Origin of the sequence: Labrys sp. KB_33_2 (genome assembly GCF_052114505.1) — a bacterium.
GTDB lineage: Bacteria > Pseudomonadota > Alphaproteobacteria > Rhizobiales > Labraceae > Labrys.
This window is the reverse complement of the sequence record NZ_JBFREW010000021.1, coordinates 1-57,671: the sequence shown is the minus strand read 5'-3', so window position 1 is coordinate 57,671 and position 57,671 is coordinate 1. Positions and strand designations below refer to the sequence as shown.

The 57,671-nt window shown below is 62.0% G+C and carries 48 protein-coding genes, 1 tRNA gene and 1 pseudogene; 20 read left to right on the top strand and 30 right to left on the bottom strand.

Features of this window, described 5'->3' with window-relative positions:
- Positions 1-741: 741 nt before the first annotated feature.
- Complete coding sequence (locus AB4037_RS29595) at positions 742-2,022, bottom strand: DUF3422 family protein (RefSeq protein ID WP_441773938.1); 1,281 nt, start codon at positions 2,020-2,022, stop codon at positions 742-744.
- Between the two features lie 240 nt (positions 2,023-2,262).
- Here AB4037_RS29595 and galE point away from each other — a divergent pair, with 240 nt between their 5' ends.
- On the top strand, positions 2,263-3,240 hold the full coding sequence (gene galE, locus AB4037_RS29590; protein ID WP_441773937.1) for a UDP-glucose 4-epimerase GalE: 978 nt from the start codon (positions 2,263-2,265) through the stop codon (positions 3,238-3,240).
- 14 nt (positions 3,241-3,254) lie between these two features.
- Here the strand turns inward: galE and pip are convergent, their stop codons facing one another.
- The 7 genes from pip to AB4037_RS29555 form a co-directional block, all read right to left on the bottom strand.
- Entirely contained in the window at positions 3,255-4,256 is a 1,002-nt protein-coding gene (gene pip / locus AB4037_RS29585) for a prolyl aminopeptidase (protein WP_441773936.1), read from the bottom strand.
- Positions 4,257-4,423: 167 nt separating this feature from the next.
- Positions 4,424-5,194, bottom strand: coding sequence for an amino acid ABC transporter ATP-binding protein (locus tag AB4037_RS29580; RefSeq protein WP_434956764.1), 771 nt, complete (start codon positions 5,192-5,194; stop codon positions 4,424-4,426).
- A gap of 8 nt (positions 5,195-5,202) precedes the next feature.
- Positions 5,203-6,360, bottom strand: coding sequence for an amino acid ABC transporter permease (locus AB4037_RS29575; protein ID WP_434956765.1), 1,158 nt, complete (start codon positions 6,358-6,360; stop codon positions 5,203-5,205).
- Positions 6,361-6,364: 4 nt separating this feature from the next.
- On the bottom strand, positions 6,365-7,555 hold the full coding sequence (locus AB4037_RS29570) for an amino acid ABC transporter permease (RefSeq protein ID WP_434956766.1): 1,191 nt from the start codon (positions 7,553-7,555) through the stop codon (positions 6,365-6,367).
- A gap of 216 nt (positions 7,556-7,771) precedes the next feature.
- On the bottom strand, positions 7,772-8,785 hold the full coding sequence (locus AB4037_RS29565) for an amino acid ABC transporter substrate-binding protein (RefSeq protein WP_441773935.1): 1,014 nt from the start codon (positions 8,783-8,785) through the stop codon (positions 7,772-7,774).
- 129 nt (positions 8,786-8,914) lie between these two features.
- Positions 8,915-9,928, bottom strand: coding sequence for an amino acid ABC transporter substrate-binding protein (locus AB4037_RS29560; protein WP_434956768.1), 1,014 nt, complete (start codon positions 9,926-9,928; stop codon positions 8,915-8,917).
- A gap of 116 nt (positions 9,929-10,044) precedes the next feature.
- Positions 10,045-11,058, bottom strand: a complete 1,014-nt coding sequence (locus AB4037_RS29555; RefSeq protein WP_434956769.1) for an amino acid ABC transporter substrate-binding protein — start codon at positions 11,056-11,058, stop codon at positions 10,045-10,047.
- 743 nt (positions 11,059-11,801) lie between these two features.
- Here AB4037_RS29555 and metC point away from each other — a divergent pair.
- The gene (gene metC / locus AB4037_RS29550) at positions 11,802-12,992 is read left to right on the top strand and encodes a cystathionine beta-lyase (RefSeq protein ID WP_441773934.1); all 1,191 of its coding nucleotides are present in this window, start codon (positions 11,802-11,804) and stop codon (positions 12,990-12,992) included.
- A gap of 120 nt (positions 12,993-13,112) precedes the next feature.
- Here metC and AB4037_RS29545 read toward each other — a convergent pair whose 3' ends face one another.
- From AB4037_RS29545 to AB4037_RS29530, 4 genes are all read right to left on the bottom strand, one after another.
- Positions 13,113-13,466 (bottom strand): lipid-A-disaccharide synthase N-terminal domain-containing protein, encoded by a 354-nt coding sequence (locus tag AB4037_RS29545; protein WP_441773933.1) that lies wholly within the window; start codon positions 13,464-13,466, stop codon positions 13,113-13,115.
- A complete protein-coding gene (locus tag AB4037_RS29540; protein ID WP_441773932.1) occupies positions 13,456-14,205 on the bottom strand; it encodes a glycosyltransferase family 2 protein in 750 nt (249 codons plus the stop codon). The genes AB4037_RS29545 and AB4037_RS29540 overlap by 11 nt, the downstream gene beginning before the upstream one ends.
- Positions 14,206-14,218: 13 nt before the next feature.
- On the bottom strand, positions 14,219-15,031 hold the full coding sequence (locus AB4037_RS29535) for a phosphatase PAP2 family protein (RefSeq protein WP_441773931.1): 813 nt from the start codon (positions 15,029-15,031) through the stop codon (positions 14,219-14,221).
- 118 nt (positions 15,032-15,149) lie between these two features.
- Positions 15,150-16,052: a cell envelope integrity EipB family protein gene (locus AB4037_RS29530; RefSeq protein ID WP_441773930.1), complete on the bottom strand. Its 903-nt coding sequence runs from the start codon at positions 16,050-16,052 to the stop codon at positions 15,150-15,152.
- 228 nt (positions 16,053-16,280) lie between these two features.
- On the opposite strand from AB4037_RS29530, the gene parE reads away from it, so the two are divergent.
- Positions 16,281-18,380: a DNA topoisomerase IV subunit B gene (gene parE, locus AB4037_RS29525; protein ID WP_441773929.1), complete on the top strand. Its 2,100-nt coding sequence runs from the start codon at positions 16,281-16,283 to the stop codon at positions 18,378-18,380.
- Between the two features lie 141 nt (positions 18,381-18,521).
- Here parE and AB4037_RS29520 read toward each other — a convergent pair whose 3' ends face one another.
- Together AB4037_RS29520 and AB4037_RS29515 are read right to left on the bottom strand one after the other, a co-directional pair.
- A complete protein-coding gene (locus AB4037_RS29520) occupies positions 18,522-19,376 on the bottom strand; it encodes a MurR/RpiR family transcriptional regulator (RefSeq protein ID WP_441773928.1) in 855 nt (284 codons plus the stop codon).
- A gap of 28 nt (positions 19,377-19,404) precedes the next feature.
- A complete protein-coding gene (locus AB4037_RS29515) occupies positions 19,405-20,481 on the bottom strand; it encodes a polyamine ABC transporter substrate-binding protein (protein WP_441773927.1) in 1,077 nt (358 codons plus the stop codon).
- A 167-nt stretch (positions 20,482-20,648) separates the two neighbouring features.
- Here AB4037_RS29515 and AB4037_RS29510 point away from each other — a divergent pair, with 167 nt between their 5' ends.
- From AB4037_RS29510 to AB4037_RS29495, 4 genes are read left to right on the top strand one after another with little or no spacing between them, the layout of a single operon-like run.
- Complete coding sequence (locus AB4037_RS29510) at positions 20,649-21,740, top strand: ABC transporter ATP-binding protein (protein ID WP_434956778.1); 1,092 nt, start codon at positions 20,649-20,651, stop codon at positions 21,738-21,740.
- 1 nt (position 21,741) lies between these two features.
- Positions 21,742-22,647, top strand: coding sequence for an ABC transporter permease (locus tag AB4037_RS29505; protein ID WP_434956779.1), 906 nt, complete (start codon positions 21,742-21,744; stop codon positions 22,645-22,647).
- Positions 22,644-23,474, top strand: coding sequence for an ABC transporter permease (locus AB4037_RS29500; protein ID WP_434956780.1), 831 nt, complete (start codon positions 22,644-22,646; stop codon positions 23,472-23,474). The genes AB4037_RS29505 and AB4037_RS29500 overlap by 4 nt, the downstream gene beginning before the upstream one ends.
- A 5-nt stretch (positions 23,475-23,479) precedes the next feature.
- Entirely contained in the window at positions 23,480-24,610 is a 1,131-nt protein-coding gene (locus AB4037_RS29495) for a P1 family peptidase (RefSeq protein WP_434956781.1), read from the top strand.
- A 12-nt stretch (positions 24,611-24,622) separates the two neighbouring features.
- On the opposite strand, the gene AB4037_RS29490 is transcribed toward AB4037_RS29495, so the two are convergent.
- From AB4037_RS29490 to AB4037_RS29460, 7 genes are all read right to left on the bottom strand, one after another.
- Positions 24,623-25,804: a mandelate racemase/muconate lactonizing enzyme family protein gene (locus AB4037_RS29490; protein ID WP_441773926.1), complete on the bottom strand. Its 1,182-nt coding sequence runs from the start codon at positions 25,802-25,804 to the stop codon at positions 24,623-24,625.
- Between the two features lie 147 nt (positions 25,805-25,951).
- Entirely contained in the window at positions 25,952-27,064 is a 1,113-nt protein-coding gene (locus AB4037_RS29485) for an ABC transporter permease (RefSeq protein WP_441773925.1), read from the bottom strand.
- A gap of 1 nt (position 27,065) precedes the next feature.
- Positions 27,066-28,253 (bottom strand): ABC transporter permease, encoded by a 1,188-nt coding sequence (locus tag AB4037_RS29480; RefSeq protein ID WP_441773924.1) that lies wholly within the window; start codon positions 28,251-28,253, stop codon positions 27,066-27,068.
- Complete coding sequence (locus AB4037_RS29475) at positions 28,250-29,977, bottom strand: ATP-binding cassette domain-containing protein (protein WP_441773923.1); 1,728 nt, start codon at positions 29,975-29,977, stop codon at positions 28,250-28,252. Before AB4037_RS29475 ends, AB4037_RS29480 begins: the two co-directional genes overlap by 4 nt.
- Positions 29,978-29,988: 11 nt before the next feature.
- Positions 29,989-31,014, bottom strand: coding sequence for a secretion protein HlyD (gene hlyD / locus AB4037_RS29470; RefSeq protein WP_441773922.1), 1,026 nt, complete (start codon positions 31,012-31,014; stop codon positions 29,989-29,991).
- Positions 31,011-31,709 carry a CerR family C-terminal domain-containing protein gene (locus AB4037_RS29465; RefSeq protein ID WP_441773921.1) on the bottom strand — a complete coding sequence of 233 codons (699 nt, stop codon included), beginning with the start codon at positions 31,707-31,709 and terminating at the stop codon, positions 31,011-31,013. The genes hlyD and AB4037_RS29465 overlap by 4 nt, the downstream gene beginning before the upstream one ends.
- A 163-nt stretch (positions 31,710-31,872) precedes the next feature.
- A complete protein-coding gene (locus AB4037_RS29460) occupies positions 31,873-35,262 on the bottom strand; it encodes an autotransporter domain-containing protein (protein WP_441773920.1) in 3,390 nt (1,129 codons plus the stop codon).
- 565 nt (positions 35,263-35,827) lie between these two features.
- Between AB4037_RS29460 and AB4037_RS29455 the strand changes: the two genes are divergently transcribed.
- Complete coding sequence (locus AB4037_RS29455; RefSeq protein ID WP_441773919.1) at positions 35,828-36,652, top strand: DeoR/GlpR family DNA-binding transcription regulator; 825 nt, start codon at positions 35,828-35,830, stop codon at positions 36,650-36,652.
- A 232-nt stretch (positions 36,653-36,884) separates the two neighbouring features.
- On the opposite strand, the gene clpA is transcribed toward AB4037_RS29455, so the two are convergent.
- Positions 36,885-39,305, bottom strand: a complete 2,421-nt coding sequence (gene clpA / locus AB4037_RS29450; RefSeq protein WP_434956790.1) for an ATP-dependent Clp protease ATP-binding subunit ClpA — start codon at positions 39,303-39,305, stop codon at positions 36,885-36,887.
- Between the two features lie 10 nt (positions 39,306-39,315).
- A complete protein-coding gene (gene clpS, locus AB4037_RS29445; RefSeq protein WP_082980075.1) occupies positions 39,316-39,648 on the bottom strand; it encodes an ATP-dependent Clp protease adapter ClpS in 333 nt (110 codons plus the stop codon).
- 465 nt (positions 39,649-40,113) lie between these two features.
- On the opposite strand from clpS, the gene AB4037_RS29440 reads away from it, so the two are divergent.
- Entirely contained in the window at positions 40,114-41,742 is a 1,629-nt protein-coding gene (locus AB4037_RS29440; RefSeq protein WP_434956791.1) for an SPOR domain-containing protein, read from the top strand.
- A 345-nt stretch (positions 41,743-42,087) separates the two neighbouring features.
- On the opposite strand, the gene AB4037_RS29435 is transcribed toward AB4037_RS29440, so the two are convergent.
- Positions 42,088-42,888, bottom strand: coding sequence for a DnaJ domain-containing protein (locus AB4037_RS29435; RefSeq protein ID WP_441773918.1), 801 nt, complete (start codon positions 42,886-42,888; stop codon positions 42,088-42,090).
- A gap of 132 nt (positions 42,889-43,020) precedes the next feature.
- Here AB4037_RS29435 and panC point away from each other — a divergent pair, with 132 nt between their 5' ends.
- Both panC and AB4037_RS29425 read left to right on the top strand, forming a co-directional pair.
- A complete protein-coding gene (panC, locus tag AB4037_RS29430) occupies positions 43,021-43,887 on the top strand; it encodes a pantoate--beta-alanine ligase (RefSeq protein ID WP_441773917.1) in 867 nt (288 codons plus the stop codon).
- Positions 43,888-44,208: 321 nt separating this feature from the next.
- A complete protein-coding gene (locus AB4037_RS29425; protein WP_434956794.1) occupies positions 44,209-44,832 on the top strand; it encodes a transglutaminase-like cysteine peptidase in 624 nt (207 codons plus the stop codon).
- A gap of 70 nt (positions 44,833-44,902) precedes the next feature.
- Here the strand turns inward: AB4037_RS29425 and AB4037_RS29420 are convergent, their stop codons facing one another.
- Both AB4037_RS29420 and AB4037_RS29415 read right to left on the bottom strand, forming a co-directional pair.
- The gene (locus AB4037_RS29420) at positions 44,903-45,433 is read right to left on the bottom strand and encodes a gamma carbonic anhydrase family protein (RefSeq protein ID WP_441773916.1); all 531 of its coding nucleotides are present in this window, start codon (positions 45,431-45,433) and stop codon (positions 44,903-44,905) included.
- A 165-nt stretch (positions 45,434-45,598) separates the two neighbouring features.
- Positions 45,599-45,811, bottom strand: coding sequence for a DUF3126 family protein (locus AB4037_RS29415; RefSeq protein WP_434956796.1), 213 nt, complete (start codon positions 45,809-45,811; stop codon positions 45,599-45,601).
- 253 nt (positions 45,812-46,064) lie between these two features.
- Here AB4037_RS29415 and AB4037_RS29410 point away from each other — a divergent pair, with 253 nt between their 5' ends.
- The 6 genes from AB4037_RS29410 to AB4037_RS29385 all read left to right on the top strand — a co-directional run bounded on the left by AB4037_RS29410 (position 46,065) and on the right by AB4037_RS29385 (position 50,773).
- Complete coding sequence (locus tag AB4037_RS29410; RefSeq protein ID WP_441773915.1) at positions 46,065-46,478, top strand: GFA family protein; 414 nt, start codon at positions 46,065-46,067, stop codon at positions 46,476-46,478.
- A gap of 181 nt (positions 46,479-46,659) precedes the next feature.
- Positions 46,660-47,595, top strand: coding sequence for a hypothetical protein (locus AB4037_RS29405; protein ID WP_441773914.1), 936 nt, complete (start codon positions 46,660-46,662; stop codon positions 47,593-47,595).
- Positions 47,596-47,780: 185 nt separating this feature from the next.
- Positions 47,781-48,617: a DUF1963 domain-containing protein gene (locus AB4037_RS29400; protein ID WP_441773913.1), complete on the top strand. Its 837-nt coding sequence runs from the start codon at positions 47,781-47,783 to the stop codon at positions 48,615-48,617.
- 340 nt (positions 48,618-48,957) lie between these two features.
- Positions 48,958-49,764 (top strand): signal peptidase I, encoded by an 807-nt coding sequence (gene lepB, locus AB4037_RS29395; protein ID WP_441773912.1) that lies wholly within the window; start codon positions 48,958-48,960, stop codon positions 49,762-49,764.
- A 113-nt stretch (positions 49,765-49,877) separates the two neighbouring features.
- On the top strand, positions 49,878-50,132 hold the full coding sequence (locus tag AB4037_RS29390; RefSeq protein ID WP_441773911.1) for a hypothetical protein: 255 nt from the start codon (positions 49,878-49,880) through the stop codon (positions 50,130-50,132).
- Positions 50,133-50,326: 194 nt separating this feature from the next.
- On the top strand, positions 50,327-50,773 hold the full coding sequence (locus AB4037_RS29385; protein WP_441773910.1) for a YdeI/OmpD-associated family protein: 447 nt from the start codon (positions 50,327-50,329) through the stop codon (positions 50,771-50,773).
- Positions 50,774-50,875: 102 nt separating this feature from the next.
- Here AB4037_RS29385 and cysE read toward each other — a convergent pair whose 3' ends face one another.
- Both cysE and AB4037_RS29375 read right to left on the bottom strand, forming a co-directional pair.
- The gene (cysE, locus tag AB4037_RS29380; RefSeq protein ID WP_434956799.1) at positions 50,876-51,730 is read right to left on the bottom strand and encodes a serine O-acetyltransferase; all 855 of its coding nucleotides are present in this window, start codon (positions 51,728-51,730) and stop codon (positions 50,876-50,878) included.
- Between the two features lie 71 nt (positions 51,731-51,801).
- Positions 51,802-52,557 (bottom strand): alpha/beta fold hydrolase, encoded by a 756-nt coding sequence (locus tag AB4037_RS29375; RefSeq protein ID WP_441773909.1) that lies wholly within the window; start codon positions 52,555-52,557, stop codon positions 51,802-51,804.
- Between the two features lie 145 nt (positions 52,558-52,702).
- Between AB4037_RS29375 and AB4037_RS29370 the strand changes: the two genes are divergently transcribed.
- From AB4037_RS29370 to AB4037_RS29360, 3 genes are all read left to right on the top strand, one after another.
- Complete coding sequence (locus AB4037_RS29370; protein WP_434956801.1) at positions 52,703-52,948, top strand: zinc-finger domain-containing protein; 246 nt, start codon at positions 52,703-52,705, stop codon at positions 52,946-52,948.
- Positions 52,949-52,955: 7 nt separating this feature from the next.
- A complete protein-coding gene (locus AB4037_RS29365; protein WP_441773908.1) occupies positions 52,956-54,122 on the top strand; it encodes an FAD-dependent monooxygenase in 1,167 nt (388 codons plus the stop codon).
- Positions 54,123-54,164: 42 nt separating this feature from the next.
- Positions 54,165-54,250: transfer RNA gene (locus AB4037_RS29360), tRNA-Leu, on the top strand.
- 1,279 nt (positions 54,251-55,529) lie between these two features.
- Here AB4037_RS29360 and AB4037_RS29355 read toward each other — a convergent pair.
- Both AB4037_RS29355 and AB4037_RS29350 read right to left on the bottom strand, forming a co-directional pair.
- Entirely contained in the window at positions 55,530-57,425 is a 1,896-nt protein-coding gene (locus AB4037_RS29355) for a hypothetical protein (RefSeq protein ID WP_434956803.1), read from the bottom strand.
- Between the two features lie 114 nt (positions 57,426-57,539).
- A pseudogene (locus AB4037_RS29350) lies at positions 57,540-57,671 on the bottom strand (IS630 family transposase); the annotation flags it as partial.

Genomic DNA, 57,671 nt, shown 5'->3' with positions numbered 1-57,671 from the left:
CTTCTAATCCTCATCTAAGTTTCAGCAGTCTAAGTTCTGGGCGTTCCCGTCTGGGAACCCGGAGGCCCGGATGACAACCTCAGCAAGGCGTCCTTCCCGGGCCTCCCCCCTTATCAGCCAGCCATGATCGGTATGCTCCGGCTGAGATTGATCCGCATTTCGTGCAAGAACTGAGACCGCCTGTCGCCATCGGACGACAAGAGGCTGAGCAGGACGTTGCGCGCTCTGTGCAAAAACGCACAACCGTGCAGCGTGTCAAAGGCTAAGCCGCGCATGGATCATTTCGATGGTCCATGCAGTGCATCCTGACACATCGCCATCAGCCCCGAGCCCGTCCCATGATTGCAAGAGCCACCATCCTGCTGCCAGCCACGTTGATATGCCTGGTGGCGCTTACGCCTGCCAGGCTTGCCGCCCAGGAGACCGCCGCAAGAGACGCGACCGTGGCGACTGCCCCCGAATGCGCTCCGGGCTTCCATTTCAATCAATGGCGAAAATGCGTGCCCAATCGCACCATCAATGACGCCAGCCGAGATGCGTTCGATCCCCGGCACATGGCGTCGAATGCCTCGGTCGGCCGGCTATCGGAGCGTCGGAAGAACATCGACGTGTGCCCGCCATCGCTTCGTCCCAATCACTCCGGCCAATGCGTTCCCCATAGCTGACGGACAGATACCAAAGCGGAAGCAATTCAAAGGGGTACCTCTCGGTGCCCCTTTTTGCATGTCCCGAACCTGCATCTCAGGCCGCGTGCCGTCGCAGGCGCTTGATGCCCTGCCAGACCAGGAACAGCACCACCGGTGCCGCGCACAGCATGGCGATGGCCTTGTCGACATGCCAGATGTGGCTGACGCCCTCGATCATGTAGCCCAGGATGGCGAGAGCATAGTAGGAGATCGCGATGATGGAGAGCCCCTCCACCGTCTCCTGCAGGCGATACTGGCTTTCCGACGTGCGCGAGATGGTGTCCAGAATCGTCTGGTTCTGCGTTTCCAGGCTGAGGCTGATATGGGCGTTCAGGAGTTCCGCCGAACGTTCCAGCTTCATCGCCACCGCCTGCAGGCGCTTCTCCGTTGCCAGGCAGGTGGCAACGGCCGGGTTGGTCCGGTTGGTCAGATAGCGGTCGATGGTGGTGAACTCGCCGATCGGCCGCTCGACGAGTTGCCCCAAGCGGGTGCCGAGCACCGCCGCATAGGCCTGGCTCGCCGCGAAACGGAAGCTGGTTTCCTCGATGCTGCGGCCGACATCGGCCGACAATGCATGGATGGCCTCCAGCGCCTCCCGGTTCTCCCCGGTTGAATGGGCGTGGCCGACCCGGCCCATCACCTGGCTCACGGCCCCCTCGAACTGGCGGATCGTCGAAGCGAGGGCCCGGGCCACCGGCAGGCCGAGCAGAACGAAATTGCTGTAGGTCTCGATCTCGAGGAGGCGGCGCACCAGCACGCCGCGACGCACGACGTTGCACTGCCCGGCCGCAAGCTCGTAGCGGGTGAACCCGTCGCGATCGCGATTGAAATCCGTCGCGACCTGGGCCCTGCCGTCATAGAGTTCGGAATAGCACAGGCTGATCGGGTTGAAGCCGACCAGCGCCGCTTCCGAAATGGCGTGGGTCTCGGTCAGGTCGATGCGTGTGGCACTGACCCGCTGCAGCCCCGCGAAACAGTCCAGGCCGATACCCTCGGGCCAGGGCTCGCGGTCGGTGAGGACGGATTGCCAGGTCAGCGTGGCAAATTCGTTGTGGAGTTCGAAAGTGGCCTTGCGTCCGCCTCTTTCCACCGTGATGTGGCGTGTGCGGGCATCTTCGAAGGGCAGAACGGGCTGGCCGGCGAAAAGGGCGAAGCCTCGCGCCACTTCCTCCAGCGAAGGTCCCTCGCCTCCCGGCATGAAGGCAACCCTGCGGATGCGCGCCGCAATGGCGATCGGCTCGGTCGGCCTGGCATGCAATTCGGCATAGATGGCCGCCCGCCCCGGATGGTCGGCAAACGGGGGCTCGCTCGCTTCCGAGGTGCCGATCGCCGTCATCGTGACTTCTCCAATTCCATTGCGCCGAGCCTTTCGAAGCAATTTCCGAGCCAAGGCCCGCTGGTTCATCCGTCCGTGCTCGCAGGAAATACACGTCAGCGTTGCAGTCCGAAAGGCTGAACAGGCGCCCGTGCCCGCATCCATTTGACGCGGCAAGCTTATTCTTTGATTCTCCTCGGCGGCGGCAACGCTCAGCACGGGGGCCGTCGCAATCGCCAGCCAGGGAGTGCGAGAGCCATCATGAGTGTCGTCCTGGTCACCGGAGGGGCCGGCTATATCGGCAGCCATGTCTGCAAGGCATTGGCGTCATCCGGACACAGGCCCGTTGCCTGCGACGATCTTTCGAGCGGCCGAGGAGAACATGTCCGCTGGGGCCCCTTCGAACAGGGCGACATTGCCGATGCGGACTGGCTCGCCGGCGCCTTTGCCCGGCACCGGCCTGGCGCGATCATGCATCTTGCCGCCTACGCCGATGTGGGTTCGTCGGTCACCGATCCCGCCCCCTGCTACGCCGCCAATGTCGCAGGCACTCTCGCGGTGATCGAGGCGGCGCGGCACAACGGCAATTGCCCGATCGTCTTCTCCTCGACCTGTGCCGTTTATGGCGACGCCCCGGTTCTTCCGGTTACCGAAGCAACCCTCCCGGCCCCCGTCAGCCCCTATGGCACCACCAAGCTCATCGACGAGCAGGCGCTCCGACATTACGACGCGGCCTATGGCCTGCCCAGCGTGGTGCTACGCTATTTCAATGCGGCCGGCGCCGACCCTGACGGCGAGATCGGCGAACGGCATGCAACGACCAGCCTCGCCATACCCAAGGCGATCCGCGCCGCCCTGGGCCTCGGCCCCGTCTTCAAACTGTTCGGCACCGACTATCCCACCGCCGATGGCACGGCCATGCGCGATTATGTCCATGTCGTCGATATCGCCGATGCGCATCTGCGCGCCCTGGATCATCTGTTGGCGGGAGGCGGCAGCCTGACGCTCAACCTCGGCAGTGGCCGCAGCACCACCGTAAGGGAATTGCTGAAAATGGTCGAAGCCGTCACCGAGCGACCTGTACCCGTCCAGCCTTATCCTCGCCGCAGGGGCGATCCGGCAGCCCTTTATGCGAATATCGACAAGGCGGCCGACACGCTGGGCTGGTCGCCAGGCAACAGCGACCTCCGCAGCATCGTCGCCAGCGCCGCAGCCTGGATCGAGAAGTCACCGGGTTAAGACAGGAGGAATCCTCAGGCCGCGGCCGTCCCCAGCAGGCGGGCATATTTGTCGGTGGCCTCGATCAGGCGATGCAGCGTACCCGGCTCGGAGAAGGAGTGGCCTGAGTCTTCCACCATCTGCAATTCGGCCTTCGGCCAGCGCTTGGCCAGTTCCCATGCCGTGACCGGCGGGCAGACCACGTCATAACGCCCCTGCACGATGGTGCCGGGGATGTCGGCGAGCTTGCCGGCATCGCGCAGCAATTGCCCCTCCTCCATCCAGCCGCCATGCACGAAATAATGGTTCTCGATGCGGGCGAAGGCCAGGGCGAATTGTTCCTGCGCGTGGCCCACGGCAGGCCCCTCCGGCATCAGCGTCGAAGTCTCCCCCTCCCAAACGCTCCAGGCACGGGCCGCCGCGAGGCGGGTCGCCGCATCATCGCCTGTCAGGCGCCGATGATAGGTCAGGATCGGATCGGCCCAGGCATCCTGCGGCAGATCCTTGCGGAAGGCTTCCCATTTGTCCGGGAAGAAATAGGAGGCTCCTTCCCGATAGTACCAGTCGAGCTCCATGCGGCGCAGCGTGAAGATGCCGCGCAACATGAGCGCCTGCACCGCCTGTGGGTGGGTCTGCGCATAGGCAAGCGCCAAGGTCGAGCCCCAGGATCCGCCAAACAGGCTCCAGCGCTCGACTTTCAGCACTTCCTTGCGCAGCCGCTCCATGTCGGCCACCAGATGCCAAGTTGTGTTGGCCTCCAGATTGGCATGCGGGCGTGAGCGGCCGCAGCCGCGCTGGTCGAACAGCAGGATGTTCCAAGAGCGCGGATCGAACAGGCGCCGATGCTTGGCCGAACAGCCGGCCCCCGGGCCGCCATGCAGGAAGGCCACCGGCAGGCCCTCGGGATTGCCGGCGAGTTCCCAATAGATGGAATGACCGTCGCCGACATCGAGCATGCCGGAGCGATAAGCCTCGATTTCGGGATAGAGCCCGCGCCTCGGCGTGCCATCCGGCTCGCTCGAGCGATCAAACGCCATGATGAAATTCCTACGTACTGAACCGGTATCGGCAATGATGCGAGGCCACTCTCTAAGGCGGCATCTTCGCCGATTACCCAGAACGAGCCCGGGCATGAGAAATGGCGACTGCCCCTGAAAAGACAGCCAAAGCGGCCGGCGACCTGCGCCGGCCGCGCTGTCCTGCCTCAGTGCAGGATCTGACTGAGGAAGAGCTTGGTGCGCTCGTGCTGGGGATTGGAGAAGAAGGCGTTGGGCTCGTTGCTCTCGACGATCTGGCCGGCATCCATGAAGATCACCCGGTCGGCGACCTGGCGGGCAAAGCCCATTTCATGGGTGACGCACAGCATGGTCATGCCATCATTGGCAAGGCCGACCATGGTATCGAGCACTTCCTTCACCATTTCCGGATCGAGAGCCGAGGTCGGCTCGTCGAACAGCATGATCTTCGGATTCATGCACAGGGCCCGGGCAATCGCCACGCGCTGCTGCTGGCCGCCCGAGAGCTGGCCCGGATATTTGTTGGCCTGCTCGGGGATCTTGACGCGCTTGAGGAAGTGCATCGCCTTCTCGGTGGCATCGGCCTTCGACATCTTGCGTACCCAGATCGGGGCGAGCGTGCAGTTCTCCAGCACGGTCAGATGCGGGAACAGGTTGAAGTGCTGGAACACCATGCCGACCTCACGTCGCACCTCGTCGATGCGCTTGAGATCATTGGTGAGCTCGATACCGTCAACCACGATCGTGCCCTTCTGGTGCTCCTCGAGGCGGTTGATGCAGCGGATCATCGTCGATTTGCCCGAGCCCGACGGCCCGCAGATCACGATGCGCTCGCCCCGCTTCACGGTGAGGTTGATGTTCTTGAGAACATTGAACTCGCCATACCACTTGTTCATCTCCGTGATCTGCACGGCGATCGGGCTCAGTTCTCCAGCAGTGTTTTGAACGGCGTTAGCCATTTTTCCCCTCAACGTTTGTAACCGGTATCGAGACGACGCTCCAAGGCCTGCGAGTAGCGCGACATCGAAAAACAGCAGATCCAGAAGAAGATAGCGGCGAATGCATAGCCCGTATAGTAGGTCACGGGCGTTGCCCAGTTCGGATCGGGAATGGACGCCTCGATCGTCTTCAGGAAGTCGAAGATACCCACGATGGCCACCAGAGTGGTGTCCTTGAACAGGGCGATGAAGGTGTTGACGATGCTCGGGATCACCAGCCGCAGCGCCTGCGGCAGGATGATGAAGATCAGCATCTTTGGAAAGCTGAGCCCCAGCGCCTGGGCGCCTTCATATTGGCCCTTGGGAATGGCCTGCAAGCCGCCGCGCACAACCTCGGCCATATAGGCCGACCAGAACAGCGCTACGCCGACGAGCACGCGCAGCAGCGAGTCGGGCCGCCAGCCTTCCGGCAGGAATAGCGGCAGCATGATATTGGCCATGAACAGCACGGTGATCAGCGGCACGCCGCGCCAGAACTCGATATACATGATCGAGATGGTCCGTGCGATCGGCATGCGCGAGCGACGTCCGAGCGCCAGGAACACGCCGAGCGGCAGGGAGGCCACGATGCCGACCACGGCGATCACCAGGGTTACGAGGATGCCGCCCCACAGATTGGTGGGGACATGTACCAGCCCGAAAAAGCCCCCGACCAGCAGCCAGAAGGCCAGCAGCGGGAAGACCACGAAGAAGTAGAGGACACCCCAGCCCTTGGCGCCGATCTTCGGCCAGAGCAACCAGAGGATGCCGATGGCCGCCAGGATGCCGGTGAGGTTGACGCGCCAGCGCTCATCCACCGGATATTGGCCGTAGATGAAATATTGCAGGCGCGTTTCGATGAAGGGCCAGCAGGCACCAACATGCCGCCCCACATTGGCCTCGAGGCAGGCATTACGATCGGTGCCCGTCCAGACGGCGTCGAAGATCATGAAGCGCAGGATGCCCGGAAGCACCCAGATCACCAGCAGGATCGCCAGAACGGTGAGGATGGAGTTGGAGATGGAGGAAAACAGGTTCTTTTTCAGCCAGCCGAGCACACCGGTGGTCGCAGCCGGGGGCGGTTGCGGCTCGAAGGTCGTGGTCGAGACGAAGGCCGGGCTGCCGGCGGCGGAAGTTGCGTCGCTCATGGCCTTACCTCTCCACAAGCGCGACGCGCTGGTTGAACCAGTTCATGAAACCGGCGATCGACAGGCTGATGATCAGATAGACAGCCATGGTGATGCCGATGCATTCGATCGCCTGATTGGTGTTGTTGAGTACGGTGCCCGAGAACACCTGCACCAGATCGGGATAGCCGATGGCCACCGCCAGCGAAGAGTTCTTGGTCAGGTTGAGATATTGGCTGGCCAGCGGCGGCACGATGATGCGCATTGCCTGCGGGATCACCACCAGGCGCAGATTGTGCCCCTGCCTCAGGCCGAGAGCGCCGGAAGCCTCGGTCTGGCCATGCGACACGCCGCGGATGCCCGAACGCACGGTCTCGGCGATGAAGGCTGCGGTATAGATGGTCAGGCCGAGCAGCAGGGCCACGAATTCGGGCTGCAGGCGGAAGCCACCGGTGACGTTGAAGCCGCCGACCTTGGGATAATCCATGGTGAAGGGCATGCCGGTGGCGAGGAAGGCCAGCAGCGGCAGGCCGACGATCAGCGCCAGGTTGATGAGCCCCACCGGCGGGCGTTTGCCGGTTTCCATTTGCTTGCGCTTGCCCCAGAGGGCAACGCCGATGGCGCCGAGAATGCCGACCAGCAAAGCCCCGCCGACCAGGCCTGCGCCAGCCTGAGGCATGGCAGCCGGAAAGAAGATGCCGCGATTGTTGAGAAAGATGCTCTCGCCGAAGGTGATCGACTGGCGCACGCCCGGGAGGGGCTTGAGCACGGCGCCGTACCAGAACAGCAACTGCAGCAACAGCGGGATGTTACGGACGACTTCGATATAAACCATCGCGAGCTTGGCGATGATCCAGTTGTTGGACAGCCGGGCCACGCCGATGATGAAACCCAGAATGGTCGCCAACACGATGCCAAGGGCGGCCACGATCAGCGTGTTTGCGATACCAACCAGCAAAGCGCGGCCATTGGTGGACAGCGAAGTATATTCGATCGGCGTCTGGCCGATATCGAAGCTCGCCGTTCGCCCCAGAAAATCAAGGCCGAGAGAGCGGCCCTGCCTGGCCAGGTTTTCGACGGCGTTCCAAGCGCCCGTCAAGATGATGAGCAAGACGATTGCCAACAGCACGACCTGGAAGACAACAGCCCGTAATTTCGGATTGTTGAACCAGTAGGTACGCCCGCCGCCGTCTCCCCGGTCGACTGCCAACGTCATTGTCTCATTCTCCCCAACACGCAGATAGCCCTCACCCTTTTTCTACGGAATCCGCTGTAGCAAGGCGCGCTCATGGCTGAACGCATTTTGCTCCAACTCCTTGTTTCCAAGCCAATCCGACGGAGTGGCCAGAGTGTCCTTGCGATTCCCGGCATCCCCGCCGAATCGCAAAACGCCTTGAAAAAACACCCAGCAAATCGCCGGGGCCGTTCATTCTCAACGTATCGGCGGCGCGTATTGCAGGCCCTTGTTCGTCCACAGGGCATTGAGCCCGCGCTCGATCTTGAGCGGGGACTTCGAGCCGAGATTGCGGTCGAAGATCTCGCCGTAATTGCCGACCTGCTTCACGATGCGATAGGCCCATTGATTGTCGAGGCCGAGCTGCTTGCCGAAATCGCCCTCGCCGCCGAGCAGGCGCTTGATATCCGGCTTGTCCGACTTGAGCATCTCATCAGCATTGGCCTGGGTCACACCGGATTCCTCGGCCTGAACCAAAGCGAAATAGGTCCATTTGACCACGTTGAACCATTGATCGTCGCCCTGGCGCACGGCGATCCCCAATGGCTCCTTGGAGATGATCTCAGGCAGCACGACATGCTCGTCGGGGTTTTTCAGGGCCAGACGCACACCATAGAGCCCGGAGGCATCGGTCGTGAAGGTGTCGCAACGGCCCGACTCATAGGCGTTCTGCGCCTCGCCGATCGTGGCCAGCGTCAGGATCTGATAAGGCTTGCCGATGCTGCGAAAATAATCGGAAAGATTGAGTTCGTGCGAGGTGCCCTGCTGGACGCAAACGGTCGCGCCATCGAGTTCCCTCGTCGATTTCACGCCCAGCGACTTCTTCACCATGAAGCCCTGGCCGTCGTAGTAGTTGGTGGCGGCAAACAGGAAGCCACCAGTCTCGCGGGTCAGAGTCCAGGTGGTGTTGCGCGGCAAAACATCGATTTCGGAAGATTGCAGGGCGGTGAAGCGGTCCTTGGCGGATAAGGGCACAAACTTGGTCTTGTCGGCATCGCCCAGCACGGCCGCCGCAAGAGCACGGCAATAGTCGACATCGAAGCCGGCCCATTTGCCCTGTTCATTCGGGATGCTGAAACCTGCCAAGCCCTGATGGGCTCCACAGATCAGCTGACCGCGCTGCTTGACGGTGTCGAGCGTTCCAGCGCCCGCCATGGAAACACTCAAAGCGGCGAAGACACCAACGGCCGTCGCGCAGAGTTGTTGCCTCATCAACTCCCCCTTCTCGATATCGGTTCAGCTCGATCGTCTTGGCTCTCCTGCGCCTCGCCAAAGAGCCGTGGTGCCAATCCTGCGTACCTGCCCCGGAAGTCGTCCTTCCAGGGCAGGCACTCGCCAGCCTCAGCGAATGGGAGGCGCGTATTGCAGGCCCTTGTTGGTCCACAGGGCGTTGAGCCCGCGCTCAATCTTGAGCGGCGACTTCGAGCCGAGATTGCGGTCGAAGATCTCGCCGTAATTGCCGACCTGCTTGATCGCGCGATAGGCCCACTGATTGTCGAGGCCGAGTTGCTTACCGAAATCACCCTCGCCGCCGAGCAGGCGCTTGATATCGGGCTTGTCCGACTTGAGCATCTCGTCGACATTGGCCTGGGTCACGCCGGATTCCTCGGCCTGGACGAGGGCATAATAGACCCATTTGGTGATGTTGAACCATTGGTCGTCGCCCTGGCGGACCGCGATCGCCAGCGGCTCCTTCGAAATGATTTCAGGCAGAACCACGTGTTCGTCGGGGTTCTTCAGCCCAAGGCGCACGCCGTACAGCTGAGAAGCGTCCGAGGTGAACGTATCGCAGCGGCCGCCATCATAGGCGTTCTTGGCTTCGTCGATCGTCGCCAGGGTCAGAATTTGATACTTCTTTCCTATGCCGCGGAAGAAGTCGGACAGGTTGAGTTCGTGAGACGTTCCCTGCTGCACGCAGACGGTGGCGCCATCGAGGTCCTTGGCCGAGTTCACGCCCAGAGACTTCTTCACCATGAAGGCCTGGCCGTCATAATAATTGGTGGCGGCAAACAGGAAACCACCGGTCTCGCGCGTCAGCGTCCAGGTGGTGTTGCGCGGCAGCACGTCGATTTCGGACGACTGCAGCGCGGTGAAGCGGTCCTTGGCCGACAACGGCACATATTTGGTCTTGTCGGCCTCGCCCAGCACCGCCGCTGCGAGGGCGCGGCAGTAGTCGACGTCGAAGCCGGACCACTTGCCCTGCTCGTTCGGGATACCGAAACCGGCAAGGCCGGCATTCGAGCCACAGATCAACTGTCCGCGCTGCTTGATGGTGTCGAGCGTCCCAGCGCTCGCCACCGAAACACCCAGGGCGACAAAAGCCCCGGCAATCGCCATGGAAAGTTGCTTTTTCATGGATAAAACCTTTTCATAAATGGCCGGTTTGAGGCGGGACGAACAAAGCCGCGACAAGCACAGGCTCTATCGGGCCCCGCCCCGGAACAGTCCTTCCAGGACAGGTCTTGTGATCGTCAGCGGATCGGCGGGGCGTATTGCAGGCCGCCCTTGGTCCACAGATTGTTCAGGCCGCGATCGATTTTCAGCACGGTCTTGGGGCCGAGATTGCGGTCGAAGCTCTCGCCGTAATTGCCCACCTGCTTGACGATACGATAGGCCCACTGATTGTCGAGACCGAGCTGCTTGCCGAAGTCACCCTCGGCGCCGAGCAGGCGCTTGATATCGGGCTTGTCCGACTTGACCATCTCGTCGACATTGGCCTGGGTCACGCCGGTCTCTTCTGCCGTCAGCATGGCATAGTGCACCCATTTGACCACGTTGAACCATTTGTCGTCGCCCTGGCGCACGCCTGCAGCCAACGGCTCCTTCGAGATGATCTCGGGGAGTACGACATGGTCGTCAGGATTGGCCATCTTGACGCGGATCGAATAGAGGCCGGAAGCATCGTCCGTATCGACGTCGCAACGCCCGCCTTCATAAGCCTTGGCGGCTTCATCCGCGGTATCGAAGCTGACGATGTTGTAGGGCAGATTGTGAGACCGCATGAAATCCGAGATGGTGAGCTGGCCGGTCGACCCCTGCTGGGCGCAGATCGAGGCCCCCGAGAGTTCGGTCGCCGATTTAACGCCGAGCGACTTCTTCACCAGGAAGCCCTGGCCGTCATAGTAGTTCACGCCAGCGAACAGCATGCCGGCGGTGTCGCGGCCGAGCGTCCAGGTCGAGTTGCGGTTGAGTACGTCGATTTCGCCGGATTGCAAGGCCGTGAAGCGATCTTTGGTGGAAACCGGCACGAATTTGGTCTTGGTGGCGTCGCCCAGCACCGCTGCGGCGATGGCGCGGCAATAGTCGACATCGAGGCCGGCCCACTCGCCCTTCTCATTGGGGGCGCTGAATCCCGGCAGGCCAGTATTGACGCCGCAGATCACCTGGCCGCGCTGCTTGATGGTGTCGAGCGTATCGGCATGCGCGCCGACCCCGCTCAACGCCAGCGCCGCGCCGGCTACAGCGGTAAGGAGTGTCTTTCTCATGGATGGAGGCCCCTGTTCACTTCATTGTCAGTGTAACGAGAATACCCTTTCACGGAGGGCCGCGGAGAGAACCGGGCCGCCCCGTCGGGCAGGTTCGACGTCCCCAGAGCAAAGTGCGTTCAAACGGGAGCGCTCTCTGGCTCTAGTTCTTGTTTCGACGCGCCAGTTCTTGTTTCGACGCATCTGGGCGATTTTCGGCGTATCCCGCCAATCCCTCAACGGTTTAGGGCAAAACACGTTTCTACGGAACGCATTTTGAACCAAATCTTTGTTATCGGCGCCAGTGCGAGGTCTGAAACCATCGCCAGACTGCTACACGCCGTGTTTTTATGAATTGCCGCCACCTCTTCCTACATTCGCGAATGGATGTTTCGAGCGTCCCCGGTTCGATGGCCGGGAGGAACGGGCTGTTCCGTGGAGGAAGTATGATGACGAGCTCAACGATCCGGATAGGCCCCGCCGGAGATGAAGGGCGACCTGCCGGCCATGCGTGCTGAAGTGGTCATTGCAAGGTCCCCCGTATCGATCTGTCCCGCAGCAAAAGCGCCCAGCTTGTTTTCGCCAGTTGCGACCCGTGCCTTATCACCGATTGCAAGCGCTTTGGCCGCTCACGTCAAGCGGAATTCGTGAAATGCGGCGGAATATTCACAAAACCTGTCTGTGGAAGATGTCGCAGGGCCCGAGATTGACGCAGGGGCGCCCGCGGTCGAATGTAAGCGTTTCAGGACTCAATCGAATCTATCATGAAGAAGATCAGCAAAGACGAGATGGCCACCTTCGGCGAAAATACGCGCCTGGTCATCGGCGGCCGCGAGCCATCGGAATATCACGGCTTCGTCAATCCGCCCGTCTATCACGGCTCCACGGTCCTGGCACCGACGACCAAGGATCTCCTCAACCACACGCCGCGCTACAGTTATGGCCGTCGCGGCAACCCGACCAATGACGCTCTGGAGGAGGCGCTGAAGACGCTCGACGGCAGTGCCGGCGTGGTGCTCTGCCCTTCGGGTCTGGCTGCCGTCTCGACCGCCCTACTCTCCTGCCTTTCGGCCGGTGATCATCTCTTGATGGTCGACACCACCTATCAGCCCACCCGCCAGCTCTGCGACAAGGTCCTCAGCCGCTTCGGCATCGAGACGACCTATTACGATCCGCTGATCGGCGCCGGCATCGAAGCGCTCCTGCGCCCGAATACGAAAGCGGTCTATCTGGAAGTACCAGGCTCGCAGACCTTCGAGATGCAGGACGTGCCAGGGATCGCCGACATCGCACACCGGCACGGCGCCACCGTGCTGCTCGACAACACTTGGGCCACCCCGTTGTTCTTCGACGCCTTCGGGCACGGCGTTGACCTTTCGATCCAGGCCGGCACCAAATATATCGTCGGTCATTCCGATGCGATGTTCGGTGTGGTCTCGGCCTCGCGCAAGGCCTGGCCGGCCCTGAAGAGCTTCCATGGCGATGCCGGCCAATGCGTCGCACCAGACGACGTCTATCTGGCGATGCGCGGGCTGCGCACCATGGGCGTGCGCCTGCGCCAGCATCAGGAAAGCGCGCTGCGGGTGGCCAAATGGCTGGCCAAGCGGCCCGAGGTACAACGCGTCCTGCATCCCGCGCTGGAGGGCGATCCGGGACACACCATCTGGAAGCGCGATTTCAAGGGCTCTTCCGGCCTGTTCTCCATCGTGCTGCAGCCAGCGCCGATGGAAGCCGTCGCCGCTTTCCTGGACGATCTGAAATTCTTCGGGCTCGGCTATTCCTGGGGCGGCTATGAGAGCCTCGCCCTCCCCTTCGACTGCAAGACCTATCGCAGCGCCACGAGCTGGGACCCCGGCGGCCCCTGCGTGCGTATCCATGTCGGCCTGGAGGACGTGGCCGACCTGATCGGCGACCTCGATGCCGGCCTGGCACGGTTCAGGGCGGCGCGGGGGTAGCATCGGGCGACCCTGCCGCCCCTTGCTATTTCGGCAGCAACTTCCAGGTCGTGCCGACATTCACTTCGATGGTCTGAATGCCTGGCCGAGACAGCCACCGGCCCTGGCGTGGCCGCGGCATTAGCTTGAGGCGCCCTGCCCCTCTGCGGCTTCCTTCGCCTCGCGCTTCTCCTTGAGCACCAGGGAGACGTTGCGGACGTAGATCGCCAGGCCCGAGCCCTGGCCGATGATGTAGACGAGGTCGGCCCGCACCAAAGCGTAGAGAAACAGCAGGCCGCCGCCGCCGATCGACAGGATCCAGAAGCTGAAGGGAATGACGCTTTTGCCGGCTCGTTCGCTCACCCACCACTGGATGACGAAGCGGGCGGTGAACAGGGCTTGGGCGAACAGGCCGAGGATCAGCCAGAAATCGAAATTGGTATAGAAGACGTTGTGAAGGTAGCCGCCGAGGGCGTTCGACAACTCAATCAGCATCCTGTCCCCCTCCGCTGACATCAGGCACGCGCTTGCGCCGCCGGATCAGCCACCACACGCCGACGAGATCGAGAATACCGACCCACAGCCTGTCGAAGAAACCATAATTGGAAACGCCCGTCAGCCGGGGCCGATCGACCACGTCGACATGGCCGACGTCGAAACCCTCGCGCTTGACCAGGGCTGGCATGAAGCGATGCAGCGCATCGAAATAGGGCAAGGCGAGATAGACCTCCCGGCGGACGGCCTTGAGGCCGCAGCCGGTGTCGCGCGTGCCGTCCTTGAGGACATAGGCCCGCACCTTATTGGCGGTGCGCGACTGCCAGCGCTTGAAGCCGGTATCCTTGCGGCCGAGCCGCTGCCCGGCAATCATGCCGGTGGCAGGACCCGCCGCATTCAGAGCGTCGACGAGCGCGGGAATATAGGCCGGGTCATTCTGGCCGTCGCCATCGATGGTGACCATCAGGCGGCCGCGGGCATGGCGTATGCCCGTACGCACGGCGCAGGACTGTCCGCAGGAGGCCTCATGGCGCAGGCTGCGCAGGAAGGGCAGCTCACCCTTGAGCCTGACAAGCTCGGTCGGTGTCGCATCGCTCGAGCCATCGTCGACATAGACGATCTCGAAGCTTCGGCCTGACAGGGCCGCCGCGATCTCCCGGATCAGCGGCTCGACATTGCCGGCCTCGTTGCGGACGGGAACGATGACGCTGATCTCGGGCGCATTGTCTTGTGATGGCATGTAAGCTCTGACCTCAGCGGCGCGCTCGCCACGCCTCGATCAGCGTCTTTGCCGCGTCTTGCCCCCGCAACGCAAGAGCACCGTCGTGGTTTTGCCGGAAAACAAGACCGCGGCGCCCCAGAAAGCCGGCGAACCAGAAGGTGGCGAACCAGCCGAACAGGGCACCGGCCACCACATCGGCGGGATAATGAGCGCCGAGGATCACGCGGCTGAGACAGACCAGCGCGCCCAGGGCGAACAGCCAGGGGCGCCAGCGCGGCCCGCACAGCAGGATGATCACCGCAACCACCGTCCAGGCCGTGGTGGCATGGCCGGAAGGGAAGCTGGCATTGGCGGCGCGCCAGGAAAACGGCTCGAAACTCCAGCTCGCACCCGCCTCGACATGAAGGGGCCTGACACGGCCGATGGCACGCTTGATGACGTTCACGGCAAGCCCGGTTCCAGCAATGGCGGCAAAGGCGAAGGCAAGCTGCAGCCAAAGCTGGCGCAAGGCGGCATCGAGCCGCGGCGGCAACTCCAGATCGACCACGGCGAGCAGGATGAGCGCCACGCCGAGCGGAATGAGATAAAGGCCGGAATCGCCAAGATAGGTGATGATACGGGCTACCCGAACCGCCAGATGCGGCCATTCAGGCAGGATGTGCAGGGACGCCGGGTCGGCAAGCGCCATCAAGGCGATGATCAGCACCCCGCCGAAGGCGATCGCAGCCAGTGTCGCCACCTGCCCGAACAGCGGCCGTGCCGGCAGGCGGGCCGGCGCCCGCAGGCGCAGGCCAAGCGCACGCCAGTTCTGGGTATGGGACCACCGACGGATCGCATTCCTCATGACGTGGTACACCCGCCAGGCGTAGCGGTCTTCTCAGCTCCATCAAGGAATGGAGCGAGATCGGCGTCTTTGGTATCATCCATGCCGATCCAGAGATCCGCATACTGAATCTTGCCGCTCACTTGCATTCGGTCTGGGGCAGGAAATCGAGCGAGACCATCGTTCCCTTCAGGCGGAAATCGCCATAGTCGAGGGTCAGATTGCCCGAAATGCCATCGGCATAGAGCTCGAAGGACATGGTGTAGACCGGGGTCTCCTCGCCGACGGCCTTCTTGCTCGGGTCGAAATAGGAGATCGTCACCGGCCAGCGATCGACGCCGTCGAGTTGCTTGGCCTTGGCCTCGACGCCTTCGCGCGGCTTGTCGGGGCCGATCTTGGCGCCGATCACCGCGAGCGTATTGTAGATCTTCTGGCCGCCATCGGATCCATCGTAGACTTGGCTCTCGAACACGCGCTCACCGGCCCGGGCAGCCGTGACGATCGCCTTCATCTGCCCGGTGGGGAAGAGAACCCGATCGGACAGATCGAATTTTGTGGATTTGGGTTTCTTCAGTGCAACACCGACCGTTCCGCTGTCCGCCCGGTTGGCCTGACCATCGACGCTGCCGTCCAGCTTCTGATTGGTGAAGTTCTGCGAATTGAAGCGAAAATTGCGCCCCTTCTCGTCCTCGAACGTGGTCGAGCGCAGATCCGAGGTATTGACGCCGCCGCCGCTCAGGCCAATTTCTGTGACCTGCCGGAAATTGAGCGCATAGCCGCTGCAGGCATTGCCCGAAAAATCATACACGATACGGCCGCGCATGCTGTCGACGCTCGACTGGTCCTTGCGGCGGTCGAGATTGAGGTCGTAGATGGCCCGATGCGCAACGAAAGGGACGGGCGCCACCGCGGGAATCGCAGCCGTCGCCGCCGCCTTCTGGGGGGCAACGCTGTCCTGGGCCAGGGCCATGCCCGGCGCCATCAGGAAGAACACGGCCGGAAGAAGCACGACCCTCTGACGGGCCGGAAGTGTCATCCGCATGAAGCAAAATTCCGTTTCAGAAATCGGCATTACCATAAATAGCGAGGCACGTGCCACAATGCTCAAAGAGCCTGTCAATCGTGACGGAATTAGGCCCGACGGCCGTGCCATTCCACATTCATCAACAAAGCCGTTTACGATCCGTTCGCGGCCGCGATACGAACATGCCATAATGATCCGAAACGCGAATCGCGCTGGCGAGACGCATTCTCGCGAGATACCGACTGCATGAATGATACCTCCGATCTGTTCGGGAGTGACAAGCCCGCCCTCTCCAAATCCCGCTCCGACAAGGCCGGCGATGCAAAGCGACCGTCGACCCAGTCGATCGCGGCAGCCTTGAAGGCAGGCCTGACCTCCAAGCCCGCCGCGGCGAAGAGCGGCGAAGATGCCTATGGCGCCTCCTCCATCCGCGTGCTGGAAGGCATCGAAGCCATTCGCATGCGCCCTGGCATGTATATCGGCTCGACCGGGCCGGAAGGCGACGGCCTGCACCACCTGTTCGCCGAGGTGATCGACAATTCCATGGACGAGGCGGTGGCTGGCCACGCCAGCTTCATCGATGTCGAGCTGAGCGCCGACGGCTTCGTTTCGATCACCGACAATGGGCGCGGCATCCCAGTCGAGCCGCATCCGCAATTTCCGGACGAGTCGACCCTGCAGGTCGTGATGACCAGGCCGCATTCGGGCGGCAAGTTCAACTCGGACGCCTATCAGACCTCCGGCGGTCTCCACGGTATCGGCGTCACCGCAGTCACCGCCCTGTCGGAACTCATGGAGGTGGAAGTGGCGCGCGGGCGCGAACTCCACCGCCAGCGTTTTGCCCGCGGCGTGCCGCTCGGCCCCGTCGAGCATATCGGTGCCGCGCCAAACCGCCGCGGCACCAAGGTGCGCTTCAAGCCCGATGCCGAGATCTTCAAGCACGGCATCGTCTTCGACCCCAAGCGCCTGTTCAAAATGGCGCGCTCGAAGGCCTATCTCTACCGTGGTGTCGAAATCCGCTGGAAATGCGCGCCGGAACTACTGGTCGGCCACAGCGACGTGCCGGCGGAGGAGAACTTCAAATTCCCGCGCGGCCTGGAGGATTATCTGCGCTCGGCCAGCGAAGGCCTGGAACTCGTCACCGAGCAGATGTTCTCCGGTCGTGTGCCCAAGCCTGAGGGACATGGCTCGGTGGAATGGGCCATCGGCTGGTTCGCCGAGGACGAAGGCTATGTCTCCTCCTATTGCAACACGGTACCCACCCGCGAAGGTGGCGCCCATGAGGCGGGCCTGCGCATCGCCCTGCTGCGCGGCCTGAAGGATCACGCCGAGCGGATCGGCAACAAGCGCGCCAACCAACTCACCACCGAAGACGTGATGGCCTGCACGGCCGCCATGCTCTCGGTGTTCATCCGCGAGCCGGAGTTCTCGTCCCAGACCAAGGCCAAGCTGGTGACCACCGAGGCGAGCCGCATCGTCGAGCAGGCCCTGAAGGATGCCTTCGACCATTGGCTGGCCTCCATGCCCTCGCAGGCGGTCAAGCTGCTCGACTTCGTGGTTGAAAGGGCCGAGGAGCGCCTTCGCCGCCGCGCCGAGAAGGACGTGGCGCGCAAAACCGCTACGCGCAAGCTGCGCCTGCCCGGAAAGCTCGCAGATTGCTCGAACAATGCCGCGCAAGGCTCTGAATTGTTTATCGTCGAAGGCGATTCCGCCGGCGGCTCGGCCAAGCAGGCACGCAACCGCACCAACCAGGCGGTGCTGCCTTTGCGCGGCAAGATCCTCAATGTCGCGGCCGCGGCCAAGGACAAGCTCGCCCAGAACCAGCAATTGCAGGATCTCGGCCAGGCGCTCGGCTGCGGCATGGGTTCGAACTATCGCGACGATGATCTGCGCTACGAGAAGGTCATCATCATGACGGACGCCGACGTCGACGGCGCCCATATCGCTTCGCTGCTGATCACCTTCTTCTGGCGCCAGATGCCGCGCCTGATCGAACGCGGCCATCTCTATCTTGCCGCGCCGCCCCTCTACCGCCTGACCCAGGGTTCGAAATCGCTCTATGCCCGTGACGATGCCCATAAGGACGAGCTGGTAAAATCGGCCTTCAAAGCCAATCAGAAGATCGAGATCGGCCGCTTCAAGGGCCTGGGCGAGATGATGCCGGCGCAATTGAAGGAAACCACCATGGATCCCAAGAAGCGCACGCTTCTCAAGGTGATGGTGGTGGATGAGGAGCGCGCGGAAACTTCCAGCTCCGTGGAACGCCTGATGGGCAACAAGCCCGAAGCCCGTTTCGCCTTCATCCAGGAACAGGCGGCCTTCGCCAGCGAACTCGTCGATATCTGAAACCGAGCGACATTATCTGTGCTCTCGACAAGAGAGCACGTCTCCGGGTTCGCGAACGTCTCGTCCGCTCTTGGAAACGCTTCGTTTGCAGAGAAAAGGCGGACGAGACGTCCGCGCACCCGGACATTCGCCCGTCAAGTTTCAGGTCTCGAAATCGCCAAAGATGTCCTGAAGCCGCGTCAGCTGTTCGACGCGCTCGCTGACCTCGTCGCCCAGCACGACGATGACATTGCTCAGCATCAGGTCGAGCACGGCCGTGATCGTCGCGGCTCCGTCCCAGAGCGGGCCGTGGGATCCCGGCACTACCAGGCAGATATCCGAAACCTCGGCGCCCCAAGGGCAGAACTCGTCGGTGATCAGGACCACCTTTACGCCGGCGCGGCGTGCCTCGATCGCCAAAGGCCGTGCCTTAGAGGCGAAGCGGCGGACATCATGCAGGAAGAGCAGCCTGCCGCTCACCGAGCCGTCGAGCAATTCGGCATAGGTCCCGTTCAGCCCGTCCACGAATTGCACGCGCGGCCGCGTATAGGAGAGCTGACTGGCGAAATATTGGGCTATGCCCCGTACATTCTGATAGGCGGCGACATAGACCTCGCTCGCGCCGACCAGGGCCTCGATGGTCTGCCGCCATTCAAGTGAGGTCGTCAGTCCGTAGATCTGGCCGAGATTGTCGATCTGCTGCTGGATCAGCCCCGCGAGAAGCTTGCCGCCACGAATGTCCTCGCGCAGGCGGTCGACCGGCCCCTTCACCTGCCAGGCCGGATTGGAGCTGCCGCGCCGCAATTCACGCTTGAGCTGGTCGAGACCGTCGAACCCCATGCGCCTGAGAAAGCGCCCCACCGTCATTGGCGAGAGCTCGAGGCGTTCGGCGATCGACTTGGCGGTCTCGAACGGAAGATCGGCGATGTTCCGTTCGAGATAATTGGCGATCAGCTTGTCGGACTTCGACCGCCGCAATGCCTCGTCTTGCAGGAGCTTGAGGATACGCTGCGCCACATCACCTCCCCAGGGCGTGTCGTCGGCCTCACTGGGCCGTCTTGACCTTGGTCCAGACGCGGTCCAACTGGCGGATGCCCGGGCCGAGATCCTGGAAGATCTGCAGCCTCTGCATGGTTTCCTGCGGCGGATTGATCTCCTTGCTATTCTTGATGTTGTCGGGGGTCAATTGCCGGGCCGGCAGATTGGGCGTGCCGTTGGTCTGCTGCGAGACATTCAGCGCCGCGATCTCGGGCCGGGTGTAGAACTGCAGGAACTTGATGGCGTTCTGCTTGTTCGGGGCCGATTTGAGGACGCAGATATCCTCCTGATACATGGTGGCCCCCTCTTCCGGGATCACGAAGCCAAGATCCTTGGGGTTGCCGAAGACGTCGATCATGGCGCCGATAAAGAAATGCGCTGCCGCGACGTCGCCCGCCCCCACCATCGGGCGGGCGTCATAGGTGAAGGCGGCAACCTCAGGCTTCATGGCGATCACGGTCTCGGCCGCCTGCTGCAATTCGGCCGGATCGGTCGAATTGACCTTGTGACCGTTGAGGATCAATCCGACCGCGAGCACCTCGCGCATGTCGTCGAGCAAGGTGAATTTCAGCCCCTTCGCCTTCACCGTGGCGAGTAGATCCTTCCAGCCGGTGATATCCTTGCCCAGCACCTTGCGGTTATAGAGGATGCCGACCGAACCGAAGGCATAAGGCAGGCAATATTCGCCCTTCGGATCGCTCTTGGCCCTGAGGAAGCTGGGTTCGATGTTCTTGAAGCCCTCATAGGAACCGATATCGGTCTTCTCCAAAAGGCCCAGCTTGTCCATGATGTCCTGCATGTGCACCGACGGGAACACGATGTCGTAGCCGGTTGCGCCGCCCTGGATCTTGGCGAGCATTTCCTCATTGGAGGAATAGGTTGAGAGATTGACCTTGATCTTGGTCTCCTCCTCGAACTTCTTCAGAACTGCCGGATTGATATATTCGCCCCAATTATAGACGTTGAGTTCCTCCGCCCAAGCGCTGCCCGCTGCCAGCAGCGCCGCGAGTGACAAGGCCAGGCCCGCGCACCAGGCACGCCGCCTCGTCCGGCCTCGACCGGCCGTATCAATGGTCTTGGTCATCCAAATTCTCCTCTGATGGCAGCGCCCGGCACGGACCTCCCGGGCCCGGTTTCCCATCGCGCTTTGCTGGTCACGGCTTCTGCCGGCCGTTGACTTCACTCAATAAATGGTATCAAAATATCTTAACATAACAAGAGTTATTTTAATAACATTTCGAGGGAAGACAGATGCAGGATTCGATCGTCCGGCTAGAGGGAGCGGCCAAGGCCTTCCCCACGCCGGAGGGACGCAGCGTGACCGCATTGGACGCGATCGATCTCGATGTGCGCCGCAATGAGTTCCTTACGCTTCTCGGCCCCTCCGGCTGCGGCAAGACCACTTTGCTCCACGCCATCAGCGGTTTCGTCGAGCTCGACGCAGGGCGTATCCTCATCGACGGGGAGGACATCACCGATCGCCCACCCTATCGGCGCCCCGTCAACACAGTGTTCCAGAACTATGCTCTCTTCCCGCATATGACGGTGGGCGAGAACACCGGCTATGCCCTCGAAATCGCCGGCATCGGCAAGGCCGAGCGTCTGCAGCGCGTCACCGCCGCGCTGCGCATGGTCGGCCTGGAAGGCACCGAAAGCCGCCGGCCGCGCCAGCTATCCGGCGGGCAGCAGCAGCGGGTTGCCCTCGCCCGCGCCATCATCGCCCGGCCCAAGCTCGTCCTCCTGGACGAACCCTTGTCGGCGCTCGACAAGAACCTGCGCCAGGCCATGCAGATCGAGCTCAAGACGCTGCAGCACGAGCTCGGCATCTCCTTCATCTTCGTGACCCACGACCAGCAGGAAGCCCTGACCATGTCCGATCGCGTGGCCGTACTTTCGGGCGGCCGCATCCAGCAGCTCGACACGCCGCGCAACGTCTACGACCACCCCGCCAATATTTTCGTCGCCACCTTCGTGGGCGCCAGCAACCTGTTCGAGGGCAAGGTCCGAGGTGATGAACTGGTGACGGAGGACGGCACGACGATCCGCCATCGCACGGCACGGACGTCGGCATCCGGCAGCGCCACCGCCCTGATCCGGCCCGAGCAGTTCCTCCTGGCAGACAATGACGCCAACCTGCCCGGCCTCGATATCGAACTCAGGCAAATCGTCTTCGTGGGCTCGTCCTTCGAATTGTTCGGGCACACGGGCCAGGGCCGGCCGATCGTGGTCGAAGTGCCCGCCACGCGCCGCGAGGCCGTCGGCGCCATCGAGCAAAGCCGCCGGGCGCGGATCTCCTACGATCCTGGCGCCGTCCACCTCATCGAGCCGGGAGCGAGCATCTGACATGTCCATTGCCAGCCGCCGCCGTGTCGAACTTTCCCTGCTCCTCGGACCTGTCAGCGCCTTCCTCGCCCTCTTCTTCCTGGTGCCGCTTGCCATCATGATGGTCACCAGCTTCCTCACCCCGGGCCTCTATGGCGGGGTGGAATGGAGCTTCTATCCCGATAATTTCGGGCGCATCCTCGGCTTTGCCAACCCGGCCTTCGAGGAATTCGATCCGATCTACATCGCGATCTTCCTGCGTTCCCTGAAGATCGCTGCTTTCACAGTGCTGACCGCCTTGATCGTGTGCTATCCGGCCGCCTTCTGCATCGCCAGCCTGCCAGCACGCTGGAAGAATTTCTGTCTCTTCCTGATCACCCTGCCCTTCTTCACCAGCCTGATCGTGCGCCTGTTCGTCTGGGTGCTGATCCTGCGCCAGACGGGCCTGGTCAACGAGGCGCTGCTGTCGACCGGGCTGATCGCCCGTCCGCTCGATCTCATCTACACCGACGGCGCCATTATCCTGGGCATGGTCTATGTCTACATCCCCTTCATGTTCATGCCCGTCTATGCCAGCGTGGAGAAGCTCGACTGGACGCTGGTGCGCGCCTCGCTCGATCTCGGCGCCGGACCGATCCGCACCTTCCTGCGCATCATCCTGCCGCTGACCGCCCCCGGCATCGCCGGCGGCGCCATCATCGTCTTCATCCCAGCGCTCGGCAATTTCGTGGTGCCGGCCATTCTCGGCGGCGCCAAGGTGATGATGCTCGGCAATCTGATCGAGCAGCAATTCCTGTCCGCCCGCAACTGGCCCTTCGGCTCGGCGCTGGCCATGATGGTGATGAGCGTGATGCTCGTGCTGTTGATGGTCTATGTCTTCACCTCCAGCCGCCGCCCGGCGGCGGCAGGCCAGGGAGGCGGCGCATGAAAGCCGTTCGCTTCCTCGCCCGCGGTGGCCTCGTCGCCTATACGGCCCTGTTCTTCGCCTTCATCTATGTGCCGCTCGCGGTGATTGCGGTCTATTCGTTCAACGCCAATCCAGTGAACATGATGACCTGGAGCGGCTTCACCACCGAGTGGTACGCCCAGGTCCTCGGTTTCAAGACCGCGATCTCGGAGAGCGCCCTTTATATCGAATCGACCGACCAGCTCCTGCGCGCCGTCAGGAACAGCCTCGTCATCGCCGGGGCGACCACGGCGATCGCCACAATCTTCGGCACGGCGCTTGCCATCGCCCTGCACCGCTATGCCTTCTTCGGCGCCCGCTTCTATCGAGCCTCGCTCTTCATGCCCATGCTGATGCCGGACATCGTGCTCGGCATCGCGCTGCTGATCTTCTTCGTCAATGCCGGCATCGAGCTCGGGCTGAAGACGATCATCATCGGCCAGTGCACCTTCCTGATCTCCTACGTCTTCATCGTCGTCTCCGCCCGCCTTGCCGGCATGGACCGGACGCTGGAGCATGCTTCGGCCGATCTCGGCGCCAATGAATGGACGACATTCCGCAAGGTGGTGTTCCCGCAGCTTCTGCCCGGTATCGTCGGGGGTGCGCTGCTCGCCTTCATCATCTCGATGGACGATCTGGTGATCACCTATTTCATCGCCGGCGTCGACGTCACCACCCTGCCGATGTTCATCTTCTCCATGCTTCGCCGTGGCATCAAACCGGAGATCAACGCGATCGCCGTGATGATGCTTGCCTTCTCCTTCGTGGTCGCCTCGCTCGGCCTCTACCTCCGCTCTCGCCAGAATTGACCAGCATGACACAAGCCAATCCTCCAGGGCGCAAGCCCCGCGCCCGCGACCTCGGCCTGCCCTTTTCGGGCAAGACGGGTCTGCATAATGCCATTACCGATGTGGAAGGGGTCGGCGTCGGCTTCACCACCCTTCTCGAGAACGAACCTCGCCCCGGCCGCAAGAGGCCATTGCGCACCGGCGTCACCGCCATCCTGCCGCATTGGGCCTCGCCGACGCCGGTTCCTGTTTATGCCGGCGTCCACCGCTTCAACGGCAATGGCGAGATGACCGGCACCCATTGGATCGAGGATGGCGGCAGCTTCATCGGGCCGGTGGTGATCACCAACACCCACGCCATCGGCATGGCGCATCACGCCACGGTGAAATGGATGCTCGAGCGCTACGCCTCGACCTATGACAGCGACGATTTCCTCTGGATCATGCCCGTCATCGCCGAGACCTATGATGGGGTGCTGAACGACATCAACGCCCTTGCCGTGTCCGAGGCCGATGTTCGCGCCGCCCTCGACGCCGCCGCCCCCGGTCCCGTGCGCGAAGGCAACTGCGGTGGCGGCACCGGCATGATCACCTATGGCTTCAAGGGCGGTACCGGCACGGCGTCACGCATCGTCGAGCTCGACGGCATCTCCTACACCATCGGCACGCTGGTGCAGGCCAATCATGGCCAGCGCGACTGGCTGACCATCCGCGGCGTACCGGTCGGCGAGCACCTTCGCGACGGCACGCCGCAGAGCCAGTTGCAGGAGCGCGGCTCGATCATCGTCGTCATCGCCACCGACCTGCCGCTCGCCCCGCACCAGCTCCAGCGCCTGGCGCGCCGGGCCGCCATCGGCATCGGCCGCAACGGCACACCAGGCGGCAACAATTCCGGCGACATCTTCCTGGCCTTCTCCACCGCCAATGCAAGGCCGATGCTGCACCGTGCCCCGCCGCGTTTCGGCATCGAGATCCTCAACGACGAACGGCTCGATCCAGCCTATCTCGCCGTGGTCGACAGCGTCGAGGAGGCCGTGGTCAACGCCATGCTCGCCGCCGAGGATGCCGGCGGCACGCCGCATGATCGTTTCCTGATCAAGGCCCTGCCGCACGCGCCCTTGATGGAGCTGATGCGGCGCTATGGCCGGCTGGCCTGAGGGCTTGCGCTCTCAGCGCAAGGGCAACCTCTTGTAGCGGCCCGGCTCCTCCGGGTCATGATGCTGGCTGTAGGGGCCCTCCTCCAGGAACAGCTTGTGGCAGAAGGCGAGCTTGTCTTTCGACAGGGTGACGCCCAGTCCAGGCCCCTCCGGCACGGCGACGAGATTGTCGATCGGTGCGAAGACGCCCTCTTCCACCACGTCGTAGGGCTGCATGCGGAACAGCGACTGGCTGGGCTCGCGCAGATGGGAGAAGGCAGCGCTGAGATGCAGATAGACGGCGCTGCCGATGCCGGTATTGGCGCTGTAGCACCAGAAATCGATACCCATCGCTTCGCAGGCACCGATGAAACGCACCGTGCGACCGATGCCGCCATGCACATTGACGTCGGTAACGATGGCATCGGGCACGCTGAGCGCCACCGCCTTCTGGATATCGACATTGTGTCCGGAGAACGGAATGGCGGTGTGCCGGCGCAAGCTCGCCATCTCCTCGAAGGTGGCGCAGGGCTCTTCCCAGTTGCGGATGTCGAGATCCTCGATACGGCTGGCAATGCGTTTGGCCTCGGTCACCGAATAGGCCATGTTGGAATCGATGCGGATGATCGCATCGGGTCCGAGCTGCCGGCGCATCAGTCGGAGCGCCTCGATGCTGGGCTCCGGATCGCGGGTGCAGAGCTTGCCCTCGAAGATGGTGGTGCCGAACCGCTCCTTCAGGCCAACGCAATATTCCGCCACGGCTTCCGGCGTGAGCTCGCCACCCCTGCCGTTCCTGGCCTGGCGGAAGCCGAAATAATCGGCGAAGGCGATCTTCTTGCGCACGGCTCCGCCGAGCAGGTCGTAGAGCGGGCGCCCAGCCGCCTTGCCCTTGATATCCCACAGCGCCGTCTCGATGGCGGCGAAAGCCCTGATCGAGGCGAAGTCGATAGTGGAGGTCACGCCGCGCCAGCTCGGCAGGCAGATGAGTTCGGCGCCGGCGATGTCGTGGGCGTCGCGCCCGATCAGGGCAGGCGCCATCCGCTCGACGATGGCGCAGGCGAGCCAGGAGGCCGCTTCGCCGAGCCCGGTGAGGCCCTCGTCCGTCTCCACCTCGACCACGCAGCGCGAGGACCCCGGCAGCCAGCCGAAAGACCACCAATAGGGTGCCTCGATCGGCAGGTTGATCGGCGTGGCACGGATGGCGGTGATCTTCATGGGATGGGGCCCTGGCGGTGGCGGGGGAAGAATCTGTGGCTTGGATGGGAGTGATTGGCAAGGGCATTGGAGCGCGGACATCCTGTCTGCTCTTGATCCTGTCTGCGAAGTGTTTCCAAGAGTGGGCTGGAAGTCCGCGCTCGCAGGTCACTCCAATCGCCGGCGGAACAGCCAGCTGGCCGCCGCCAGCGAAACGGCCGCGATGACAGCCATCGGCCAGGTGTTGGCCACCACCGCCTCCAGAGGCAGGTCGCGCAGGAACACACCCTTCACGATCACCAGGAAATAGCGCAGCGGGTTGATGACCGTGATCGGCTGCAGCCAGGCCGGCATGTTCTCGATCGGCGTGGCAAAGCCGGAGAGCAGCATGGCCGGCACCAGGAAGAGAAAGGCTCCGAGGATGGCTTGCTGCTGGGTGGTCGACAGGGCCGAGATGAACAGGCCGATGCCAGCCACGGCGAGGAGATAGAAGACCGCGCTGCCATAGAGCAGCAGCAAGGAGCCCCGCAGCGGCACCCCGAAGATCATGACGGCAGCCACGATATAAACGGTCAGATGGAAGGTCCCGATCAGCATGGGCGGCAGCACCTTGCCCAACAGGATCTCGTGCGTGCGCAAGGGAGAGACCATGAGCTGGTCGAAGGTGCCGAGTTCCCGCTCGCGCGCGATCGACAAGGCCGTGACGATCAGCCCGATCAAGAGCGCGATGGCGGCTACCAGATTGGGCACCATGAACCATTGGAAGGTCAGGTTCGAATTGAACCAGTTGCGCACGACCACGTCGATGGCCCGACCGCCGGCAGCCTTGCCAAGGGCGGTGTCGGCGCCGAGGCCGGAGGCGATCTGGTTGAGATAACCTGCCACGATCTGGGAGGCATTGGACTTGCGGCCATCGAGGACGAGGCCGAGATCGGCCGGCCGACGCGCCTCGATATCGCGGGAAAAGGTTGGGCCGATCTCGATGGCAGCAATGACCTCCTGCCTGTCGATGGCGGTGCGCAGCTCTAAGGGATCCTGCGTGCGGCGGACGGAGCGGAAGGTGGGCGAGCCCTCGACGCGTCGGATCAGCTCCTGGCTCCAGGCGCCGTTGTCGCGGTTGAGCACGAGAAGGTCGACATTCTTCACCTCCAGCGTGGCGGCGAAGGAAAACACCAGGAGCTGGAGGATGGGTGGCACCACCAGGATGATGCGGCTCTTGGGATCCCGCAGGATCCCCAGCAACTCCTTGATGATCAGGGCCCTGAGGCGCACCAGTCCCATCTCAGCCGATCCTCTTGCGGGTGCTGCGGGCCGCAGCCAGGAAGAAGACGAAGCCGATAAAGAGCATCACCGCGATGGCCTTGAGGAACATCGGCCAGATGTCACCGGCCAGGAATACCGATTGCAGGCTGGGGATCAGATAGCGCACGGGCAGGATCAAGGTGATCCACTGGATCACCCGAGGCATCGAATTGATCTCGAACAGGAAGCCCGACAGCAGGAAAGCCGGAAGGAAGGCCGAGATCAGCGCGAGCTGCGAAGCCAGGAACTGGTTCTTGGTGGCGGCTGAGATCAGGAGCCCCTGCCCCAGTGCCGGGATGAGGAAACTGGCCGACAAGGCATAGAGCGCCAGCAGCGAGCCCCGGAAAGGCACGCCGAACAGGAGGACCGCCACCAGCACGCACAGGGTCATCGAAGCCAGGCCAAGCAGGAAATAGGGTATGAGCTTGCCGGCCAGCAACTCGGCGGCACTGACGGGCGTCGCCATCATCGCTTCCATGGTGCCGCGCTCCCATTCACGGGCCACCACCAGCGAGGTCAGCAGCGTGCCGATCAGCGCCATGACGATGGCGATGGAACCGGGAACCAGGAAGTTGCGGCTGGTCAGCTCCGGGTTGAACCAGAAACGCTGTTGCACCTCGATCGCCGGCTGGCCGACACCTCGCTCGCCCCCTCGAATCGTCGCCCAGGTGGCGATGACGCCGCGGGCATAGTTCTGCACGAAATTCGCGTTGTTCGGATCCGAACCATCGACGAGAATCTGGATCGCTGGCCCGGTGGCGGAGGCAAAATCGGCAGCGAAGGTCGAGGGAATGACGATAATGCCCCTGATCCGCCCCACGATCAGGTCCTCTTCGAATTCGCGCCGGTCATGCCCCTGCCTGACTTCGAAATAGCCCGAGGCCTGAAAGCTTGCGGCGATGTCGCGGGTCAGCGGCGATGGATCCTCGAGGACCAGTCCCACACGGGTGCGGGTGGCGTCCAGGGAAACGCCGTAGCCGAAGAGGAAGAGCAGGATCAGCGGCAGCACGAAGGCGATCAGGATGGAGCTGGGATCGCGGACGATCTGATAGCTTTCCTTGCGCACCAGGGCGGCGAAGCGCGACAGCCGGGCGGAGCGGTCCGCCGCGACGGATGGCAGCGCGGTTTCCTGGGCAGCGATGGAGGATACAGGCTCAGGCTTGCTCATGCCGCCTTGGCCTCCGAACCCTGCACGAGCGCGACGAAGGCGTCCTCCATGGTCGGATCGGGATTGGCGGCATCGGCAACCCGTGCCTTGAGTTCGTCAGGCGAACCCAGCGCAATCGAGCGCCCGCGATAGATCAGCGAAATCCGGTCGCAATATTCGGCCTCGTCCATGAAATGGGTAGTGACCAGCACGGTCACGCCCTTCTCGACGAGCGCGTTGATATGGGTCCAGAATTCGCGCCGCGTGATCGGGTCGACCCCCGATGTCGGCTCGTCGAGAAAGAGCGCTTCCGGCTCGTGCATGACGGCGCATGCAAGCGCCAGGCGCTGCTTGAGGCCGAGCGGCAGATCCTTGGCGGACATGCCTCTTCGCGGGCCGAAATCGAAGATCTCGGTCATCAGTTCGATGCGTTCGCGCTTGCGAGCGCCGGTCAGGCCATAGACGCCGGCAAAAAAGGCGAGGTTCTGCGCCACGCTGAGATCGCCATAGAGCGAGAATTTCTGGGCCATGTAGCCCAGGCGATTACGGGCCTCGGCCGAGTCGCGCCTGAGGTCGAAGCCGGCGACGCGCCCCTCGCCGCCCGTGGGCTTGAGCAAGCCGCACAGCATCTTGAAGGTGGTGGACTTGCCGGCACCGTTCGGCCCCAGCAACCCGAAGATCTGGCCACGCGGGATCTCGAAGGAAATATCCTGCGCCGCAGCGAAATCGCCGAAATGCTTGGTCAACCCTCGCGCCTCGATCACGGGTTGCCCCTCCTCGACGGGCAGCGTCCGCGCCGCCTCGGCAAGCCGCGAGCGTCCGCCGGGGCCGCCCCCGAGCAGATCGACGAAGGCATCCTCGAAGCGCGGCTGTATCGGCTGCGGCTTTGCACGAGCACCCGCGGCGCGTGCAGCCTCCTCGGCAAAGCCCGCCCCGGCCGCCGTCACCAGCCGGATGGCCTGGCCCTGAATGACGCCATCGACGATCCCCGGCACCGCGAGCGCCCGCGACAGCGCCGGACGGCGTCGGCCCTCGATATCGCCGAGACGGAACACGCGGCCCTCGACCTTGCTGGTGAGTTCGGAGGGCACCCCGGCAAACAGCAGCTTGCCCCGATTCAATAGCAGCACGCGGTCGCAGGTCTGGGCCTCGTCGAGATAGGCGGTGGACCAGACCACGCCGATGCCCTCATGGGTCAGATCCTCCACCATCTTCCACAGATCGCGCCGCGAAATCGGGTCGACGCCCACCCCCGGCTCGTCGAGCAGCAGCAGGCGCGGCTTCTTGAGCAGCGCGCAGGCCAGTCCCAGCTTCTGCTTCATGCCGCCAGAGAGCCGACCGGCCAGGCGGCTGTTGAAGGGGCCGAGATCGGTGAAGGCCAGCAATTCCTCGAAGGTGGCGACCCGCTCGCTCTTGGGCAGCCCGCGCAGATCGGCATAGAGATCTAGATTCTCCTGCACCGACAGGTCCTCATAGAGACCGAAGCGCTGGGGCATGTAGCCGATCGCCGCCTGGATCGAAGCCGCATCGCGGGCGGTGTCGAAGCCGAGCACCTGCAGGCGGCCCTCGTCAGGCAGCATCAGGCCCGTCATCAGGCGGATCAGCGTGGTTTTTCCGGCGCCGTCGGGGCCGACCAGCCCGGTGATCTCGCCCGGCCGGATCGAAGCCTCGATGCCGTCGAGCGCCTGGATCGTTCCGCCGAAGCGTTTGCTGACGCCGCAAATCTGGACGACTGCGTCGGTCATATCGGTGCCTTTCAGGGCTTGCCGCCTTGCTCGGCAGCCATATCGGCGAGGCGCACCGTCACCGGCATGCCCTGCAGGAGCGCACTGTCCGGCTCGTCGACCACGATGCGCAGGCGATAGACCAGATCAGTGCGCAGTTCCGGTGTCTCCACCGTCTTCGGCGTGAATTCGGCGACCGGCGAGACGAAGCCCACGCGCCCCTTGTAGCGCTTGGCCGGATCGGTATCCGAACGCACCTCCACCATCGTGCCGGTATGGACGCGGCCGAGATGGGTTTCCGCAATGAAGGCCCGGATCCAGACAGGCTTGGTGAGCGACAGCACGAAAGCGATGTCGTTGGGAGCCAGGATCGCTCCCTTCTCGCGGACACGAGAGAGAATGACGCCATCGGCCGGCGCGACCAGGATGGTGTCGGCGGTGGTCGTCCGGGCCGAAGCAAGGTTGGCCTCGGCCGCCTCCAGGCTGGCCTTGGCGGCGGCGATATCCTCGGCACGTGTGCCCAACTCCAGCAGGGTCAAGGCTTCCCTGGCCGCGTTCACCCGGGCCTGAGCCGCATCGCGGGCGGCGACCGCCTGGTCGAGCCCGCCCTGCGAGACGGTGCCGCTCGGCCGGAGCTGGAAGGAACGGGTGTAGCTCTGTTCGGCATTGATGAGATCGGCCTGGCGTTCGGCGAGGACGGCCCTTGCCTGCGCGATCTCGGAAACGCGTGGGCCTGCTTCCAGCTTGGCGAGCGTGGCGCGCTGGCCGGCCGCCTGCGCCTGCGCCACCTCGACCAGGTCCTGGTAAGGCCTGTTGTCCAGCCGGGCGAGCGTATCGCCCGCCTTCACGCTATCGCCTTCGTCCACCAGGGTTTCGGCGAGCTTGCCGCTGACGCGAAAGCCGAGCTGCACCTGGCGGATATCGACATTGCCGTAGAGGACCAGCTCTTTCTCCGCGCGTTCGACCCAGCCCATGCGCTGGGGCAGATCGAACCACCAGGCAGCGAGCGCACCACCGGCGAGTGCCAGCAGAACGATGGGAACGGCAGCTTTCTTCATGAGCGGCCTCCTTCCGCAGCAAGGGCAGCGACGAGTTCACCGGCATGGCGCCGCACGGTTTCCACCTCGTCGGCACCGATGGTGTCCCAGGCGAGATGGCGCTTCACGGCCGCATGCGCGACCCGGAAAACCATCAGGCCGCCAAGCAGAGACAGGGTGCGCAGCTTGACGTGACGAGTAAGCCCATCCTCGCCCAGCACGATGCCCACCAGCATGCTCGCCGCCTCGAGCATGGGTTTCATCACCTGCGCGAAGATACGTTCGAAAGCCTCGGTCGGCTCCATCTGCTCACGGATGAGGAAGCGCGCCAGCGGCTCGGATATCGGCCCAATGAACAGGACTGCCATGGCCTGCGCCAGCTCGGTCAGAAAGGCCTGGGCCTCCTGCCGATCGATGGTCGTGCCCCCGCCCGTGGCTTCGGCGAGGCGCGCTCGGATGCGCCCTCCCAGGCCGCCAACATGGGATGAAATCAGGCTGGCGATATGATCGGCCGTGGCAACGTAGAGCCCTTCCTTGCTGCCGAAATAATAGGGAATCGCCTGCAGGTTGACGCTGGCGGCATCCGCCAGCATGCGCGTCGAAGCGCCGTCGAAGCCATAGCGACCGAACACGCCGATCGACGCATCGAGCAGCTTCTCGCGGGTTGCATCACCGCGGCCGCTCGGGGCCGGAGGAGCGGATTGTTTCTTGACCATGACGCAACTCATAGTCGAAGTTCGGTTTTCAGTCAATCGATTGAATTATACTATCCGATACAAATTGCGGCCTTCGAAAATGACACAATGAAGCCGCCGGATATCGATGCATCGATATCCGGCGGCGAACGTCTCAGAGATTGAAGCAGCCTGGTCTTGCCGATCAGAACCGGAGGCTGAACTTGCCCGATACGTTCTGGTCGAAACTGCCCCGGCGGGCAAACTGGCCGCCATAGGCCACGCTCAGCGTCGCCGACTGGCTGAGGGCAAGATCGAGCCCGGCCTTGGCCACGAGGGCGTTTTCGGCAATCGGCACGCCCTCCACACCGAACGGCGTGCCGCCGTCGAACGCGAACGTTCCATGCGGCGTGGTATCGCCGAAGGCGTGGCGCCAGCCGAGCGTGGCACTGACGCGCGCCGTCAGGCTGGCGAGTTCGAAGTCGGTGGAGGCCCGCAGCCCCAGCGTGCTGAAGGTGACGTCCGTATTGGAGGACGAGGCCGCAAGCGCCGCATTGCCGCCGCGCTCATGGAAGCTATCTGCGCGCAGATCGAGGAAAGCGAGATTGGCGAAGGGTTCGAAACCAACGGCGCCGAAGCGCAGATTATAGCCGGCCTCGCCAAAAACCTGTGCCGTGCCGGCCCGGTAGTCGGCATTGATGCCCTGCCCGGCCGCCACGCGGCTGGTGGAGATGTCGTGCCAGGTGTAGAAGGCGCCCGCACGCAGGGCGAGCTGACCCACCATCGTGCCGGCATAGAGGCCCAGGTGGTAGTTGTCGGCGTCGCCGCTGCCCAGGCCCCGGGTGCTGAAGCTGGTACGGCTATAGCCTGCCAGTGCACCGAGCCGCACATCCGTCTCGCCGAGCGATATGGGCGCATCGGCGCCAAACAGGAAACCGCCGCTGTTGCGCGTCATGCCGGCAGCGTTACCGGTGCTGCCGGTACGCCCCCAGGAGCCGAAACCCTGCCCCCAGACAGAAAGCCCGTCTGCCGCAGGAGGCGCTACCGGTGAAGGCGAACCCGCAGGCGCAGTCGAATTGCCGAGCGAGGCAAACTGCATGGGCATGGCCGAAGCGGCGCCGCTCCCCGTCGTCGGCAGGCCCGCTGCCGCCGTCGTCTCGAAAGCCGAACGCAAGCGATCGGTTGCCATGGCGCCCAACTGGCTGTCACCTTCGATCAGGGCAGTCTGCGCTGTTACATTGACCTCCCCCGACAGCGAGGCCAGGTGCCCGCCAAGATCGGCGCCGGCATTGGCCACCAGGAAGTCATCGAAGAGGGCATTCCCCCTTCCCAGTGATTCCAAGCCGGCCGCGGCAGCCCGCTGATTGGCCGTCTGGCCGACGCTCGAAAAGCTGCGGCCATTGCGGCCGATGGTCATTGTCACCTGGGTGGGGTCATAGCCGAAGCTGGCCCCGAGGAAGGCGTAGTCCGGCAGAGCGCCCTCGAAGCGTCCGCCGACACCACCTTCGGCGGTCAGGATGGTGTATTCCTTGCCATAAAGCGCGAGCAACTGCTCCTTGCTCAACAGGTCATTACCGCCCTGGGCACCGATCAGGACGGTGCCGCCGTCCAGCGTCGCCTTGCCGGTCACCGCGATCCGGTCCGCCCTGTCGCCGGCACTGACATCCACCTGGTAATAGCTGCCCTGCCCGAAGCGGGCATCGCCCTTCACCATCAGCACGCCGGCCCCGGTCGGGGTGACCAGGCCGCCCGACTTGGCGTCGAGGCCGCCGATGATGCCACCGCCGCCAAGCACCGCGCCCCGGTCGATGGTCACCGACGAGGTCAGCGAGCCATCGACCACCAGCGTTCCCTGCTTCACCTGGGTCGGCCCCGCATAGGTGCCCGTGCCGGTGAGGCGAAGCCCGCCCGCCCCGAGCTTGGTGAGGCCGCCCTCGCCCGTGATCGTCTGGCCCAAAGTTACGGCATTGCCCGCGCTGGCAATGTCGAGCGTCCCGCCGGCGCCCTCGAGCACCAGGGCCCGATCGAGACCGTGCATGTCGTTGCCGATGATGCGCAGCGTGCCATCGGCAAGCCGGAGCTTGGCCTGCGAAGTGCCGAGTGCCGCATCCTCCTCGACGATGAGAACGCCCTTGTCCTTGACCAGCGTCTCCCCGATAAAGGAATGGTCGTCGATGCAATACTCGCGGATCGCCTGCTGGAAGCGCGGATCCTTGCTTGCGCAATCCAGCAGGGTCTTCTTCTCCTCCAGTGTCAGCCCGGCGAGAATCGGATTGCCGTTCGCATCGGCGATCTGTCCGAGATAGACGTCCCTGCGCATATTGTTGCGGGTGAGGAAGAACGCCTTGCCGTCCTTGTCGAAGGTATTGGCCTCCTCGCCCCAAACCAGGCGTGTCTTGTCAGGCTGTGGGCCGCCAGCGGTCTCGGTGTAGGTCTGAAGGGCAGGACCGATCCATTTGATCTCATGGGCTACCGGCTCATGGTCGGATATCGGTGCTTTCGTGCCATCGGGCTTGGTTACATACACATCCTTGATGACCCCCAAATAGGGATCATTCGGGTCGTCAGCGAGAAAATACCATTTGCCAAAGGGACGTGAGGCCAGGAAGTGGTCGATCTTGGTGCGATCCCAGCTCTGCCAGGTGTTGGTATCGTCCTCCCCGGCAGAGGGCCAGGTCGAACTGCCGTCGTTGAAATCATGCGGCTTGTAGCGCTCACGCTCGGCTTCCGTTTGAAGAAGCATATATTGCTTCTTGAGGACGTTCATCGTCACCGGTTGATTGTCGGCGACCGGATGGGTCTCGTCCTTGAACGCGATGCCCTTGGTCTGGGCATCGAGTGCGATGATTTCCTCCCATTGCCGCCAGCTCATCTGGCTGATGCTGGTGATGCCCGGATATTTGCTCCTGTTGGCATCGAAATAGGCCTGGATGACGCTGCGATATTTCTCCTTGCCCTTGCCACCGGACCGCATGTCGTCGAAATATTCCTGGGCCTTGGCAAGCTGGTCCGAGCCCAGATATTCCTCCCTCAGCTTCTTGTAGAGCGCATTGTCTCCATAGGAGCCGACGACATATCCGGCAAACAGATAGGACTGTTGTGCCGCGCTGTGCAGCCCGCGCTCAGCGACGTCGCCCGCATTGAAATCACCCAGGAGGATGACAGGGCGCGAAGACGTCTTCGCCCAGTCATTGAGAGCCTGGGCTTCCTTGACGCGCCCCTGCGAGCCGTCGCTGTAGTCGAGATGGACGGTGCCGACCAACGTCTCCGGCCGCCCTCCCTGCTGACCGGTTACCGTGTAGCTGATGTTGCGGCCTTGCGTGGAAATGCCCGGCAGAACATAGGTGCCAAAGCTTCCCGGCAGCCGAGATATGACGCCGATATCCCCGATCTGGACCTTCCCATAGGTTCCCAGACCGGCCTCTTCGAGGAAGCCGGGAATATCGGAAACGTATCGGCTGCCGTTGACTTCCTGCATGCCAAGGATGTCGAAATTAGCCTTGGTCATGAAGTCGGCTACGACTTCTGGATTCTGCTTGAACTGATTCCAGATGTTCAGCGTCATGATCCGCAGCGTGCCGTCATCCTGGGCCAAGCTCGGCGTCGACGCCAAGGCGCACAGCGCAACCCCGCACAGCAAACGCGCACCAATGCCGAAAAACCTGAACCGACATGTGCGACCGCCATCCCCAATAGCCATTGGACTACCCCCATAAAATCAATCATGCGGGGCGGCCATGACCGGATCTGCTCAGAAGCATCCAGCTTGATCAAAGCAACATTTTGCCGCCCACATTGTCGTGGTGGCACACGCAAATGTCATGTTTATTACAATTTATCCGACCTGCGATGCTAAAGGCACGCTCGGAGCTGCTACCGCATTGGAAGAGTAGCTCGAAAAATAGCCACAATCGGAAGAAAACAAATAAAAACCTCACGCTGGCCCCCTAGCTTCGCTCAAAGATGGAGTTAGGCAGGGAAGTAAAAATGTTGCTTTATTGACATTTTTGTCGCTCCCCTTCGTTGGCTGCAGAGCGCAAAAGGCTCCACCACGTCGCATCGGGTAATGCCGGGGATCATCGACGTTTCCGGACGACATTTTCCTTGAAACATTTCCGCGGGGATGGACATTGGACCCAAGGCGAAACGAAGCAGGCCAGATGACGCAGCTCGACGAATATGCGCTTGGCGACGGCACCAAGAAATCGAACCGGCAAGCCGAACTGCTGCGGCTGCTCGAGCGCAGCCATTATCTTTCGATCGAGGAAATCGCCGAACGCTTTGCCGTGACAACCCAGACTGCCCGTCGGGATATCATCGCGCTGGAAGCCACCGGCCAGGTGCGTCGCCTGCATGGTGGAGCCACGATCGCCACACCGGTGGACGCCGTTACCCGCCGCCAGCGGCGTATCGAAAACGCCTCCCTGAAGGCCCGGGTGGCTGCTCTCGTCGCCCAGGTCGTTCCAGACGGGGCGGCGATCTTCATGGACACCGGAACGACCTGCGAAGCGATCGCCTACGCGCTGCTGCAGCGGCGAGACCTTAGGATCGTCACCTATAGCCTGCGTGTGGCCACCATTTTCAGCGAGAATTCCAATTTCGCCTTGGCGATTCCCGGCGGCTTCGTGCGGCCGGTGGATGGTGGCGTCTTCCGCGAGGATAAGGCAGACTATATCCGCCGCTTCAAATTCGACTACGCCGTGATCTCGGTCAGCGGCATCGACCAGGCCGGCGACATCTGTGACGACGATTATGCCGAGGTCTCGGCCGTCACTGCCGCCTTGGCGCAAACCGAGCGCACCATCCTGGCCGTGGATAGCACAAAATTCGGCAAAAGGGCGCTGGTCAGGCTCGGCTCGCTCGAGGATGTCGACATCCTGGTCAGCGACGACATTCCCGCCGCTTTTCACGAGAGGGTGTACCGAAGCGGTGTCGAGACCCATGTCGCATCCGCTGCGGCACAGGATGCCGCCGTCGAGTCCTAGAGCATCGTAATGAGAAGATGGCGTCGGTCTTCGGCGTAACGATGCGAGAATGAAGACCTAGCTCACCGCATCACCAAGCAGACCAGCTCCCTGGATCTCGAGCACCTCGCCGAGGCGCTTGCTTTGGATTGGAGTGTCAATCTCCAGATTGACATCCTTCAACGAATAAGGGCGCGAAACGTTGCCCGCTTCGCGCCCAATCGATTTTCATCAGCCCCTTGAAGGAAAGAGCCTACTCCGCGCCAGCCGGTGCGTCGGGCTCGCGCTGCGGCGGTCCCTTCGGCTTGGCCTTCGGCTTCTTGGCCGAGGCCTGGCTGTTGTCCGCCACCACCGGTTCGGGCTTGGGCTTGGCCGGGCCTGCCGGATATTCGAAGCCCAATTCCTGCTTGCCCTCTTCGTTGGTGACGACCGTCACGCGCACGGCGCCGCCCGACTTCAGCCGGCCGAACAGCACCTCGTCGGCCAGCGGCGTCTTGATCGCCTGCTGGATCAGGCGAGCCATCGGCCGGGCGCCCATGAACTCGTCATAGCCATTGGCCACCAGCCAGGTGCGGGCATCGTTGGAGAGCTCCACCGCGACATGGCGATCGGCAAGCTGGACTTCGAGCTGCGCGATGAACTTGTCGACGACCTGGCTGACGATCTCCTGCGACAGATGGTCGAAGGCAATGGTCGCATCCAGGCGGTTGCGGAACTCCGGCGTGAACAGACGGTTGATCGCCTCAGTGTCGTCGCCCTCACGCTTGTTCTTGGTGAAGCCGAAGGCCGCCCTGGCCAGATCGGACGCACCGGCATTGGTCGTCATGATCAGGATCACGTTGCGGAAATCGACACTCTTGCCGTTGTGATCGGTAAGCTTGCCGTGATCCATCACCTGCAACAGGATGTTGAACAGGTCCGGATGGGCCTTCTCGATCTCGTCCAGCAGCAGCACGCAATGCGGGTTCTGGTCGATACCGTCGGTGAGCAGACCGCCCTGGTCGAAGCCGACATAGCCGGGAGGCGCACCGATCAGGCGCGACACCGTGTGGCGCTCCATATATTCGGACATGTCGAAGCGCAGCAGGTTGATGCCGAGCACCGAGGCGAGCTGGCGGGCGACTTCGGTCTTGCCGACGCCCGTCGGGCCCGAGAACAGGTAGTTGCCGATCGGCTTTTCCGGGTCGCGCAGTCCGGCACGGGCCAGCTTGATCGCCGCCGAAAGCTGCTTGATCGCCTTGTCCTGCCCGTAAACAACCCTTTTCAGGTTGGTCTCCAGGTTCCTCAGCGTCTCGGTATCGTCCTTCGACACGGTCTTGGGCGGGATGCGCGCCATGGTGGCGATGGTCGCCTCGATCTCCTTGACGCCGATCGTCTTCTTGCGCCGGCTTTCGGTCACCAGCATCTGCGAAGCACCGGTTTCATCGATGACGTCGATCGCCTTGTCTGGCAGCTTGCGATCATTGATGTATTTGGCCGAGAGCTCCACCGCCGCCTTGATGGCGTCGTTGGTGTAGCGCAGCTTGTGATACTCCTCGTAATAGGGCTTGAGGCCCTTGAGGATCTCGATGGTGTCGGGGATGGAAGGCTCGGCCACGTCGATCTTCTGGAATCGGCGTACCAGGGCCCGGTCCTTTTCGAAATATTGGCGGTATTCCTTGTAGGTGGTCGAGCCGATGCAGCGCAGCAGGCCGGCGGCCAGGGCGGGCTTGAGCAGGTTGGAGGCATCCATGGCACCGCCCGAGGTGGCGCCGGCGCCGATCACCGTGTGGATCTCGTCGATGAACAGGATCGCGCCCGGATAGGCCTCGATCTCCTTCACCACCTGCTTGAGGCGCTCCTCGAAATCGCCGCGATAGCGCGTGCCGGCAAGCAGCGTGCCCATGTCGAGTGCGAACACGGTGGCGCCCAGCAGCACCTCCGGCACGTCGCCTTCGATGATGCGGCGCGCGAGGCCCTCGGCGATCGCCGTCTTGCCGACGCCGGGATCACCGACGAAGAGCGGATTGTTCTTCTGCCGCCGGCAGAGCACCTGGATGGTGCGCGTGATTTCGCTGTCGCGCCCGATCAGCGGGTCGATCTTGCCGTCCCGGGCCTTCTTGTTGAGGTTGACGCAATAGGCATCGATGGCGTCCTGCTTCTTCTTGGACGCCTCCTCGCCATTGGCCGTCGTCTTGGGGCTGTCGCCATCGGCCTCGTCGACGCCGCGCGGCGCTTTGGCTTCCGACAGGCCGGCGCGCTTGGCGATGCCGTGCGAGATGTAGTTCACGGCGTCATAGCGCGTCATGTCCTGCTCCTGCAGGAAATAGGCGGCATGGCTCTCGCGTTCGGCGAAGATCGCCACCAGCACGTTGGCGCCGGTGACTTCCTCGCGGCCCGAAGACTGCACGTGAATGACGGCACGCTGGATGACACGCTGGAAACCCGCGGTCGGCTTGGCGTCGTCCCGGCCGTCCGAAACCAAGTTCTCCAGTTCGGTATCGATATATTCGACCAGGTTGCGCCTGAGGATGTCGAGATCGACATTGCAGGCCCGCATCACAGCGGCCGCGTCCTGATCCTCGATCAGGGAGAGCAACAGATGTTCGAGAGTCGCATATTCGTGATGGCGCTGATTGGCGGCGGCCAGAGCGCGATGGAGGGACTGTTCGAGGTGTCTTGAAAAGGATGGCACGATCAGTTCCTCACTTTTCTTCCATGACGCATTGCAGCGGATGCTGATGCTTACGGGCAAAATCCATGACTTGAGTCACCTTGGTCTCCGCGACCTCATAGGTGTAGATGCCGCACTCTCCCACGCCATTGTGGTGAACATGCAGCATGATGTGGGTGGCACCGTCGCGATCCTTGTTGAAGAAGCGCTCCAGCACCTCAATGACGAACTCCATCGGAGTATAATCGTCATTCAGCAACAGGACCCGGTAGAGTTTCGGGCGTTTGGTCGCCGGCCGCGTCTTGGTGATCACGGCCGCATTAGTACCCTCACCGCCACCTGGAGCTCGGGGCTCGCGGGCCATGCCGATCAAGGGAGACGGCCTGTGCGCGGCGCTCACTGCAATATCCAGAATCGTTGAATCTTCCATTTCGACAACTGCAATCGCCTGCAGCCTAACATGATCTCGACGAGGAGAAAGGCTTCCACGAACTGAATTTATGATCGCACCCGACTTTCCGCTAGTGCAACAACGCGCAATAATAGGATCCATGCTCTCAACGGCCGGTGAAGTGCCTCTTTTTCATTCATTCTCAACCAATCGGACAATCATGCGACCAAAATGCCGCGCCGGCTGGGCACTTAACCGATCCGTAACCGCGTCCGCCTAGGTTCGTTGACTGTGTCGTCCCTGCAGCGGCACGGTGAGACGGCCTCCTCCCCGCAAGGGGATGGGGTGAGCCCCGAACGAAGGGCGAAAGAGACCACCGGTCTCGCAGGGACATGTAATGGACGGTGCTGTCGCGCCGGTGAGTATTGGGGACTTTGCATGCTATCGCGTTGGATCGGGGGCGGACTGGCCCGGACCACCACAATGGTTGCAGCCGGTTTGGTAGTATTTACGACAACCCTGGCCTTCCATCCGGATGAAGCGGATGCGCGCCGCCGCGGCCATCATGCCGCTCCGGCGCAGAAGACTGTTAAGCATGTGCGCAGCAAGCGCGTACGCGCGGAATCGGCTGCTTCGGCCATCCCCGCCGACATGCGCAACAATCCGCGCTACGCCGCCATCGTGGTCGACGTGAAGACCGGCCGCACGCTCTATGAGGCCGCCCCCGAAGCACTGAGGCATCCGGCCTCCATCACCAAAGTGATGACGCTCTATCTCCTGTTCGAACAATTGCAGGCCGGCCGGCTTTCGATGGCAACCGAACTTCCGGTTTCCGCCCACGCCGCCTCCCAGTCCCCGACCAAGCTCGGCCTGCGCCCGGGCCAGACCATTCGCGTCGACGATGCCATCAAGGGCATGGTGACGCGCTCGGCCAACGACGCCGCCGTGGTGGTGGCAGAAGCCCTCGCCGGCTCGGAAAGCAATTTCGCCGCCTATATGACCCGCAAGGCTCGCGCTCTCGGCATGGCGCGCAGCACCTTCGTGAACGCTTCCGGCCTGCCCGACAACCGGCAGATCACCAGCGCCCACGACCTCGCCATCCTCGGCATGGCCATCCAGAAGCGCTTCCCGCAATATTACCGCCTGTTCTCGACCCGCAGCTTCGTCTATCGCGGGCGGCCGATCCCGGGCCATAATCGCCTGCTCGGTTCGGTGGAAGGCGTCGACGGCATTAAGACGGGCTACACCAATGCCAGCGGCTTCAACCTCCTGACTTCCGTCAAGCGCAATGACCGGCAATTGGTCGCCGTGGTGATGGGCGGCCGCAGCGCTGCTTCGCGCGATGTCGTGATGCGGCGCCTGATCGATGCCTATCTGCCGGTCGCCTATGCAGGCAACGCCGTCGACCGCTCCGCCACACAGGTCGCCAGGGCAGAGCTCCCAAACGATGCCATGCCCGTGGCCGCGCCTCCGCGTCCGCCGGTTGTCCGCCCGGCCGTGGTCGCTGAAGCTCCGAAGGCCCGCCAGGCTGCCCCCGTGGCAGCACCGATGCCGCCAGAAATCGTCGGGGAAGCCTCTACTCCTGCTCCCCAGGGCCGCCCCCAGCCGGCTCCCGCCAGGCCGGTGATGGCCTTTGCCGCACCCAGCACCCCGAGCATGCGCTGGGTGCAGGGCCTCCAGCCGGTCACGACCGCGCCGGCCACGCCTCCCGTGCGGGCTGGTCAGAGCAGCGAAGCCAGCCCTGACACCACCGCGACGGTGCAGAATGTGCGCACCGTCGCCATCACCCGCGATTCGGTCGCCCTGGCTGCACCGCAGCGTAGCGGCTGGATCATCCAGATCGGCGCGACCGACAACGAAGGAGCGGCCCGGCAATTGCTGTCCAGCGCCAAGCTGGCCGGGAGCAAGGCGCTCTCTTCCGCCCGTCCCTTTACCGAGACGGTCAACCGCAATGGCTCGACCTTGTACCGGGCTCGCTTCGCCGGCTTCAGCGATCAGAACCAGGCCCAGTCGGCCTGCAGCACCCTCAAGGCTGCCTCTTTCGCCTGTGTCGCCGTGAAGCTCTGATCCTTTCGGCAAAGACCAGGCTTTGATCTCTTTCAGGCGCGGCCTCCCTCGGTAGGCCGCGCCTTTGCTTTGCGGGAATTGCGCTTTCACACACACAACGCGAGGAAAGCAACACGGCGATAAACAAAGCGTGTTGCGATTTCATGGCGTCACAAGAAGGCGCAAAGACGCGTCAAAACACAGGATTGGAACAGACAGGCGTTCAGTCACGAACACTTTGCTTTCAAACAAAAGGGTGTTTTCGCTGGAACGCGCTTTGCTCCTGGAAAACGCTATAGCCTTAATCGTTGCGTAACCATGTTCTGCGACGCTCAAGCATCGTCGGAACCGCCCAGTTCGGTGGAGTTAGCGTCCATGGCCTTCAAGAAGCATATCCCTGGCCCGGTTGACACGAGCAGCCATCTGCGTCGTGCCCCCCTTGTCGGGATGGATTTTCTTCATGAGCACCCGGTGCGCTCGACGAATTTCCTGGGCGCTCGCCCCCGGCTGCACCCCAAGGATCTGGTAAGCTTCCTGCTGGGTCATCGCGTCGGACGCCGGCGCTCCGAAGCCCCTCGCGTACGCGTCATCCTTGAAGTGTTCACGCCATCCGGCAAGCCGGCGGTCCAGATAAGCTTCAAGGATTGAACGGCCGACGAAATCCGTGGCAATCTCCGCGCGCAGTTCCATCAGTTCCCCCGGCTGCATGGCCGAAAGGCGCCGGCCTGAAAAGCGCCCGCGAATGACCTGCCCATCCACCGGCTGTCTATTGCCATCCAGCATGATCACCAGATCCGCAGTGCGTACCGAACTCGGCCTCGCCGTCGATCCGGGAATGACACCTTCCGGCAATTGCGGCAGCCAGCCGCGCATGCCCGCGGCCAACAGCAGCAAGGGCAGCCCCATGCCCCAAACGCCGCGCGTCAGCAGATAAAGGCCGAAGGCAAAGGCGAGGAAACTTCCGCCGCGCCGCAACAAGCTGTCCAGAACCGGGCTCTTCGACAACATGCCCGGCTTGAGGAACGGCCACAGGCAGAACAGCACCACGCATGCGAAAATAAGCTGGCCCACTTCTATCCGATCTGCGAAACAGCGATGAATCCGAATCTTGCCAGTTGAGCGTTCCGGGAGCAAAGCGCGTTTAAACGCAAACGTGGCTTTGCTCAAACTCTTTGGTTCCAGCCAATCCAACTGATTGGCTAAAAGCGTCTTTGCGTTTCTCGGCGTAACCGCCAAATCGCAAGACGCTTTGGAGCCCTGGTCAAGCAAATGCGAAATGATGGATCTGCGGAGTAAGGGATGGCACGCCAAACTCTGGTCGTTCGAACCGTGGCGGAATTGCGCCTGGCCGTGAAGCGTTTTCGCGAAGCGGCTGAGACGGTCGCCCTGGTGCCGACCATGGGCGCCCTGCATGACGGCCATATCACCCTGGTGCGGCAGGCTCGCCAGCGGGCCAGCCGGGTGGTGACCACGATCTTCGTCAATCCCGCCCAGTTCGCACCGAGCGAGGATCTCGCCAAATATCCTCGCACGGAGGCGGCGGATCTCGCCCGGCTCAGGGATGTCGGCTGCGACCTCCTGTTCGCCCCCGATGTCAGCCAGGTCTATCCACAGGGCTTCGCCACCACTGTCTCGGTCGCCGGGCCGGCACAGGCCGGCCTGGAAGACCACTTCCGCCCCGGCCATTTTGCCGGCGTGGCGACGGTCGTGGCCAAGCTGTTCTGTCAAAGCGGCGCCGACATCGCCATGTTCGGCGAAAAGGACTATCAACAGCTTTGCGTCGTCACCCAGATGGCTGCCGATCTCGATCTGCCGACCACGGTGGTCGGCGTGCCGACCGTGCGCGAAGCCGACGGATTGGCGATGTCGTCGCGCAACCGCTATCTCGCGCCGGAACAGCGCGCTAAGGCTCCCCTCCTGCATCGCACCCTCAGGCAGGTTGCCGACGCTCTCATCAAGGGCGCCGATCTCGAGACAGCCTTGGTATCCGGGCGCAGCGCCATCACGGCCGGCGGCTTCGAACTCGACTATCTGGAGGCGCGGCAGGCAGTGAGTCTTGCCCCGGTCACCGGACTCGCTCAGGGACCCGTGCGATTGCTGGTGGCAGCCCGGCTGGGAGCGACCCGCCTCATCGACAATATCGGCGTCGAAGCCACCCGACATTAACCAAATCTGCCCCGCCAAAGGTGACAAAACCGTGGCAATCGTGCCACGCATCCCCTCGTTGCCGACCGTCGGTGGAAAACGGGAAATCATGGTTAATCGAGCGTTAACATGAATATTTTCAATAGGTTATGACATCCCGTCCTTCGCGTTGATCTTGTTTTTTCTGCGGCAAGAGCGTTGTGCGGCCCCAGGCCTTGTGCGAAGTTGACGTCGGGAACGGGTAATTGGCCCTGCTCTCTGGGTAAACATCCGGTGGCGGGCAAAACAGGTCTGAAGATTGTGATGCGCTTCGGGATCAGGATCAGGTCGAATTTGAGCCGGATGGCGCCCAAAGCCGCCTTCGCAGCCATAGCGCTCGCAACGGCAGCGCTGCCGCAGTCGCAGGCTGCCGCCGCCGGCCATAGTGCCATGCCGATCTATGCTCCCGTGGGCGATGTCACCACGCCGCCGTCTGGTTATCTGCAGTTCTGCAAGGACAATCCGGGCGATTGCAAGTCGGGCTCGCAGGAAGCACGCGACATCGTGCTCTCGCGCCAGGCCTGGAAGGATCTGATCGCCTTGAACGACCAGGTCAACAAGTCGGTAAAGCCGGTTACCGATCTCGACAACTACGGCAAGGTCGAATGGTGGGCCTACCCCACCAATGGCAAGGGCGACTGCGAGGACTACGTCCTGCTCAAGCGCAAATTGCTGATCGATGCCGGCTGGCCACGCTCGGCCCTGCTGATCACCGTGGTGCGTGACAAGAAGAACGAAGGCCATGCCGTGCTGATGGTGAAGACCGACCGCGGCGAATTCGTTCTCGACAACCAGGAAACCAAGATCCTGTCCTGGCGCGCCACTGGCTATCGCTACGTCAAGCGCCAGTCGCAGTCCGACCAGAATGCCTGGGTCTCGCTCGGCGACACGCAGACCACGTCGATCGTGTCGGCAAAGGGCAATTGACGAATTCGGAATGTCGATCCGGAGATCGACACTCCAGCTAGCATCCCAAAACCGCAATTGCTTTGACGCCTTAATCGACCCTCTTCAGTCCCTTGGCGAAGCGCTTGGCGTTGGCGACATAATGCGCCGATGACTGCTTGAGCCTGGCGACGGTTTCCTTGTCGAGGGGACGGAGCACCCGCGCCGGCGAGCCGACGATCAGCGAATGATCCGGAAACTCCTTGCCCTCGGTGATCAGCGCGTTGGCGCCCACCAGGCAGCCCTCTCCGATACGCGCACCGTTCAGGATGGTGGCCCCCATGCCGATCAGGCTGCCGGCCCCGATGGTACAGCCATGCAGGATGGCGGAATGGCCGACCGTGCAATCCTCGCCGATGGTGAGGGGAAAGCCGGGATCGGAATGCAGCACGGCACCGTCCTGGACATTGGAGCGTGCACCGATGGTCATCGGCTCATTGTCGCCGCGCAAGACTGCGCCGAACCAGATATTGGCATCCTCTCCCAAAATGACCCGGCCGACGACCTGCGCGTCGGGAGCGAGCCAATAGCGACCGTCCGCCGGCACGGCTGGTGCAATATCGTCGAGCGCATAGAGGGGCATGGCAGGGCTCCAACTCAGATTTAGGAACGAGTGCACGCCTGTGGCCAAGCGAACGCCAAGGGATCGCGGGCACCCTCGCCTGCCCTTGGACACGCGGCCGCTGCGGCGTGGGAAGATGCAGGCGAGGACGCCTGCAATCCCCAAAATGCCAAATCCACCGGCCGATCAGTCCTCGAGATCGATATCGAGGATCGCCATGTGGAAATCGTAGGAAGTCTCGCCGTCTTCCTTGTCCTCGGAGACCAGGCCGACCGACTCCTCGCCGATATAGACTTCCGCGCTGTCGGTCTTGCGGGCGCGAGGCACGACGCGAATGGTGGCATTGCCGAAGGTGCGTCGAAGATAGGCTTCGACACGCTGCATATCTTTCTTGTCCACTAGACTTCCTCGGTTGGATGCGCCAGGCGGCATTGCCGCCCGCCATCAGGGGGCTTTGCCATGCCAACACGCGCTTCGCAAGAGAATGCGGGCCGAGGGCCTGTGTATGCCGGGGAAAGCAGCGTTTCATCCATTATGGTAAAGGGTCGAATGCAGAGCCGTGAGTGCTCTGGCGGCCATTCCGGATGGTCGGGCCAATCAAGGGTTCCGTGGCTACCTTTGCAGCACTTCGATCAAGTGCGATAGTCGCCCTATGAATAGAAAGATCACCGCCTCATGCCTCTGTGGATCAGTCGGCATTTCATGTGGAATGCCGGCCGGCCCAGCCGCCTATTGTCATTGCGAGGATTGCAGGAAGTGCACGGGGAGCGCCTTCAACGTCAGCGTGCCCTTCCAGGCCGAAACGTTTCGGGTGACGTCAGGCGAGATCGGATCGTTCGCCAAAACTGCAGATAGCGGCAACGGATTGACGCGGCATTTCTGCCGGAACTGCGGCTCTCCACTCTACACATCGTCCCTTAGGCATCCCGATGTGGTGTATGTGAAGGCTGGCATTCTGGATGATCCATCGAACGTTCAGCCTGCCTACCAAAGCTGGTGCCAGTCGAAGGTAGGCTGGGCAACCATACTGCCCGACCTTCGGAGCTATGAAAAGGATAGGCGATGAAAGCACGGCCGTCGTAGGTGCAACACCTTTTCCACATAACCCCTGGCAACCTCGCAATTGCACACTTCAGCCCCTGCGGGCCATCGTGTCGCGCTATGATTGTATCGACCTTCGTGGCGTGCAGAAGATGGCCATCGCTTGAGGGCATATAGCTCCAAGCCCAGCAGGAGGAGCCAGCGAGTTGAATGCGCGTCACTTAGCTGTTCATTGGCCGATGGATGTCATCGACTTCCTGTCGCGCAACATTCCCTTTTCCCTCGAAGGAACGCGGGGCTGTGAAGATATGTCCATGACGGCCTATCAGATCGGTTGCGAAGCGCTGGTGGCGCTTGGTCAGGCCGATGAAGCCGGTTATGGCGCTGTTCCGCGCAAAAATCCTCGGTTACCTGACATTTTGCCCCGTTGGGACGACGTATGTGTTGCAGTCCTCAAACTGGCTAAGCAGCAGAATTTGCTCATATATCGCCTTCCGGATGGAAGCATACCCGCTCCTCCAAATCGGGGCGGATTGATCGATTATAGCGTAGCTGACGCACCACCTCTTCCTGCGCCGAACATCCGCTCAGCCTGGGGGCTTGGTCCTGCTCATGCCGCGCCGGATGTGCAGTCGGTCCTGCAGTCATTGGGCCTGATCACAGATGGCAGTTGGACCAAGGAAGCCGAAACCATTCTTTGGCGCCATCTGCCCCGGGAATGGGAGATCGATGTTCCGTCCGACGCTCGTTTTGCCGACGCCGTTGTCCGGGCCATCGATACGGTGCCGGAGGACATTCGCACTGAAATGGATCGGATCGTAACAATCACCGAGGCAGATGTAATAGCGTCAGTGGCCAGTAGTGTCGCATTCTACGAAGCACAGCGCGTCATTTTTGGGAAGAATGCCCAAAGAAGCTCTCCTGCCACGGCCGACCAGGAACGAAAAAGCTTAGAATTCGCACGTCGAGGCAATCTCGATTGGCTCTTTTTTTGCCGCTGGCGTCTCAGCGACGGCTGGCTCACGCACGCGGACGCAAGAAAGGCCCTAAAAATATTTCACGATCCGCTCGCGATTGCCATGAGAGGTGCTGTCATTGGGCGGCTTTATCCGGACCTACGTTTCTTGACGGCAATTCCGTAGCCCGCGGGAGAGCGCCAGCAACAGATTGTGAGTGGACTCCGTTCCTTACACAGTTCCTGAATTTTGCAGGCGAGTTTCGCTACCAAAACCTAGAGCGCGACGTCGTACCGGACGATGGCATCCGGTACAGGATGGCATGTTCGCTGCCCGAAGTCGCCGGAATAGCTGCCAAGCGGGGAAAAACGATGGATGAAATATCGACGACGGCCGAAGTGGACAGCCTGTGTGAACCTGGAATCTGGCTTCGCCGCACGCCGTCGGCGAATACTTCGAACCGACTCGGCGGGTTGCCTGACTTACCCTCCGATTTGGAATGGCCCAGAAATGGTGAAGGCTTGCCGCTTCATTTTCTGGCTCAACTAAACTTGTCGGAGCTCCCCTCGACCCCGTTGAAACCAGGAGGCCCGACGCTCCCCTCCACCGGCATGTTGTACTTCTTTGCCTTCTTGGATGAGGAACTGATCTGGTCGGATGACCCACGGTCAACGCGCGTTCTCTATAGCGCCACGCCCGCATTCGCCCCCTGCGCACTGCCAGCCGATATTCCTGATATCGGGACAATATATCCGCCCGATGGAACGACCCATTTCCCGGCCGCTCCGCTATCGGCTTTCGTGATCGACACCTTTCGCGGGCAAAGTGCCTTCTCGTCGGCACGCGAGGCCTTTACTGAGGTGGAGGAGCGAGTGATCGCATCTGTGGAACGGGCCACCGGAGCGCCGATCCCTATCGTGGATGAAGACGCCATCTATCAGCCTGTTGCGATCGAAGATTGGCGCAACGGGAAGAAAGAACTCTCAATGCGGCAGCATGTCGTGCTTGGTGCTCCATGCGATATTCAAGGCACGGCGGGACAGGCAACCGAAGACGGGTTGATTTGCCTGCTGCAAATAGACACGGACTGGGGCCTGCATAGGGATTTCCAGTTCTGCGACATGGGGATGGCCCAATTCTGGATTTCTCCCCAGGACCTGCGGGACGGCCGTTTTGACCGAGCCTGGGCGACAACCGAAGGAGGTTGAGGCCCGTCCTCGGCTAATTCCCGGCTTTGCACAAGGCCTTCGAAATCGGCGAAATCACTAACCAACCTGGTTGAGGGGCCGCTACGCTAAGCGGATGCAAAACCGTCGTTTCAATCGCAATTGAAGCAACAGACTTATTTCAGCCATAACGCCGTGGCTCTCGTTGCGATCAGACTGCAAGTGCTCTCGCCCCAGACGTTCAACTGGCAAGATGCAGTTCCCTGGAGCAAAACGCGTTCAGTTGTGAACGCTTATTTTCTCTAACCCTTTGGTTCGACGCGTTTTTGCGATTCGAGGTGATTCCGTCTGATCGCAAAAACGCTCCAGCGAGGGAAGATCGATGAGCCTAGCAAACGAAGCCGACAACTCATCTGATGGCAGTCACGCCAGGAACACCTCGAAAGGTGGCGGCATCGGCGGCCTGATCAAGATCATCCTACAGGCCCTGATCATAGCGCTTGCCGTCAGAACCGTACTGATTCAGCCTTTCAACATTCCCTCTGGTTCGATGATCCCCACCATATATGTGGGCGAATATGTCCTGGTGTCGAAATTCAGCTATGGCTGGTCACGCTATTCGGTGCCATTCATTTCCAGCTTTCTTCCGTCCGGCCGACTTTGGGCGGATGATGGGCCGAAACAGGGCGACGTTGCCGTGTTCAAGCTACCTTCCGATAATGCGACCGACTTCATCAAGCGCGTGATCGGCTGGCCCGGCGACAAGATCCAGATGCGCAAGGGGCGTCTTTTCATCAATGGTGCAATGGTGCCGCGTGAACGTATTGCCGATTTCCCATGGAAGGATGACTTCGGACGAACTAAGGGCGTACCGCAATATATCGAGACACTGCCAAATGGAGTGAAGCACACCGTCATCGAAATTGAAGGTGACAATGGGCAGTTGGATAATACTGCTGAATTCGTGGTTCCGCCCGGTCACTATTTCATGATGGGCGACGACCGTGACAATTCTGACGATTCTCGCGCGGATGTCGGCTATGTGCCAATCGACAATTTTGTTGGCCGAGCGCAAATCATCTTCTTCTCCATAGGCGACGATCCGAACGATACCCGCGGTTCGGCTTGGAAATTTTGGGAGTGGCCAACGGCGATCCGAGGCAACCGCCTTTTCAATATTGTTCGTTAACCCTTTTATCGAATTCGCGATATTATAAGCCCATTGAAATTACCACATTTTCAATGGCACTAAATTCAACGTTTGTATCCGGCTTTCATGACGGAAACCTGGAGCCCGACGTCGTGCCAGTAGATGTCGTCCGGCAGCGAGCCGTGCAGGATCGAGTCCATGCTGCACCCGATATACTCCACCGCCGCCGCGAGAGCGTCGAGCATCCCTTTGGCTCGGTCAAACAGTGGATGAACCCGGGCGCCTTCCTGATGCGATGGCTGGACAATGTGCGCGCCGCGTTCTCCCTGACCAGGCTTGCCTACAATATCAGCCGGGCCATCACACTCGTCGGCGTTCCCGGCCTGATCGCCGCCGTCAGAGGCTGAGGTCGAGCTCGCGCTCGGATACTCTCACTGCGCCCTGCAGAGGGCATATCATGCCCATCGGATCAATTCCGAACGCTGCCAGTTGCCAAATCTCGGCAAAGCCTCGAAATTCGACGTGCCACTCGAACTCATCGTCCTCTCAACAGTTTTTCACACGGTCTGCCGGACATTTGCGAAAAGAACTAGGAGGTCCAATGGCCAAAAAGACCTTCAAAACTAAAATCGTAAGAGACGGCTCCGCCTGTTTCATCCCTCTGGATTTCGACCCGAAGCCAGTTTTTGGCAAGGTCCGCGCACCGGTCAAAGTCACGCTGAACGGCTATACATATCGCAGTACCATCGCGTCTATGGGAGGGCAAATCTGTATTCCGCTGCGCAAGAGCAACCGGGAGGCGGCGGGCCTCGAAGGTGGTGAAACGTTGGACGTGGAGCTTGAACTCGACGTGGGTGAGCGGACCATCGAGATTCCACCTGATCTTGAAAAGGCGCTTAGACCTTCCGGCCGAAAGGCTTGGGATGCGTTGAGCTACACACGCCGGAGAGAATATGCGGAAGCCGTGACCGGCGCAAAAAAAGCGGACACCCGAGCGCGGCGCGTCGAGCAGATCAGCCACGAGCTAAATTCGTCGCCGACCTCATGATTTTTCCGACAGCTTACGCACTCAATGAAATTACTGAGTTTTCATTGTCGCAAAAGACCATCGTAAAATTCGACTTTTGCATCCGGCTTTCGTAACGGAAACCTAGAGCCCGACGTCGTGCCAGAAGATGTCGTCCGGCAGCGGGCCGTGCAGGATCTGATCCATGCTGCGCGATGGCTCGGCGCAGCCCGCCTCCCCGACCACACGAGCGGGCACGCCAGCCACCGTGGTGTTGCGCGGCACCGCCTTGAGCACGACGGAGCCCGCCGCCACACGGGCGCATTGGCCGATCTCGATATTGCCGAGGATCTTGGCGCCGGCCCCGATCATCACGCCGCGGGCGATCTTGGGATGACGGTCGCCGGTTTCCTTGCCGGTGCCGCCCAGTGTCACGTCCTGCAGGATGGAGACGTCGTCGCCGATCACCGCCGTCTCGCCGACCACCAGGCCGGTGGCATGGTCGAGGAAGACGCCGCGCCCGATCGGCACGTTCGGGTTGATGTCGCACTGGAACACGGCCGAGGAACGGCTCTGCAGATAGAGCGCGAAATCCCTGCGCCCCGCCTTCCAGAGCCAATGCGCCAGGCGATGAGTCTGCAGGGCATGGAAGCCCTTGAAGTAGAGGATCGGTTCGATATAGCGATTGGCCGCCGGGTCGCGATCGATCACCGCCGCGATGTCGGCGCGGATAGCCGAGGCGATGCTCGGGTCGGCCTCGAGCGCCTTGCCGAAGGCCTGCGCGATCAGGGTCGCCGGCATGTCCGAATGATCCAGGCGCGAAGCGATGCGCTGCACCACGGCGCTTTCCAGCGAATTGAGCTGCAGGATATTGGCGAAGATGAAGCTGGAAAGCTGCGGCTCGGCATGGGTTACGGCTTCGGCTTCCGCCCTGATCCGGCTCCATACCGGGTCGACGACCTCAAGCCCATGGGAAACCAGGCGCTTCGACTGATTCATCTGCCTATCCGCTGAATGGAAGGTACCTCTTTCCTTTTTAGCGCAGCGATGCCGCCAGTGCCAATGTTCATTTAGACGCCCTGCTCTGCGAGGAATGCCAAAACGCCCTGCTTGTAGACCTTGTCGCCGACGGCCGGGTTGTGATCGCGATTGGGAATGTCGAGCACGGCTGCGTTTGGCATCATCGCCGCCAGTTCCTGTGCGGAGCCCGCAATCGGATCACGCGTGCCGACGGCGATCAGGGTCGGCTGCAGGATCCTTGCGACCTCGGCCGGATTGAGCTGGACCCGGGATCCGCGGATGCAGGCCGCCAGGGCCCGTCGGTCCGCGCCGCTCTTGTCGGCAAAGGCGCGGAACATCCGCCCGATCGGATCCGGCACGTCGTCGAGCGAGGGCGCTTCCATGGCCGCCGCGATGGTGGGTGGCAGGGCTTCGCCGTGCACCAGCCGCACGCCCAGGCCGCCGAATACAACCGCATCCACGCGCTGGGGTTGCTCGAGCGCCAGGAAGGCCGTGATGCGGGCGCCCATGGAATAGCCCATCACGGTCGCCGAACCGATACGCAGATGGTCGAGCAGCGCGACGGCATCCCCGGCCATCACGGCGGGGTGGTAGGCGGCGGGATCATAGAGCTTGGAGGACTCGCCATGCCCGCGATTGTCGAAGGCGATCACCCGCCGGCCCTGCCTAGTGAGCAGGTCGACCCAGCCGGTGCCGACCCAGTTCACCTGATGATTCGAGCCGAAGCCGTGAATGAGGAGGATGGGATCGCCCTCCCCCTCGTCGATATAGGCGATTTCGACGCCATCATGATCAAAACGCTGCATCGGCGCGGTTTTCCTTTGCTCTCGATCTCTTTAGCCCCTATCGCATCCCGTGCGGCGCCGCTATGGTCCGCGCGAGAGAAAATTACCGACCCCAAGTCCACATCCAGGTCGACATCGGGCACTCCAAATCGCGGACTGAAGATCAATGGCAGGCCATTCCATTCCCCATTTCCACAATGACCTCGGCTTGAAGGTCATTCGCGTCGGCTCGAAGGAATTCATGTGCCAGGGCGCGAGCGCTCCCTTCGATCACCCTCACATCTTCATCGACCTCGGGTCGGACGACGAGGCGGTGTGCTCCTACTGCTCCACGCTCTACAAATATGATCCCAAGCTGGCGGAAGGTACCTCGGACCCAGCATCCTGCACGGTGACCGCGAACGCCGCCTGAACCCGGCATGGATATCGCGATCGCCGGCGCCGGCATCGGCGGGCTGACGGCTGCCCTGGCCCTGACCCGGCGCGGCTTTGCGGTTGAAATCTATGAGCGCGCCGACAAGCTGGAGGCGGCTGGGGCCGGCATCCAACTCACACCCAATGCACTCAACGTCCTGTTCGGCCTCGGTCTCGGCCCGGCGCTCGAGGCGCATATGGCGGTGATAGAGGCGGTGCGCATCCGCAAAGGCGCGACCGGCGGCCTGATCCAGCAAATTCCGCTCGATCAATGCCGCCAACGCTGGGGTGCCCCCTATGGCGTCATCCATCGCGCCGACCTGCAGGCCGTGCTGGTTGAGGCGGTGCGCCAGCACGCCATTCCGCTGAAGCTGGGACAAGAGATCCATGCGGCCCGACAGGACGGGCGGCGGGCGATCCTGTCCTTCACCGGTGGCTACACCGATGTTTCCGCTCGTATACTGATTGGCTCGGACGGGCTGTGGTCGAAGCTGCGGCCCCTGCTCGGCCTCGAGCCGCCCCGTTTCGCTGGACGGCGAGCCTGGCGGGCGGTGATCCCGAGTGAGGACGCCCCCAGCTTGTTTCAAGGCCTGGTGACCGGGCTCTGGCTCGGCGACAACGCGCATTTCGTGCATTACCCCGTGCGTTCGGGGCAGGCGCTCAATCTCGTAGCGGTGACGCACGACGAAGACGCCGGCCCCGGCTGGTCGACGCCGCAACCCGTGCAGGCACTGCTGCCCCATTATGCCGGCTGGGATGGGCGCTTGCGCGCCTTGCTCGCCATGGTGCCGCAATGGCGGACCTGGCCGCTGTTCGAAGGCCGCGCCGACAGCCGGATCGCCACTGGCAATATCGCCCTGATCGGTGATGCCGCCCACCCCATGCTGCCCTTCATCGCCCAGGGCGGCGCGGCGGCCATCGAGGATGCGGCCGAACTGGCCGCCCGGTTGGACGGCGCCGTCGACGGGGATGTTCCCGCCCGCCTGCAGGACTGGTCGAGACAGCGTCTGCCTCGTGTCACCCGGATCCAAACCGAGGCGCGCAGCAATGGCGAGCGCTACCACTGGCGCTGGCCCCTCGCCGCCGCCCGCGACCTCGGGCTGTCGGCCCTCGGCGGCCAGCGCCTGCTGGAGCGCTATGACTGGCTCTATGGCTGGAAGCCGACAGAATAGGCTTGAGCCGACATGATTCCGGCCCTAAGCAAGGCCGGTGCTGCGGACGTGGCGAAATGGTAGACGCAGCAGACTTAAAATCTGCTTCGGGAAACCGGGTGCGGGTTCGAGTCCCGCCGTCCGCACCAGACATGATTGGTGAACTGGTGGCATCATTGCGGCTTTGCCATAGTGCCCCGTCCTGCGAATAGCCTAGTGGGTGCCATCCACAAGCGTATGTCGATCATCATCGCCCCGGAAAACTATGAACACTGGATAGCCCACATTGAGCTGGCCCCTTTGACCTCATGATCCCTCTTCCGTTCGAAAAGACAGACAGGTGGCCTATCTCGGAGAAGATCAGTAGTTCTTGCTACAATCGGCCAGATATGGCGGCCCCGATTGTGGCATCCCGCAAGACTTGCCGGCAAGAGAGGTGCCAGCCAGGGAAATGGCGACCTGTATTCGAATGGGTAACCAATCATATATGGCATTCATCACGTGCCACTACGCGCATGTCCCGGACACATGGAAGTGCATGCAGGCGAACGTACCGGATGCCACCAAATACGCTGACGCCCGTCCTCATACATGTCGGCCGACGAGAAGGTGAAGCTGCGGAAACAAGGCTATAAGGGCCGTTTCTAAGAGTAGGCGATTTGTTCGTGGGACACGCCATGGCGACGCCCATCCACCCCGAAAGTGAGAAGCACTTAGCAATGCCGAAGATTCAATATTGCTGGCGCTGCAAGTGCGACATTCCGATGCTGGACGAGAGCGAGTGGTCTCTAGTGCTGCCAAGGCTACACGATGGCATTAGGGAGATTCAGCGATACCGGATGGAACACAATGCTTCGCTCCACGAAGCGAAAGACCGCTGCTATGGCCAGGGAGCACTTGATCGATATTTCGAGATGACCGGATATAGGGAAACGAACGTGAACTCCCTTTGGCATCATAGGGCAAGCGCATATGGTCCCGCGTGTCGTAGTTGCGGTAAACCGCTTCGCACACCGGAGGCATCCTTCTGTGCCGAATGTGGTGAGCCCCAGGCGTGCCTCTAAGCGCCTTCGTCCTCCCAAGGCCTCCCCGCCTCAAGCCGAAGGATCGCCACATGCTTGAAGGCCAGCGAGAAAACACGGTGTTTCGATAACGATGGATCGGCCATTGTGCCTCAGATCACCCGCGCCCCATCATGTTCGAGGGGCAAGCCATGTCAACTCAACTGCGGTTTCACAAAACCAGCAGCGGGCTAATGGGCGTATCCTTGGTGAAAGGGAAACGCCTATTGTCTCTCGTCAAGGGCGCCCTGTGTCCAATTCGAAGAGCGAATCCATAGTAGCCCCCAAAGCGTCTATCGATTCTCGTTGTTCGTGGATGACCCCCAGGTGTTCTTTTCCGTGAGCAGGGGGCGCTCCCAGCGTTTACTTACCTAAGCCGTACGCACTGGCCCGCATTGGAAACATTGACGGAGCCACCTGAGTAAGCTGCGAGGCCCACGAGGTAGACGGTCGTGTTGGCCGTGGCGGTCGTAAAGTCGAACGTCCAGGCTGTGAGGGCCTTCGAGACACCTTCTCTCCATGTTCCCCCCTCGGAGATGCCTCCGAGAGCTGGCGTCAGGGGAACTTTGGCGGACGTGGTGTTGAGACCGGCTTGAATGACCGAGATCGAAGCCCCGCCCGTCGGGCTGAGGAAGATATTCGATGAACACGCCCACATCCCCGGAGGCAGGGACACCGAGGCTACATTCGTTGCCGTGGTGCTCGCCATTCCGGTGACGGCCCCCGCCAGGCTATAGATCTCACCGGGAGCAGCCCGCACCAAGCTGTCAGTTCGAGTGGCGTTATCAACCCATTTGAAGGCGTTGGCTGGAGGTAGTGGCTGATAGCTCCAAGCCTTGACGAACTGGTTGTTCATCACGCGGATGCCGACAGCTTCGAATTCCTTCCATATTTGCGCATTGGTCGCTGTCAAATTGGCGTATTCGAATTTGTTGTTATCGATTGTCACATTGTGGGCTGAACCGCCGAAAGAGCCGGCATTAGCCAGACGTACATAAGAAGAAACCGTCATAGTCCGGGCATTGTTGGAAATGTGGGCGTCTCGCAGGACACCTGTCTCCACCCGGCCAAACAGGAACCAATCTTTACCGACACCAGACCACGAGCCTGCGGGATGGGCCAGAATCCACGAGCCGCCGATGATCCGGAGCGCCCCGGCCTGCTCAGCCTGCACGAAACCCTCATGGGCCTGGCAGGCCATGTTCTCGATATTCCAGTGCAACGGCGAATAATTGTGATCTGTGGACTTGATCCGCACGCAGGCACGGCCTTCCCCGGAACCTGAGTTCCTTAAGGCGATGTCCTCCATGCCTGCCCTTGCGGGATTTCCATAGTCAGCGGCATTCTCGAAGTGCCAGCCATCGGCAAACCCCTGCATCTGAGAGTTCTCGATGTGGACGACGAAAACCGAGTTGCCCATCAATCGGAAGCCATCGCCAACAACCCCGCCTGCGGGCAAACCCGAGGATGCAAACAAGTGGTCGATGTCCCAGCCACCCGCGCTCCACACTTCAACGGCCTGATTGAAGTTGTCGATGCGAACGTTGTCGATCTTCCCGCCGATAGAGCCGGGAACCCATTTGCCATAGAGGCCAATTGCGGTGTTGCCCGGCGTGGTCTGGCGGAGTTCCAAGTCATTCAAAAAAATGGGATTTTGCGTCCTGCCGGCATCGGGGGAGTTGATGCAGACCTCAATACCGTTAACGCCGCCGTCATACTGGAGAACCGTCTGCTTGTCGCCGGCACCGGCAATCGTCAGCGTTTGGGAGCAGACCTTGAGCGTCCTGTTGAAGCGAGCGGCTCCGGCCCCAAGGGTGAAGGTTACCTTGCCATTGGCGTTGGCATTGATAAGGGACTGAAAGATCGCCCAGTCCAGATAGTCGCCTAGCGAGGTAGCAGCGGGAAGGACGGCCTGCCACTGGCTGAGAGTCCAGCCCGAGGTTGGGCGCCCGTTCAAGGAAGTAACCGAACTCAACGTCCGAGCGATACCATCGCCCTTATAGCCGAATCCACGGAGGGTGGTTTCGTCAATCTCCGTAACGTTGCGAAGAGTGGTCGGGAGGTTCCATGCGCCCTTTTCGTCCAAACACCCAAAGGGTACCCCCTTGTCCGTAGCGTTGGGGCTATCGAGGTCCCACAAATAGAGACATCGGGAGGAGCCCGACTTGTCGATGGATAGTGTTGGCGTACCCTTGGCCTGGGCTTGGGCGAATGCAGGCCCTGCGCACACGAGAGCGAGCAGAGCCGCTATGAAACGGGTCATGATGATTAGTCCTGTATTTCAGCGATTGTATCGCGTGCGACGCCCAGGGACACCCCGTGGACGACCAGTTCCCACCAACGCTCCCCATCCCGAACTTTCTAGAGCATCGGACATTTAATCGTACGCATATCCAGCGGCGTTAAGATAGTTCCAGCATTCTTTTGGGCTGAAGAGATCGCAGATATCGCCGATTGCGTTCCAGAGTTGTTCGAAAGTTCGAGCGGCAGCCGCCCTCAGATGGGCTTT

What these genes read in the sequence shown, in the direction of transcription:
- AB4037_RS29495 (WP_434956781.1), top strand. Translation starts at nt 23,480, where the DNA reads ATGACACAAGCCAATCCTCCAGGGCGCAAGCCCCGCGCCCGCGACCTC.
- AB4037_RS29455 (WP_441773919.1), top strand. Translation starts at nt 35,828, where the DNA reads ATGACGCAGCTCGACGAATATGCGCTTGGCGACGGCACCAAGAAATCG.
- AB4037_RS29420 (WP_441773916.1), bottom strand. Translation starts at nt 45,433, where the DNA reads ATGCCCCTCTATGCGCTCGACGATATTGCACCAGCCGTGCCGGCGGAC.
- AB4037_RS29535 (WP_441773931.1), bottom strand. Translation starts at nt 15,031, where the DNA reads ATGAGGAATGCGATCCGTCGGTGGTCCCATACCCAGAACTGGCGTGCG.
- AB4037_RS29440 (WP_434956791.1), top strand. Translation starts at nt 40,114, where the DNA reads ATGCTATCGCGTTGGATCGGGGGCGGACTGGCCCGGACCACCACAATG.
- AB4037_RS29505 (WP_434956779.1), top strand. Translation starts at nt 21,742, where the DNA reads ATGTCCATTGCCAGCCGCCGCCGTGTCGAACTTTCCCTGCTCCTCGGA.
- AB4037_RS29485 (WP_441773925.1), bottom strand. Translation starts at nt 27,064, where the DNA reads ATGGGACTGGTGCGCCTCAGGGCCCTGATCATCAAGGAGTTGCTGGGG.
- hlyD (WP_441773922.1), bottom strand. Translation starts at nt 31,014, where the DNA reads ATGAAGAAAGCTGCCGTTCCCATCGTTCTGCTGGCACTCGCCGGTGGT.
- lepB (WP_441773912.1), top strand. Translation starts at nt 48,958, where the DNA reads ATGAGCCTAGCAAACGAAGCCGACAACTCATCTGATGGCAGTCACGCC.
- AB4037_RS29560 (WP_434956768.1), bottom strand. Translation starts at nt 9,928, where the DNA reads ATGAAAAAGCAACTTTCCATGGCGATTGCCGGGGCTTTTGTCGCCCTG.
- AB4037_RS29500 (WP_434956780.1), top strand. Translation starts at nt 22,644, where the DNA reads ATGAAAGCCGTTCGCTTCCTCGCCCGCGGTGGCCTCGTCGCCTATACG.
- AB4037_RS29400 (WP_441773913.1), top strand. Translation starts at nt 47,781, where the DNA reads ATGGATGAAATATCGACGACGGCCGAAGTGGACAGCCTGTGTGAACCT.
- AB4037_RS29575 (WP_434956765.1), bottom strand. Translation starts at nt 6,360, where the DNA reads ATGAGCGACGCAACTTCCGCCGCCGGCAGCCCGGCCTTCGTCTCGACC.
- AB4037_RS29515 (WP_441773927.1), bottom strand. Translation starts at nt 20,481, where the DNA reads ATGACCAAGACCATTGATACGGCCGGTCGAGGCCGGACGAGGCGGCGT.
- AB4037_RS29595 (WP_441773938.1), bottom strand. Translation starts at nt 2,022, where the DNA reads ATGACGGCGATCGGCACCTCGGAAGCGAGCGAGCCCCCGTTTGCCGAC.
- AB4037_RS29555 (WP_434956769.1), bottom strand. Translation starts at nt 11,058, where the DNA reads ATGAGAAAGACACTCCTTACCGCTGTAGCCGGCGCGGCGCTGGCGTTG.
- AB4037_RS29355 (WP_434956803.1), bottom strand. Translation starts at nt 57,425, where the DNA reads ATGACCCGTTTCATAGCGGCTCTGCTCGCTCTCGTGTGCGCAGGGCCT.
- AB4037_RS29385 (WP_441773910.1), top strand. Translation starts at nt 50,327, where the DNA reads ATGGCCAAAAAGACCTTCAAAACTAAAATCGTAAGAGACGGCTCCGCC.
- AB4037_RS29580 (WP_434956764.1), bottom strand. Translation starts at nt 5,194, where the DNA reads ATGGCTAACGCCGTTCAAAACACTGCTGGAGAACTGAGCCCGATCGCC.
- panC (WP_441773917.1), top strand. Translation starts at nt 43,021, where the DNA reads ATGGCACGCCAAACTCTGGTCGTTCGAACCGTGGCGGAATTGCGCCTG.
- pip (WP_441773936.1), bottom strand. Translation starts at nt 4,256, where the DNA reads ATGGCGTTTGATCGCTCGAGCGAGCCGGATGGCACGCCGAGGCGCGGG.
- AB4037_RS29570 (WP_434956766.1), bottom strand. Translation starts at nt 7,555, where the DNA reads ATGACGTTGGCAGTCGACCGGGGAGACGGCGGCGGGCGTACCTACTGG.
- AB4037_RS29530 (WP_441773930.1), bottom strand. Translation starts at nt 16,052, where the DNA reads ATGCGGATGACACTTCCGGCCCGTCAGAGGGTCGTGCTTCTTCCGGCC.
- AB4037_RS29490 (WP_441773926.1), bottom strand. Translation starts at nt 25,804, where the DNA reads ATGAAGATCACCGCCATCCGTGCCACGCCGATCAACCTGCCGATCGAG.
- AB4037_RS29540 (WP_441773932.1), bottom strand. Translation starts at nt 14,205, where the DNA reads ATGCCATCACAAGACAATGCGCCCGAGATCAGCGTCATCGTTCCCGTC.
- AB4037_RS29510 (WP_434956778.1), top strand. Translation starts at nt 20,649, where the DNA reads ATGCAGGATTCGATCGTCCGGCTAGAGGGAGCGGCCAAGGCCTTCCCC.
- metC (WP_441773934.1), top strand. Translation starts at nt 11,802, where the DNA reads ATGAAGAAGATCAGCAAAGACGAGATGGCCACCTTCGGCGAAAATACG.
- AB4037_RS29370 (WP_434956801.1), top strand. Translation starts at nt 52,703, where the DNA reads ATGGCAGGCCATTCCATTCCCCATTTCCACAATGACCTCGGCTTGAAG.
- AB4037_RS29480 (WP_441773924.1), bottom strand. Translation starts at nt 28,253, where the DNA reads ATGAGCAAGCCTGAGCCTGTATCCTCCATCGCTGCCCAGGAAACCGCG.
- clpS (WP_082980075.1), bottom strand. Translation starts at nt 39,648, where the DNA reads ATGGCCCGCGAGCCCCGAGCTCCAGGTGGCGGTGAGGGTACTAATGCG.
- galE (WP_441773937.1), top strand. Translation starts at nt 2,263, where the DNA reads ATGAGTGTCGTCCTGGTCACCGGAGGGGCCGGCTATATCGGCAGCCAT.
- AB4037_RS29375 (WP_441773909.1), bottom strand. Translation starts at nt 52,557, where the DNA reads ATGCAGCGTTTTGATCATGATGGCGTCGAAATCGCCTATATCGACGAG.
- AB4037_RS29545 (WP_441773933.1), bottom strand. Translation starts at nt 13,466, where the DNA reads ATGCTGATTGAGTTGTCGAACGCCCTCGGCGGCTACCTTCACAACGTC.
- AB4037_RS29565 (WP_441773935.1), bottom strand. Translation starts at nt 8,785, where the DNA reads ATGAGGCAACAACTCTGCGCGACGGCCGTTGGTGTCTTCGCCGCTTTG.
- AB4037_RS29425 (WP_434956794.1), top strand. Translation starts at nt 44,209, where the DNA reads ATGGCGCCCAAAGCCGCCTTCGCAGCCATAGCGCTCGCAACGGCAGCG.
- AB4037_RS29365 (WP_441773908.1), top strand. Translation starts at nt 52,956, where the DNA reads ATGGATATCGCGATCGCCGGCGCCGGCATCGGCGGGCTGACGGCTGCC.
- AB4037_RS29465 (WP_441773921.1), bottom strand. Translation starts at nt 31,709, where the DNA reads ATGGTCAAGAAACAATCCGCTCCTCCGGCCCCGAGCGGCCGCGGTGAT.
- AB4037_RS29475 (WP_441773923.1), bottom strand. Translation starts at nt 29,977, where the DNA reads ATGACCGACGCAGTCGTCCAGATTTGCGGCGTCAGCAAACGCTTCGGC.
- cysE (WP_434956799.1), bottom strand. Translation starts at nt 51,730, where the DNA reads ATGAATCAGTCGAAGCGCCTGGTTTCCCATGGGCTTGAGGTCGTCGAC.
- parE (WP_441773929.1), top strand. Translation starts at nt 16,281, where the DNA reads ATGAATGATACCTCCGATCTGTTCGGGAGTGACAAGCCCGCCCTCTCC.
- AB4037_RS29410 (WP_441773915.1), top strand. Translation starts at nt 46,065, where the DNA reads ATGAATAGAAAGATCACCGCCTCATGCCTCTGTGGATCAGTCGGCATT.